Below are 54,020 nucleotides of genomic sequence, written 5' to 3'. Positions count from 1 at the left end.
CCCTCGACCAGCGCGCCCCCTCGCAACACCTCGACGGCGAGCGCCACGACCACCGGGACCCCGACCAACGACGGCGGTGGCGGCGAGGAGCCCGGCGAGGAGCCGACCGAGGAGCCGCGGCTGACCGGTGAAGGCGCGGTGCCGTCCGCATTGCTGGCGTTCGGGCTGATGACGTCCGGCGCGGTACCAGTCACACTTGCGGTGAAACGCCGTATGGCAGGACGGCACCGGAGGAAGCGCTGAACGCGCCGGGGGGCACGGCGATGGACAACCCAAGAAACGGTATCGCCGGGTTCCGGCTCACCGAGCACACCTGGATCACCGAGCTGGGCAACTGGATCGACGCGATCTCGCCCGATGGCCGCAGGGCCGGGGCGCTGCTGTTCGACCCCAGGGTCATCGGGCTGCCCGGCGTCAAGGAACGGGTCGTCGCCGCGGTCATGACCGACCAGCGTCTCGTGCTGGGCGGTCTGTCCGGGCTGATCCCGGTGGCCGACGTGGTCGCGGCCGGTGACCAGGTGTGGCTGCTGACCGCGCAGGCGGTCAGCCCGACCTTGGGCGACCTGCTCGGCGCCGGGCCGATCGATCCGGGCGGCGGGGCGTACCTGCTGGCGGAGACCGCGCAGACGCTCCTCGCGCTGCACGCGGCCGGGGTGACGCACGGGTCCGTGCACCCGGGCACGGTGGTGATCACCGCCGAGGGTCAGGCCCTGCTGTCCGAGCGCGGTCTGTCCGACGCGATCAGGGGCCAGGTCTCGCCGCGCGAGCGCGACGTGGCCGGCTGGGCGTCGCTGGCCCGCGGGCTGGCCGGCTCGTGCGGCAGGAGCGCGCCGCAGGCCGCCGACCTGTTCACCCGGGTGGCGGACCTGGCGAGCATCCGCGGGCTGGCCGACGCCCGCGCGACGCTGCTCAACGAGCGCGCCGCGCTGCCCGGCGTCGTGATCGGCGGCGAGGCGCTGGCGCAGGCGGCCCGCGGCAGGTCGGCGTTCGCGCAGCCGCCTTCCGGGCCGTTCGCCGCCCACGCCGAGCCGCCCAAGGACGAGGGCGACATCGTCACGCTGCTGCACGTCCCCGCCATGAACGCGGGCCAGCCGGTGCACTTCGGCCCGGGCGTGGGCACGGGCACCGAGCAGGCCAGGCCGGAGACCACGGCCGAGCGGATCTGGCGCGAGGGACGCGCCGAGGCGCCCACCGTGCACAAGACCGGCCGCAGGGCCGGCAGGCCGGGCCGGGCGGCCCGGTCTCGGCGCAAGCAGACGATCGTCTCCGCCCTGACGTTCGCGGTCATCATGGCCGGTGCGGTCTTCGCCTGGTTCCGGCTCAGCGACGCCGGGCCCGCGCTGGCCATCAAGTCGCTGGACGTGGTCGCCCCGAAGAAGGCCCAGGGCTGCGACAGCGCGGTCGACATCACCGCCACCATCGTCACCAACGGCGGTGCGGGTCAGATCAGCTACGAGTGGCGCAAGAACCTCGACAAGGAGGTCGTGAAGGCGACCTTGGAGGCCAGGGCGGACCAGACGTCGTACACGGTGCCGCTGCGCTGGAAGCTGCAGGGCAAGAGCACGGTCAAGGCCACGGCCACGCTGAAGGTGCTCTCGCCGGGGCCGGAGCGCACGGACAAGGCCACGTTCACGTACAAGTGCGGCTAGAGCGTCTGCGTGGGCTGAGCAGCCGCTCAACAATGCATATCAAAGCGGTTCTTTACTACTCTGGCCAGCATGACCACGCAGACCCCCGCGGGCTGGTATCCCGACCCGTACGGAGAGCCCCAGCTGCGCTGGTGGGACGGCGCCCAGTGGACGGACGCCATCCACCGGCACGAGCAGGGGCCGCAGGCCCAACAACCCCCGCAACCGCCCCAGCCGGGGCAGCAACCTCCACCGGCCCAGTCCGGGCCGCAGACCCCGTCCGGGCCGCAGACCCAGTCCGGTCCCGGCTGGTCGGCGACGCCGGCGAACCCGACGCTGCAGTACGGCCGGCCCTCCTTCGCGCACGACCCGTACGGCCGCCCGCAGGAGCCGTCGAGCGGCCCCCAGCCGCCCGGCCCGAACCAGGGCCAGGGCCAGGGACAGGGACAGGGCTTCGGCGCCGGTCAGCCCACGCAGGGCATGGCCGCGCCCGGGTACGCCGGGCCGCAGGCTCCCGGCCAGGGCTCACCGCAGGGCCCGGGGTTCGGCGGGCCACAGGGTCCGGGGTTCGCCTCGCCGCAGGGCCCGGGTTACGGCGGGCCGCTGCCCGGTCCCGGCGGGTACGGGACTCCGCCGAAGCCGAGCAGCCCGCTGCCGTGGGTGCTCGGCGGCGTGGCGGCGCTGGTCGTGGTCGCGCTGATCGTGGTGGCCGGGATCTACTTCGTGAACCGCGGCGGCCAGCCGGTGGCGCAGCCGTCGCCGCAGTCGCACACGGAGTCCGAGACGCCGTCCGAGACGCCCACCGAGACGCCGACCAGCGAGCCGCCGCCGTCCGGCCAGCCGTCCGACCCGCCGTCGCAGGGCGCGCGCGAGCTGCCGCAGCCGCAGGACGGCGTGATCACCGACGCCCAGGCAGGCGTGTCGTTCCAGATGCCGGACGGCTGGCGGGTGCCCACCTACGCCGGGATCAACGGCGATGCCCCGCAGCCCGGCCAGCAACTGTGGTCGAGCGGCGTGGAGGCCATCTCGCACGAGAAGTTCAACGGCGAGAGCACCTGGTACGGCAACGTGCTCACCGGTCCGCTGAGCGAGCTGCACAACGCCACCGGCGGCGAGCTGGAGGTCAAGGCCAAGAACCTGTTCATGACGCTGGCCGCGCAGTACTACAGCAGCGTGCCGCACACCGCCGAGGTGACCGAGAACAAGGCCACCAAGGTCGGCGACCGCGAGGCCTGGGTCATCCAGTTCACCTTCGACTTCAGCAAGGAGTCGAAGAAGAAGGGCTACAAGTGGAACAAGGAGAACGGCGCGCTCCTGCTGATGGATCGCGGTCCCGGCAAGGCGCCGGCCGTGGTCTACGTCTCCGTTCCCGACAATCTCGGCACCGATGTGGTGAGCGAGGTGCTCAGCTCACTCAAGCCCGCGTGACCCGTGGCACTAGGCTGGTGGCGTAACAAGCGGGCGGATCGCTCCGAGCCGCTGGGCGAGGAGAACGTATGAGTGACGTGCTGGTCTGGATCGACTGCGAGATGACGGGGCTCGACCTCGGGCGCGACGCGCTCGTGGAGGTGGCGTGCGTCGTCACCGACAGCGAGCTCAACCAGCTCGACGAAGGCGTCGACGTGGTCATCAAGCCGCCGCCTGAGTCGCTGGAGCAGATGTCGCAGGTGGTCAGGGAGATGCACACGGCCTCGGGGCTGCTGCCCGAGCTGGCGGGCGGCGTCACGCTGGCCGAGGCCGAGTCGCTGGTGCTCGACTACATCCGCAGGCACGTGCCCGAGCCGAAGAAGGCGCCGCTGTGCGGCAACTCGATCGGCACCGACCGCACGTTCATCTCGCGCGACATGCCCGGGGTCGATGCCTATTTGCACTACCGGATGATCGACGTCTCCTCCATCAAGGAGCTCGTCCGCCGCTGGTACCCGCGGGTCTACTTCGCCGCGCCGGAAAAGCAGGGCGGGCACCGCGCCCTGGCCGACATCACCGAGAGCGTCAGGGAGCTGCGTTACTACCGCGCGGCCATCTTCGTGGAGCAGCCGGGGCCCGATTCCGCCACGGCCAGATCACTCGCCGAGCGGGTCAGCGGCTAAACCGGTGGCGTAAAGACTCCCGAATCCCGCTACACTTTTCCTGTGCCGTTCGGAGACGGGCGGCCATGGTGGGTGTAGCTCAGTTGGCAGAGCGCCAGGTTGTGGTCCTGGATGTCGAGGGTTCAAGTCCCTTCACTCACCCCAAGCGCGCGGCCGGTCCCACGGGACCGGCCGTTGTCGTTTTCTCCCGGCGACCGCCCCAAATCACGACATTGCGAGTTATGCTCGCTGTCTACGCTAACGCCGGAAGCACGGGGGCCATCGGCGATGTGACCGTCTGCGCGCCCCCGGAGGCCGGATGAGAGTCGACGACGCAGCGTTCGACAGCGCGTTCACACCCCTGAGCAAACGCGAGGCCGAGGTCATGGACCTGATCGCCACAGGCCAGTCCAACGGCCAGATCGCGCAGCGACTGTTCCTCAGCGAGAAGACCGTCAAGAACCACGTCAACCGCATCTACGCCAAGCTGGGCGTCGACTCCCGCGTCACCGCCATCGGCCTCTGGCTCTCCAGGCGCGACTGACGCGCCGCCCCGCTCGACCGGGGCCTCTCCCCTGGGGTCGCCCAGGGGTGCTCAGCCTGGCTGGATACGGCGGCCGGACAGGCGGCTCGGCCTGACCTTCAGATACTGCTGGCGCACGCCGCCCGCCCAGGGCTCCACGCCGGTGGCCGCCGCCATGGCGCGTTCCTCCTCCTCGGTGACGTGATGCAGCGATCCCTGCACGAGAACGCTCCACCCGCCGCTGGTCAGCTCCTCGATGCGGTCGACCTCGAAGGCCACCTTGTACTCCAGGCCCACCACGCCAGTGCGCAGGTCCTCGTCGGTGGTGCCGCCCGTGGCCGTGCGGAAGACGATCTCGCCGTCGGCCATCCGGAAGTTGACCGGCAGGACGGTCGGGCCGAACCGGCCCTCGAAGGCGATCCTGCCGACGCCGCCGGGTTCGAGCAGGCGCAGGCACTCCGCCTCGGACAGCGGGATCAGCGTCGAGTGCGGCGCGGCCGGGCCGACGCCCGCCGGGGTCTGCGTCAGGTCGCCGAGCAGGTCGGCCACGCCGGCGCCGAGCGCCTCGGCCAGGCGCACCACGGCCTCGCGGATCGGCATGCCCGGCTGTTCCTCCAGGAACGTCAGGTACTCGACCGACATGCCCGCGCGGCCCGCCAGCTCCGCGCGGGTGAGGTTCAGCGCCTCGCGCCGCTCGGTGATCCGAAGGCCAAGGCGCTCAATGCTGGTCGCTTGCTCTGACATGCGGCACTCCCCCTCAGCCATCCGCACACGTGACGACGTTAGCCGTACTTCGCCGTACCCACGGGGAAGGGGATATCCCGGGCGCTTCCCGGCAACCCCCGCGAGGTTTAAGAGATGATCGTGGTGCCATATGCATCCATGACGGGTCTCAGGGGACGAACACGTCGGGAGGACGAGCCGATGCAGCAGAAGGAACGGCCCACGCGGCCGCGGGTCGTGGTCGTGGGCGCGGGCTTCGCCGGTCTGGCGGCCACCAGGGAGCTGGCTCGCGGCGGCGCGCTGGTGACGCTCATCGACAGGAACCCGTACTCGACCTTCCAGCCGCTGCTCTACCAGGTCGCCACCGCCGGGCTGGGCACCGCCGACGTCACCTACCCCACCCGGGCCTTCGCCGCGCGCTACCCGACCGTCCGGGCCCGCCGCGCCTCGCTGAGCAAGGTGCACCCGGCCGAGCGCCGCGTCGAGCTGGAGGACGGCGCCAGCCTCCCCTACGACTACCTCGTCCTGGCCACCGGCGTGACCACGAACTGGATCAACGTGCCGGGCGCCGAGGAGAACGCGCTGCCGATCTACTCGCTCGGCGACGCGGCCGGGCTGCGCCGCCGGCTGCAGCGCTACCTGGAGGACACCGCGGCGGGCCGGCGCGAGAGCACGCACGTCGTGGTCGTGGGCGGCGGCGCCACCGGCGTCGAGATGGCCGGCACGCTGGCCGAGCTGCGCAAACGCACGATCCCGCTCACCCATCCCGAGATCCTGCCCGAGCAGACCAGCGTCACGCTGGTGGAACGTTTCGACTACGTGCTCGCGCCGTACAAGGCGCGGCTGCGCGACGCGGCGGCGGACGCGCTGCGCAGGAGAGGGGTCCAGCTGCGGCTGGGCGCCACGGTGGCGGGCGTTGAGCCCGACGCCGTCCTCCTGGCCGACGGGACCCGGCTGACCAGCGACGTGACCGTCTGGGCCCTCGGGGTGACCGCGCCCGCGCAGGTGTCGGACTGGGGGCTGCCGCAGGGCCATGGCGGTCGCATCACGCTGACGCCGGCGCTGAACGTGGCCGACCACCCCGAGATCTACGTGGCCGGCGACCTGTCAGGCCAGCCAGGCGCGCTGCCCCAGCTCGCCCAGCCGGCCATCCAGATGGGCAAGCACGTGGGACGGCAGATCATCTCGGCCGCGCGCGGTCGGCCCGTGACGGCCTTCTCCTACCGCGACCCGGGGATCATGGCCACCGTCGGCAAGGGGCAGGCGGTGCTGCAGCTCGCCAACGGGCTCACCATGCACGGGTTGCCTGCCTGGCTGGCGTGGGTGCTGATCCACGTGTCGTACCTGCTGGGCGGGCGTAACCGGGCCAGCGTGCTGCTCAACTTCTTCTGGCGTTACCTGGGCCCGCGCCGCACCGCCGCCGCCGTCGCCGAGTAGCCCGACGAGCAGGCCGGGCCGGGCGGGACGTCAGAGCGGCCGGGAGAGCGCGGTGGCGAGGGCGGCGAGGCCGAGATCCAGATCCGGCTCGGGGATGTTGAGCGCGGGCCGGAGCCGGACCGAGCGCGGCCCGCACGGCAGCACGACCACGCCCTCGTCCTCGCGCAGCCGCGTCACCAGCGTGTCGCGCTCGGCCGCGCCCCGCAGGTCGAAGGCGCACATGAGACCGCGGCCGCGGACGTTGGAGAGCGTCTCCGGGTGCTCGGCCTCCAGCTTGGTGAGCCCTTCCAGGAGCAGCGCGCCGACCGTGCCCGCGCGGGCGATCAGCCCCTCGCGTTCGACGATCTCCAGGATGCCCCGGCTGCGCACCATGTCGACGAGGCCGCCGCCCCAGGTGGAGTTGATGCGGCCGCTGGTGGTGAAGACGTTGTCGGGCACCTGTTCCACGCGGCGTCCGGCCATGATGCCGCCCACCTGGACCTTCTTGGCGAACGCCACCACGTCGGGCTCGAGCCCCAGTTGCTGGTAGGCCCACGGCGTGCCGGTGGTGCCGCCGCCGGTCTGGACCTCGTCCAGGATGAACAGGGCGTCGTGCTCGTGGCACAGGGCCTGCATGGCCTGCAGGAACTCGGCGCGCATGTGGTTGTCGCCGCCCTCGCCCTGGATGGGTTCGGCGATGAAGCAGGCGATGTCGTGCGGATGCGCCTCGAAGGCCGCCCTGGCCTGGGCGAGCGCCCGTTCCTCGGCCGCCTCCACGTCGCCGTGGTGAATGGCGGGGACGTCGATGCGCGGCCAGTCGAACTGCGGAAAGCGGTCGGTCTTGCCCGGTTCGGTATTGGTCAGGCTCAGTGTGTAGCCGCTGCGGCCGTGGAAGGCCTTGGTGAGGTGGAGTACTTTGCCGCCGAGGTCTCGCGAACGGCCTTCCGCCTCATTCTTACGACTCTTCCAGTCGAAAGCGGTTTTCAGCGCGTTCTCCACCGCCAACGCCCCGCCCTCGACGAAGAACAGCCGCGGGAGCGCCGGATCACCCAGCACGCGGGTGAACGTGTCGACGAAGTCCGCCAGCTGCTCGGTGTAGATGTCGGGATTGGCCGGCTTGTTGCGGGCGATCTCGCCGAGCAGGGCGGTGAACTCCGGGTCGAAAGGCGGGTTCACGCCCAGCGGCGCGGACGCGAAGAAGGTGTAGAAGTCCAGGTAGCGGCGGCCGTTACGGGCGTCGACGAGCCACGATCCGCGGCTGCGGCCCAGATCGAGCACGAGCCGGTAGCCGTCGACGAGCAGATGGCGGGAAAGGCGGGTGTGTACGTCCATGTCTCCTCCACGGTGAGCCAGACATGCCATACGTTCCCCGTGGGAACGCCGATATATCCGAAAAATTTACGGCAACCCGGCGTTACGCGCGAGGTTCTTCACCCGGAAGGAAAGAACGATCATCGTGATGCCGTACAGGAGCGCGAAGATCCCGAGCAGCCAGGCGAGGCTGATCATGCCCGCCCCCGGCCAGACGATCAGCAGCACGCCGACGATCACCGACAGAATGCCGCCGACGATGAGCATCCACTCATTGGTGATCGCCTTGCGGAGCTGAATGCCCGCGACGATCTCCGCCACCCCGGCGAAGATCGCCCAGAAGGCGATGAGATACAACAACGCCAACGACGTGATTCCCGGCCAGACAAAGGCCACAATCCCGGCCAATATCCCGATAATTCCGGAGAAAATCAGCCAGCCGCGCGACCCCTGCCCGTGCCTGAACCCGGCGAACAACGAGAACGCCCCGCTCACGATGGCGTACGCGCCGAAGCAGATCACCAGCACCAGCACCGTGATCGCGGGCCAGAACAGCGCCAGCACGCCGAAGACGACGGCCGCGATCCCGCGCACGAGCAGCAGCCACCAGTTCCTGGAGAAGCCCGCCAAGCCGGCCGCGCCGACCGGTCCCATCGCACCCATAGTGAGGGTGTCTTCCCCCGGCGGCGGAGAAAGCACCGGCCGGCGGGCCAAGGCAGGCCAGAGGCGGGTCAAATGATCGTGACGCGCACTCCCACCGTGCCCGCGCGGCCCCTGCGCAGCGTGCTGAACAGCAGCACGACGCGGCCGGACAGCCCGTACTTGCGCTTGAGCAGCCCGCGCACCCGCTCGGTGCCCGCCGCGTCGAGCACTTCGGCCCGCCCCTTGACCTGGCTGCCGTGGGTCCTGCCGCGCACGTCGCAGCCCGCCACGGCGACCTCGGGGTTGTTCCCGATCCGCTTGATCTTCGCCGAGGCCGCGACGGTCCAGAAGACCAGCGCGTCACCGTCTCGTGCCACCCAGACGGGCGTCGGGACGGGCGTGCCGTCCTTGCGATAGGTCGTCACCGAGACGTACTGCTCGTCCCCGAGCGCGGCAAGATTGTTCACACGTGCGAGTAGACCACGATCGACACCGCGATGTACTGCACCAGATAGGCCGCGATGGTGAAAGCGTGGAAGACCTCGTGAAATCCGAACCAATCGGGCGAAGGGTCGGGCCGGCGCAGGCCGTACACGACGGCTCCCGCGGAGTAGAAGACGCCGCCGACGGCCACCAGCACCACGGCGGCCACGCCCGCGCCCTCGACCAGCTGCGGCATGACGAAGATCGCGGTCCAGCCGAGCCCGAGGTAGAGCACGGTGTACAACCAGCGCGGCGCGCCCATCCAGAACACCCGGAACAACACCCCGGCCAGCGCGCCGCCCCAGATCACGCCGAGCACCGTCCAGCGGGCCGCGCCGTCCAGCGCCAGCAGGGTGAAGGGCGTGTAGGTGCCCGCGATGATCAAATAGATGTTGGCGTGGTCGAACCTGCGCAGCGCCTCGGCCAGCCTGGGGCCCAGACGTCCCCGGTGATAGGTGGCCGAGATGCCGAACAGCAACGCCGAGGTGATCGCGTACACGGCCGAGGCCAGCCGCGCCTGCAGGGTGGGGCCGAGCGCCACGAGCACGAACCCGGCGACCAGCGTCACGGGCAGTGCTCCTGTGTGCAACCAGCCACGCAGCCTCGGCTTCACGGTGATGGTCGTCATGAAACCTACGGTAGCGTAGGTTAGCGCCCTTGATCCGCCGTGGTGTGGCAGGTCACAGTCCGTTCAGGAAGCGGGCCGCGAGTGGCGCCGCCACCGCGCCGCCGCCGCCCCCGTTCCGTACGAACACGCAGAAGGCCAGGTCACCGCGGTAGCCGATGAACCAGGCGTGCGACTCGTCGCCCTCCACCTCGGCCGTGCCGGTCTTGCCGGCCACGCCTTCCGGCAGCCCGGCGGCGCCGGCCGTGCCGTGGTCGACGACGGCCGCCATCATCTCCCGCAGCGCGGCCACGATCTCCGGGTGGATCGCCACCGGGGCGTGCGGCGGGCTGTCCAGCCGGCGTACCTGGGCCGCCGACAGCAGCCGCGGCGAGCGCCAGGTGCCGTTCTGCACCGCCGCCGCGATCGCGGCCATGCACAGCGGGCTGGCCTGCACCGTGCCCTGGCCGATGGCGTCCAGGGCGAGCTCGTTCAGGTCGCCGGCGTCCTCCATCGAGCCGCAGGTGCCGCCCACGCCGGTGGCGATCGGCCGGGCGAAGCCCCACGCCTCGGCCACCTCGCGCAGCTCGCTCAGCGTGAGTTTGGTCGTGGCCTGCTCGACGAACGTGGTGTTGCAGGAGTAGGCGAACGCGTCGGCGAAGCTCACCAGGCCGCGGTCCACCTCGCCGTCGTTGACGTACGGCTGGTGCTCCGGGATCGAGTAGCTGCCCGGGCAGCCCAGCTCGTCGGACGGCGACATCCCGGCCCCGAGCAGCGCGGCCGCCGTGATCGTCTTGAACGTCGAGCCGGGCGGGAAGACGTCCTCGATGGCGCTGTAGTTGTCGGTCAGCCGGTCGGCCAGGGCCAGGATCTCGCCGGTGCTCGGGCGTAAGGCGATGATGGCCGCGTCGGGGGTGTCGTCCAGCGCCCGGGCGGCGGCGGCCTGCACGGCGCGCGAGAGCGTGGTGCGCTCGTGCTCCGCCTCGGCCGCGATGCTCTTGAGCCGCTTGGGCGGCCGCCCCGGCTGCTGCGCGACCAGCTCCCAGCCGTGGTTGGCGCTTTCGAACTCGGGTCTGAGCGCGGCGAGGTAGGCCTCGGCGTAGCTGTCGTTGGGGATCTTGCTGCCTTCCCTGGTGACGAGCTCGACCGGGGCGGCGGCGATCTCGTTGAGCTCCAGCGTGCCGCCGTCCTTGAGCAGCGGGTGCAGCGTCTCGGGCGCCCAGATCACCTTCCACGCCCTGTCGCGCACGCCCAGCCGCAGCGTCGACTCGAACGGCCAGGCGCCGAACTCGCGCAGCGTCCTGACCCCGCCGAACGGCACCTCGGCCGCATTCTCGCCGGTGCTCTTCAGCTGCCCCAAGGTCAGTTCCAGCGACTCCACGTGCAGTTTCTCCGACAGCGCGAAGTGCCGCGAGACGAAGTCGCCCGGCGGCCGGTCCACCAGCCGCGCCATGGCGCCGAAGTCGGATCTGCGCCAGGCCGCGAAGTACGCCGCCGCGATGTTCGCCGCGCTCCCCCTCACCCGGTCCGCGGCCAGGATCGCGAACGCGGCCGCCCCGAATACCGCGAGAAGCGCGCTAACGAGCACAATCAGCCTTCGTCGTCGCATACGGTTCTCCCAGGAGGGGATCAGCGTGGCACGTGGACAGCGGGAACCGATGCCCGGCCGGTACCCGGTGACGTTCGGCGAGGTCGAACTGCTCCGGGATCTGGACAGGCAGGACGGCTGGGTGCTGTCCAAGGATGGCGTACCGCAGTCGTACGTCGATCTACAAGACCCCACATATCTGGAATTCGAGTACGTACGCCTCATGGCCGACGTCATCGACCTGCTCGACGAGGGCCCGCTGAGCTGCGTGCACGTGGGCGGCGGAGCCTGCACGATCCCCCGTTACGTGACCGCCACCCGCCCCGGCTCCAGGCACATCGTGATCGAGCCCGACGACCGGCTGGTCGACCTGGTGCGCGAACAGCTCGACCTGCGCTCGGTGCCCAAGCTCAAGGTCATCGTCCAGGGTGGCCGCGAGGGCACCGCCAAGATCTGGGACGACTCGGCCGACCTGTTCGTCCTGGACGCCTTCACCGGCGCCACCATGCCGGTCGAGCTGGCCACCGCCGAATACATGGGCGACATCGCCAGGGTGCTGCGTCCCGACGGCACGCTGCTGATCAACCTGGCCGACGGCAAGGGCCTGGCGTTCGCCAAGCGGCTGCTGGCCACCGTGCGCGGCACGTTCCGGCACGTGGTGCTGCTGGCCGAGCCCGGCGTGATGCGCGGGCGGCGCTTCGGCAACCTGATCGTCGCCGCCTCGCGCGCCGAGCTGCCGATCGGCGAGCTGACCCGGCGTGCCGCCGGCGGGCTCACGCAGGCCCGCTGCGTCCAGGGCGACGCGCTGACCAACTTCGTGGCCGGCGCCTACCCCATCAAGGACGGCGACCCGGTGCTCGCCCCCGTGCCGCCGCCCGCCGTCTTCGGCTGATCAGGCGATCACGAGGGTCCCAGGTACGCCAGCACGGCGGCCACCCTGCGGTGCACGTCGCCGCTGTTCTCCAGCCCGAGCTTGGTGAAGATGGCGTTGACGTTCTTCTCCACCGAGGAGATCGACAGGTGCAGCGCCTTGGCGATGGCCGAGTTGGAGCGCCCGTGCGCCATCTCGCGCAGCACGTCGCGTTCCCTGGGGGTCAGCGCCTCCCGCTGGCCGCGCACGTCCCGCTTGGCCAGCAGCCCTTCGACCACCTTCGGGTCGATCACCGAGCCGCCCGACGCCACCGCCCTGATCGCGCCGAGCAGTTCGTCCAGGTCGCCGACCCGGTCCTTGAGCAGGTAGGCGAAGCCCGCGGTGCCGTGCTTGAACAGCTCGAACGCGAACAACGCGTCGGAGAACTGCGACAGCACGACCACGCCGACGCCCGGGTGCTCGGCGTGCACGCGGTGGGCCGCGTCGATGCCCTCGAACCCCTGACGCCACGCGCCGCCCGGCATCCTGATGTCGGTGATCACCACGTCGGGGGCGAGCCTGCGCACCGCGTCGAGCAGTTCGTCGGCGTTGCCCACCGCGCCGACCACCGTCGCCTCGCCGGACATCTCCAGCAACTGGCGGGTGCCCTCCCTGACGAGATAGTGGTCGTCGGCCACCACGATCCTGATCCGGTCAGGCATCGACCGGCACCCAGGCGTTCATCCTTGTTCCCTTCCCCTGCTCACTGTGCAGCTCCAGCCCGCCGCCGAGCGCGTCGAGCCGGTCGGCCAGCGTGGCCAGGCCCCGGCGCTGGACGCCGGCCAGGCCGAACCCTCTGCCGTCGTCGGCCACGGTGGCCCGCAGCCGTCCGCCCGCGTGTTCGAGCCGCACCTCGATGGCGCTCGCGCCGGCGTGCTTGAGCGCGTTGGCCACCGCCTCGCTCACCGTGAAGTACATCGCGCCCTCGATCTCATCGGCGTAGCGCCTGGCACGCAGCCCGGGCTCGGCGGTCACGGTGGTGTGCACCGGCAGCCGGGAGCAGCGTTCCTCCACGGCCTCGACCAGCCCGCCCTGGCTGAGCACCGACGGGTGGATGCCGGCGGCCAGCTCGCGCAGGTCCTGCAAGGTCTGACGGGCCTGTTCACGCAGGCCGGCGAGCAGGTCCTGGCCGCCGCGCGCCCCGGACGCGCGCGCCGCCGCCGGCTGCTCGCCCATCGCGCGGGCCAGTTCGAGCCCGGCGATGAGCGCGACGAGCTGCTGCTGCACGCCGTCGTGGATGTTGCGCTCGATACGCCGCCGCTCGGCCTCCTGGGCGTTGACCAGGCGGGTGATCAGCCCGGCGTTCTGGATGGCCAGGCCGACGGGCACGGCCAGCGCCGCCAGCAGCCGACGGTCCTCGGCGGTCAGCCGGCCGCCGTTGCGCGGGCCGCACTCGATCCGGCCCTGGCCGCGTACGGGCAGGGTCAGCACCGGCTCGCCCTCCTCCTGCCCAGACACCACCCGGGTGCCGTCGGGCAGCGTGACGGCGGCCCAGCGCACGTCCAGCCCGCCGCGTACGGCGCCGGCCAGCCGGTCGAGCTGTTCCACCGGCTCGGGCGTCTCGGCCAGCGCGCTGCCCAGGTCGGTCAGCACCTCGTCCACCGTGGGCCGCAGGTCGAAGATCAGGTGCAGCCGCGAGCCGCGCAGGCCCAGCCGCAGGTCGAGCAGCCGGTACCGGACGATCGCCACCAGGATGGCGGCAGGCAGGGAGCCGATCGTGGTCAGCAGCCCGAGCACGGCGAACACCGGGTGCGCGTTGCCGGTCAGATAGACGACCAGCGCCACGAAACCGACCACGTTCGCGGCCGTGCCCGCGACCATCCACGTGTACTGCCCGCGCTCGGGCGGCAAGGCCCGCCGCCGGCGCACGACCAGGCCGATCAGCACGACCAGGCCCACGATGACGGCCAGCGCCTGACCGAGGCCGGAGGCGAACACGGCCACCAGGCCGTGCGGGGTGATCGGGTTGTCCCCGCCCCCGGGCAGGAACGGCAGGAACACGTTGCCCAGCGTGTGCAGCGCGACCGCCACCGCGCCCAGCCAGGCGACCGGCCGCCACCGGCGCGACGGCAACCGGCCGTCGGGGAAGAGCAGCGGGATGAAGATCCAGGTCAGCCCGTAGAACACGGTCATCATCGCCGACAGCGCGACGGAGAGGTGCGACGGACCGAACCGTACGGTCCACCCGGTGCCGAACGCGCCCAGCCCCAGGAAGAGCGCCGCAGCCAGCAGCAGCCAGCCGTAACGCAGCTCCGGCCGCCGGACCGCGAGCAGGAATCCCAGCCCGGGCAGGACGAGGGCGAGCACGATGAACACCCACTGCAGGGGAGCCGCGCTCTCCAGCAGCGTGCCCGCGATCACGCCGGCGCCCGCGATCGACGCCAGCGAGCCGGCGATCAGCCTCGCATTCATAGACCACCATCGTCAGGAGGGATCGCCGGGACGTCTATGAGGTTAACCGCACATTCGGCGCAGGCAGCCTCACCTGCGGAACGACGGCGGGCACGGTGGGCCGGGCACCCTCGCCGGGGCTGGGATGGAGGCACGTCCCAACCGTCGAAGGAGTTCTCATGGCGAAGTCGAAACTGCTCGCGGCCGTCCTGGCGGCGGCCGCCGCGGTGACCGGCTGCGGCGGCCCGCCCGCGGCCACCCAGGCGGGCACCCAGACGGGCACCCAGGCAGGCACAGAGACGGGCACGCAGGCGGGCACACAGACGGGCACCACCGCACCGCCCACGAGCACCGCGCCGCCGGCCGAGATCCCGGACACGCCGCTCGGCGACGGGCTCCGCTGGGTGATCGACGCCTCCGCCCGCGCCCCCATCGCCCAGGACGAGCTGACCGCGCGCTTCTCCGCCGACTTCCTCGCCCAGATCTCCGCCGCCCAGGTCAACCAGCTGCTGATGGCGCTCAAGGGCCTGCGGGTGGAGCAGGTGACCATCGTCCACGACAAGGCGCTGTCGGCGGTGATCGCCGTCGGCGGCAAGCGCGGCAACCTGCAGCTCTCCATGGACGACGCGGGCAAGATCAACGGCCTGGGCGCGCAGGAGGAGCAGCCCCCGCCGCCCGCGCCGAAGAGCTGGGGCCAGCTGGAGCGCCGGCTCAAGAAGGCCGCGCCCGGGGCCGGGTTCGTCGCCGCCGAGCTGACCAGGGGCGGTGACTGCCGCCAGGTGCGCGCCGTCTCGTCGGAACGGGAGCGCCCGCTCGGCTCCATGGTCAAGCTGTACGTGCTCGGCACGGTCAGCGAGCAGATCGAGCGCGGCAGGTTCCGCTGGGACACCGAGCTGACGATCAAGCCGGAGCTGAAGAGCGTGCCCAGCGGCGTGCTGCAGGACCGGCCGGACAACAGCCGGGTCACCGTGTTCGAGGCCGCCGAGCTGATGATCTCGATCAGCGACAACACGGCCACCGACCTGCTGCTGCACCACGTCGGCAGGAAGGCGGTCGAGCGCACGATGCGCAGGTGGGGCGTGCGCGACGAGCGCAACCTGCCGCTGCTGTCGACCAGGGAGCTGACCGTGCTCAAGGGCGCCGACTACCCCCGGCACGCCGAGCGCTACCTGTCGCTCGACGTGCCGGGCAGGCGCGCCTACCTGGCCGACGTCGTCGCCGGCGTCCCGCTGACGCGGATCATCCCCTGGAGCGGGCCGCGCGAGCTCGACACCATCGAGTGGTTCGCCTCACCCGCCGACGTCTGCCGCGCGCACGCCGAGCTGGCCAGGCTGGACGACCCCAAGGTCGGCGAGGCGATGACGGCCGGCGGGCCCGCGCTGAAGCTGGACGAGAACCGGTGGTCCCGGATCTGGTTCAAGGGCGGCGCCGAGCCCGGCGTCTACGACCTGAGCTTCAGCGCCAGGCACGCCGACGGCCGGACGTTCGCGGTCACGTTGATGGCGACGGGGGCCTTCGACGAGATGCGCGCCGCTCAGGAGTTCCCCGCGCTCGCCGCCGGCGCGTTCGAGCTGGCCCGCAGGCACTCCTGAGCGAGGTCCAGGAACAGCGCGGACGACCAGCCGAACCCTGAGGTCGCCCGCCCGGCCCGGCGGCCGGTCAGCGGGTTCCAGTACTCGTACAGGCCGCCGCCGTCGCGCACCATGGCCAGCGTCCTGGCGGCCAGCTCGGCGGCCACGTCCTGGTGACCGGAGCGGCGCAGGCCCTCGATGAGCAGGTAGTTGACGTTCAGCCAGACCGGGCCGCGCCACATGGCGTCCTGGTCGAAGCCGGGGTCGTCGAAGGCGACCGTGGGCACCGGGCGCTCGGCCCAGAAGCTCGGCGAGGTGAGGTCGGCGACCAGCCGGCCGGCGATCTCGGCCGGGAGCCTGCCGGTGAACAGCGGCATCAGGTCGAGCGGGGTGCGCACCTCGGCTCCCGGGGTGACGAACCTGGTCCCGTTCCAGCGGCGCTCGACCATCAGGTCCACCAGCGCCTGGGCGGCCTCCCGCCACCGGGCCGCGTCGTCGTCGCGGCCCAGCGCGGCGGCGATGTCGGCCAGGCGGTCGTACTGCAGGGCCAGGTAGGAGTTCAGGTCGGGCGGCTCGGCCCGGGGGCCGTGGTCCCAGATCGGGCTGTCGTCCAGGCCGGAGGAGTACGGGTGCAGGTATTCGGCCAGGCCGTCGCCGTCCGGGTCGGAGCAGGCGAACCACCACCGCTGGGAGCGGACGAGCGGTTCGTACACCTCGGCCAGGAAGCCGAGGTCGGGGTCCACCTCGTGGATCTTCCACACCGCCCAGGCGGTGAGCGGGGGCTTGGTGACGGGCACCACGTCGCGGTTCGGCTCGCCGCCGACGTGCTGGGCCAGCCTGGCCAGGTCGGACCTGGGCAGGTCGGTGGTCTCGCTGAGCACGCCGTGGTCGTGCACGACGTCCGGGATGAGGCCGTCGGGCCGCTGGTTGTCGAGCAGGATGCGGATCTGCTCCCTGGCCAGGGCGGGGTCGGCGTGCCTGAGCGCGATGGCGTGGAAGTAGGAGTCCCAGTTCCACAGGCCGACGTAGCCGTACTTGGACGGGATCAGCGACTCCCTGCCCCGAATGTCCACCAGGTTCACGGCCAGCGTCCACCACGCCTGCCTGGCGCGTTCGCGCAGGTCGTCGGGGACCTCGGGCATCCGGGCGAACCAGGAGTCCCAGCGGGCGGCGGCGGCCTCCAGGACCCCCTTCCGCTCGCCGGGTTCGCCCACCAGCGTGAGGCAGCCGGTCACGGCCGCCTCGCCGCCGTCCCAGACCGCCCGCGCGCCGTCGCCGAGCAGGACGATCGTCTCAGCGTCGGCGAAGGCCATGGCCACGCCGCCGTCGAACTCCACCCGGTCGGGCAGCGCCCGGCGGACCCGCAGCTCCTCGCCATCGGCGAACAGGCGCAGACCCTTGAGCACGGTCGTCTCGCTCAGCCTGGTCTCGTAGCGGGCCTCGGCGATCCACAGGGAGCCGTCGTCCGCGGCCATGACGAGCAGGCGCGAGCCCCGGTCGGTGAACGGGCGCTCTCGCAGGTCGAGCATCTAGCGTCCTCCCAGGCCTGATGCGGCCATCGAGTTGATGATCCTCCGCTGCCCGATGAGGAACGCGATCAGCGTCGGCACCACGGCGAGCGCCGCGGCGGCGAGCTGCAGCCCGTAGTCGGCCGCGCCGTACTGCTCGGCGAACTGGCTGAGCAGCAGCGGGACCGTGTTCAGCTCGGCGGAGTTGATGAAGACCAGCGGATAGAAGAAGGAGTTCCAGGAGGCGAGGAAGGCGATGATGCCCAGCGCGCCGAGCCCCGGCCTGATGTTGGGCAGGACGATGCTCCAGAAGCAGCGCCAGCGGCCGGCGCCGTCGATCCTGGCCGCCTCCTCCAGCTCCACCGGCACCGCCCTGATGAACTGGCGCAGCAGGAACACCGCGAACGGGTTCGCCACCGTCGGGAAGATCAGCGCCAGGTGGGAGTCCACCCAGCCGACCTGGGCCAGCATCAGGTACAGCGGCACGATCGTCACCTGCATCGGCACCATCTGCGTGGCCAGGAACACCACGAACAGCACCCCGGAGCCGCGGAACTTGATCCGGGCGAAGGCGTAGGCCGCCATGGCCGAGGTGAGCAGCGTCAGCGCGACGTTCAGCACCGCGATGTAGATGCTGTTCCAGTACGCCTGCCCGAACGGCACAGTCGCCAGCGCGTCGGGGTAGTTCGCCCACCGCCACGGGTCGGGCAGCCAGGACAGCGGGTCGCGCAGGAGCTGCTTGGTGCCCTTGAAGGACATCAGCAACATCCAGACGAACGGGAACAGCATCGCCAGCCCGCCGACCGCGAGCGCGGCGTGCAGGGCCACCTGCCGTGATCTCATGACAGGTCCTTCACGAGTCGTAGTGGACGAAGCGCTTCTGCGCGGCGAACTGGACCAGCGTCACGACCAGCGTGAGCACCAGCAGGAGGAGGGCGGCCGCGCTGCTCATGCCGAACTCGAACTCGCCGAATCCCAGGTCCCAGACGCGGTAGACGATGGTCTGCGCGCCCTCGTTGTCACCCGGGTCGACGAGCACGTAGATCAGGTCGAACGCCTGCAGCGAGCTGATCACCGCCACCACGGTGGAGAAGAAGATGGTCGGCGACAGCAGCGGCAGCGTGACCGAGCGGAAGATGCGGAACCCGCCGGCGCCGTCGATCCTGGCCGCCTCGACCACCTGGGGCGGGATGGTCTGCAGCCCGGCCAGGAAGATCACCACGTTGAGCCCGAGCGACGACCAGATCGTCACCACCGCGATGGCCACGATCACCCAGCCGGTGTCGAGCAGCCAGTCGGGGCCCTGGACGCCGAACCAGTCGCGCAGCGTGTTGTTCAGCACGCCGTTCTCGTCGCTGGCCAGGATGACCTGCCAGATCACCGCGATGGCCACCGAGCTGGTGACGACCGGCATGAAGTACAGGATGCGGTAGAACGCGCTGCCCTTGACGCTGTTCAGCCCCACCGCGATCAGGATCGCCAGGCTCAGGCCGATGGGCACGGTCAGCACCATGAGCTTGATCGTGTTCCACACGGCCAGGCCGAACTCGGGGTCGGTGAGCTGGGCGGCGAAGTTGTCGAAGCCGACCCATTCCTTCTCGCCGAGCCCGTCCCACTTCATGAAGGCCAGCACGATCGCGAAGATCAGCGGGCCGATCAGGAACAGCGTCAGGGCGAGGACCTGCGGCGCCAGGAAGAACGCCGCCCACCAGCCGTCCCTGTCGCGCCATCGGGGCCCGGCGCCGCCGCCCGCCGGGCGGCGGGCGGCGGCGGCCTTGGGGGCCCCGGCCTCGGTGAGGGCGGCCACGGCTAGCTCTTCGCGCTCTCGACGAGCTGCTGGAGCTGGGTCATGCCCTCGTCGAAGCCGACCTTGCCCTGCCAGACCTTCATCAGGTGCTCGTTGATGTCGGCGGTCAGGCCGGGCACGCTGACCTCGTCGGCGTAGTTGGCGAAGCCGGTGTCACGCACGTCGAGGAACGTCTGGGCGTGCGCCGGGTAGTTCTCGGCCAGCACGATCTGCTCGGCGCCCTTGATGGACGGCACCGCGCTGCCGCCCTTGAGCCTGATCGCCTGCCCCTCCTTGCTGACGAACTCGCTGAGGAACGCGAACGCCTCCTTGGGCGCCTTCGTGTCCTTGTTGATCGACAGGTACGAGGCGGCCACCGCGCCCGGCATCGGCTCGCCGGTCTCCGACGGGAACGGGACGATGTCGTAGTTCTCCCGCTCGCCGCCCTTGTCGATGATCGGGATCATCCACCGGCCGCCGGCGAAGAAGCCGACCTTGTGCTTGAGGAACTGGGTGTTGGCGCCGTTGCTCGCGGGCAGGATGTCGGCGCTCAGGAACGTCTTGTCCGCATAGCCCTTGGCCAGCGTCTCCAGGGCCTGGCGCGACTTGGGGTCGGTGGTGGCGACGTACTTGCCGCCGTCCCAGATCTTGCCGCCGAAGCCGTTGATCACCGAGTACGTGGAGCCGTACCAGTTCCAGAAGATGGAACCGCCCTTGCCCGCCGCCTTGAGCTTGGTGTTCATCTCCAGGTACTTGGCCATCGTCCACTGCTTGGCCTCGTGCAGCGCGGCCGGGTCCTCGGTGATGCCGGCGTCCTTGAGCGCCTGCTTGTCGAACCAGAGGACCTCGGGGTTGACGTCGTTCGGGACGCCGTAGATCTTGCCGTCCTTCTTCGCGCCGCCGTACACGCCTTCGAAGAAGTCTTCCGGCTTGCTCTTGGACTCGGCGGTGGCGAGCTGGTCGTTGAGCGGGCTGACCACGCCGGCCTGGACGAACTTGCCGATGTTGTCGTCGCCCACGAAGAACACGTCGGGCGCCGTCTTGCTGGTGAGCTGGGTGAGGAGCTTGGGGTGGTAGTCCTCGTACTTGGCCACCGTCTCCATCTTGAGCTTGATGTTCGGGTAGCGCTTCTCGAAGTCCTTGGTGAAGCCTTCGAAGAGCTTCACGTCCTCCGCCGAGCCCCAGGTGGACCAGCGGATGGTGACCGGGCCCGCGGCGTCGCCCGAATCGGGGACGCCGGGGGCGCCGCCACCGCCGCTGCAGGCGGTGGACGCGACGGCGAGCAGGCCCAGAACGGCCAGTGCACGCTTCATGTTCGGCTCCTTGGGGGTGTTTCCGGGGGGTGAAAAGGGAGTTAGGCGAGCCCGCCGCCGTCGACGACGAGAGCGGATCCGGTGATGTAGCTGGCGGCGTCGCCCGCCAGGAAGAGCACGGCCTGGGCGATCTCGTCCGGGCTGCCCGAGCGGCCCATCGGCCGGTCGGCGGCGTCGGCCTCGAACGCGGCCCAGTCCTCGTTGAGCTGCCTGGCCTCGTCACGCAGCATCGGGGTGTCGGTGTCGCCGGGGTTGACGGAGTTGACCCGGATGCCGGCCTTGGCGTGGTCGATGGCCAGGGCGCGGGCCATGTTCACCACGGCCGCCTTGGAGGCGCAGTAGGAGATGGCGTTGCCGCCGCCCTTGAGCCCCCAGCCGGAGCCGGTGTTGACGATCGAGCCGCCGTCGGTCATGGCCGGGATGGCGTACTTGCACATGAGGAACACCGAGCGCACGTTGACCGCCATGACCCGGTCCCATTCGTCCACGTCGAGGTCGAGCGCGGTGGTGCGGCGGATGATCCCGGCGTTGTTGAACAGCACGTGCAGGCCGCCGAACGTGCCGGTGGCGGTCTCCACGATCCTGCGGCAGTCGTCCGCCGCCGAGACGTCGCCCTGGACGGCCACCGCCGCGCCGGCCGCCTCGGGCAGCGCGGCGATCTCCTTGACCGTCCGCTCGGCGCCGGCGCCGTCGATGTCGGCGACGACGACCTTGGCGCCCTCCTTGGCGAACAGCAGCGCCGTGGCGCGGCCGATGCCCGAGGCACCCCCGGTGACGATCGCGACCTTGCCCTCGAGCGTGTTCATCCGTGGAACTCCTTACCTGCCGCCTCGATGCGGTAAATCGTGCTTTCGCGGTATCCAGTGATCACCTGGACGTGTCCGCTCACCTTCTGGTCCAGTTCGTCGTCGCCGCTGTCGGCCAGCAACGCCCGTCCGCCCAGCGCGGCCAGCTTCTGCTGGGTGGCCAGCACCACCAGCCGCTCCCCCGCGCCGCCGGCGTTCAGCACGGCGTCGAGCACCCGGGGCGAGACCTGCTGGTTGCCCCGGCCGAGCACGAAGCCCTGCCCGCCGATCACCGACAGCACCACGACCGTCTCCCGCTCGCGCACCAGCGCGAGCAGGTCGGACTCGCCGACGTCGGCCGCCGTCAGCGTGCCCAGGCCGCGGTCGCCGGACTCGACGACGTCCACGCCGAGCAGCGTGGTGGCGAGCCCGAGCTCCCTGCCGACCGCCAGCGTGGTCGCGCCGGGGCCGAGCACGTAACGCACGCCCGGCCGCATCCTGGCCACGACCTCGCGGGCGATGCCCTCGGCGGTGGCCGGGGCCGCGCTGGACGAGCCGACCTTGCGCCCGGCCAGCGCCGCCCGGGCGGCGGGCACCCGGAGCGTGCCGTACAGGCGCGGGCTGACCAGGCCGTGCCGGTAGCGTTCCTCGTCGAGGTCGACGACCTCGGCCTCGGTCAGCGGCCCCGGCGCGGCCAGGAAGTCCGCGGCCAGGAACCCGGCGGCGGCCGGGCTGAGCGCGAAGCAGCCGGAGTAGACCTTCACCCCGGCCGGGATGCCGAGCACCGGCGGCGCCTGGTCGCCGAGCGGCCGCACGGCGTCGAGCACGTCCCTGGCCGTGCCGTCGCCGCCGGCGAACAGCAGCAGGTCCACGCCGGCCAGCGCGGCGACCGCGGCCCGCGTGTCGGCCGCCGAGGTCTCCCCCTGCGCGGCCACGCTCACCAGCTCGGCGGGGACTCCGGCGCTGTGCTCGCCCATCGCGCCGGCGACCGTGACGACCCGGACGTCCGGCCGGCGGGCCAGCAGGGTGCGCATGGCGCGCGCCGCCCGCTCGGCCGCCCGCGGCGTGGCCCCTCTGGCCAGGGCCTCGCGCTGGACGTCCGCGCCGTCGCTGCCCTTGAGCCCGGCCGCGCCGCCGAGCCCGGCGACCGGGTTCACGATCAGCCCGACAGAGCTCGTTCCCATGGGTCAGTCCCTCGCGCTCAGGTGCTTGCGCACGTAGGCGCGCCAGGTGGGCGCCCACTGCTTGGGGTCGTCCAGCGGGGTCATGTCGATCTTGTGGACGGTCTGGTTGTACGGCGCGCCCTTGACGAACTCGGGGTCGCGCCTGGCCTCATCCGCGACGTGCGCCAGGATGGCCGCGTACTCGTCGAGGTCCTCGCGCGAGTATGACTCGGTCGGCTCCAGCGTGAACGGCTCGGGCACCAGGTACGGGTGGTGGCTGGTCCAGTAGTGGACGCCGAAGTCCGCGGCCCGGACGCCGATCTCCTCCGAGTGCACCCCGGTCTCCTCCGACAACTCCTGCCAGGAGTAGCGGACCTGCTCGATCCTGCGCTGGTCCCACGGCGCGGACGCGCCCGGAATTTGCAGGATCTTGTGCATCAGGTAGTTGTTGTTCAGCACCGCGGTCTCGGCGACCTCGCGCAGGCCCTCGGCGCCGAGCGCCATGATCCACGCGTACGCCCTGACGATGTTCGGCGTCACGCCGAGGAACGGCCTGATCTTGCCGACCGTCTTCTCCGGGGTCTCCAGCCCGTACGCCGACCCGTCGAACGACACCACAGGACCCGGCAGGAACGGCTCCAGCGCGGGCGAGACGCCGCAGGCGCCGGCCGCCGGGCCGCCGCAGGCGTGCGGCGTGGAGAACGTCTTGTGCAGGTTGAAGTGGCACAGGTCGAACCCGGCGTCGCGGGCCCTGGTGATGCCCAGGATGCCGTTGGCGTTGGCCTGGTCGTAGCAGGCCAGGCCGCCGACCGAGTGCACCAGGTCGACGAACTCCTTGATGCGGGAGTTGTAGATGCCGGTGTCCTCCGGGTTGGTGATCATCAGGGCGGCGGTGCGCGGGCCGATGGCGGCGCGCAGGGCCTCGATGTCCGGGTAGCCGTCGGCGTCCGGCATCAGCGTGATGACCTCGTAGCCGGCCGTCTTGGCGCAGGCCGCGTTCGACGGGTGCGAGAACATCGTGGTGATGACCTGGTCGCGGTGGCTCTCGCCGTTGGCCGCGTGGTAGGCGCGGATCATCGCGATGTTGGCGTAGATGGCGGCCGAGCCGGAGCCCGGCTGCAGCGACACGCGCGACATGCCGGAGATCTCGGCCAGCATCCGCTCAAGACGCCAGTAGATCTCCAGCACGCCCTGCACGGTGTCCTCGTGCTGCAGCGGGTGCAGCTCGGCGATCGCGTTGGCGAACTGGTCGTTGACCTTGGGGCTGTACTTCATCGTGCAGGTGCCCTGGCCGACGTCGATGTTCAGGTCGACGCCCAGGTTCTCCTGCGACAGGCGCAGGTAGTGGCGCAGGACGTGCAGCTGCGACATCTCGGGCAGCTTCGGCGCGCGCTCCCGGCGCACCGACTCCGGCAGCTCCACGCGCGGCGCGCCCGGCTCGGGCACGGCCAGTCCGCGCCGGCCCTCCCTGGACAGCTCGAAGATGATCGGTTCGTCCCACCTGGCCTGGTGGAAGCGGCGCAGTGGCGGCTTGGGCGCCACCGGCAGCTCGGCGAAGGACTCCGCGTGCCCGCTCATCCGTTCAGAACCTCCTTCACGGCCGCAGCGAGCCGGTCGATGTCGTCGATGGTGTGGCGCTCGGTCACGCAGACCAGGAGCGTGCGATCGTCGAGCGCGACGCCGCCGTAGATGCCGCGCTCGCGCAGCGCGTCGAGCAGGGCGTGGCTGGACGGCACCTCGACGGCGAACTCGCGGAAGTGGACCGTGTCCGCGTGCAGGGTCCAGGGGGCCAGCGCGTCCATGGCGTAGCGGGTGCGGGCCAGGATGGTCTCACCCAGCTCGGCCATGCCCTGCGGGCCCATGAGCGCCAGGTAGACGCCGGCCGTGATGCCCCACAGGGCGGCCGCGGTGCCGACCCATTCCTTGCCCTCCTCGCGCAGCGCGAACGAGGTGCGGTCGTAGAAGACGTCGCCGAAGCCGTACTCGCCGGGGACCTTGGTGGGCGCGATGCCGAACAGCCGCGAGGGGAACTCGGCCACCAGCGGCTCGTGGTCCTGGGTGGCGATGTAGCCGGCCTGGCCGCCGCCGTAGTTCTGGTGGATGCCGAGCGACTGGATGTCGCCGCAGACGATGTCGGCGCCGTACGCGGCCGGCGGGGCCAGCACGCCCAGCGAGATCGGGTCGGTGCTGACGACCAGCAGCGCGCCGTTGGCGTGCGCCAGGTCGGCCAGCTCCTTGCCCCGGGTCTCGACGACGCCGTAGACGTTCGGGGTCTCCAGGAAGATCGCCGCGTAGGTGTCATCGATGGTCACCTCGCCCATCTCGCCGTCGCCGGCGACCGGGGCGAGCTCGACGGTGATGTCGGGGGCCAGGAAGTCACGCAGCTTGCTCAGCTTGTCGGCGCCGACGGCCCCGCTGACCAGCACCTTCGACCGCTTGGTGTACCGGCAGGCCATGCGCAGGGCGGTGCCGGCGGCCTGGAAGCCGTCGTAGGTCGGGACGTTGACCACGTCCATCTCGAGCAGTTCGCCCATCATGCTGACGTACTCGAACAGGGCCTGGAAGCGGCCGTGGTCCTCGTACGGCTCGCCCGCGTACGCCGTGAGGAACTCGCTCCTGGAGTTCACCTCGTCGCACACCGCGGGCACGTGATGCGGGTAGCAGCCGTGGCCCAGGAAGCTGAGCGCCTCCTCGGTGTCGGTGGTCCTGGCGAACAGGGACCTCATGTGGCGCACCAGGTCCCGCTCGGCCGTGAACGGCGCGGGCAGGTCGAGCGGCCGGTCGAGGCGCAGGTCCGCGGGGATGTCGGCGTAGAACTCCTCGACACTCGACACGCCGAGCGCGGCGAGCATCTCGGCCCGTACGCCGGGTTCGGCGTTCGGGATGTACGGGTGTGTCACTGTTCTCCTTCGATCCTGAGCACGACGGCGTCGCGTGCGGGCAACGCGATCTCGCCGCGCATGGGGGTTCCGGTGAGCAGGTCGGTGCCGCCGCTGGGCAGCGTGACCGGCTGGGGTGCGGTGGTGTGGTTGAGCAGGAAGAGGAAGCCGCCGCGCCGCACGGCCTCCACGCCCATAGGCACGTCGACGCGGTCCACGCCGTCGAGCACCAGGTCCAGGACCGGCGTGACGTCGTCGAGCAGGCAGCTCACGTAGGTGGCGCGGCCCTTGCGGGTGATCGCGGGCCGGCCGTCCAGGTCGCCGCCCAGGTAGTGGGCGATCGGCTCGGCGTCGATCAGCCTGAGCCATTCGGCCCAGGTGCCCGCCCGGCCCATGGTGGTGTCCTGGGGGCCGGTGAGCGGCCAGAACTCGTCCACGGCGACGCCGAGCAGGTCCTTGAGCGGTCCCGGCGCGCCGCCGTCGTGGATCTGGTCGTCCCTGGTGACCACGCCGCTGAACGGGCCGACGATCAGCTCGCCGTCGAAGGACGCCAGCGCCTTGGCCTGCTCCTCGGTGCACAGGTAGAGGTTCGGCGCGATGACCACCCGGTACGGCGACAGGTCGCGGCCGGGCGGCGTCAGGTCGACGGAGATGCCGCGCGCGTGCAGCGGGGCGTACCAGGCGAGCAGGAGCTCCTTGAGCTTGAGCCGGTTCGACGGCATCGACTCCGGCGCTTCGAGCCCCCACCAGCTCTCCCAGTCGAGCACCAGCGCCACCTGGGCGGTGGTGTCGGCTCCCGCGACCTCGGCCAGGTTGCGCAGGTCGCGGCCCAGGCGCAGGGTGTCCTGCCAGCCGCGGGTTCGCGTGCCGCCGTGCGGGAGCATCGCGGAGTGGAACTTCTCCGGGCCGTACTTCGCCTGGCGCCACTGGAAGAACATCACGCCGTCCGAGCCGTGGGCCAGCGCCTGGAGGCTGTGCAGGCGCATCACGCCGGGCGGCTTGGGGGCGTTGACCTCGCGCCAGGAGACGGCCGACGGCGCGGATTCGAGCAGCAGCCAGGGCCGCCGCTTGAGCGAGCGCATCAGGTCGTAGCTGAGCGCGACCGCCACGTGCGAGGTCGGGTCGGCCGGGTCGGGGTAGGCGTCGTCGCTGACCAGGTCCTCGGCCGCGGCCCAGGTCCAGTAGTCGAGTCCGTGCAGGATGCTCATGAAGTTGGTGGTGACCGGGACGTCCGGGGTGACGGCGCGCAGCGCGGCCTTCTCCGCCTGGAACAGCTCCAGCAGCGCGTCGCTGCAGAAGCGCCGCCAGTCGAGCAGCTGGGCCGGGTTGACCGGGCCAGGGGCCGTGCGCGGCGGCTCGACCTGGGCGAAGCCGGTGTAGTGCTGGCCCCAGCAGGAGGTGCCCCAGGCGGCGTTGAGCGCGCCGATCTCGCCGTAACGGGCCTGGAGCCAGCGCCTGAAGTGGGCGGCCGACTCCGGGCAGAAGCACTCCAGCGTGTGGTCGGCGTACTCGTTGCCGATGTGCCACATGGCCAGGGCGGGGTGCTCGCCGTAGCGCTCGGCCATGACCGTGGCCAGGCGCGTCGCGTGCTCACGGTAGACGGGCGAGCTCGGGCAGTAGCCCTGGCGTGAGCCGAACTCCAGCCGTACGCCGTCGGCGTTGACCGGCATCATCTCCGGGTGCGCGCGCACCAGCCACGGGGGCGGCGTCGCGGTCGCGGTGGCCAGGTCGGCGGCCACGCCGTGCACGTGCAGCAGGTCGAGCACGCGGTCGAGCCAGCCGAAGTCGTACGCGCCCGGCTCGGGTTCGAGCCGCGACCAGGAGAAGACGGCGACGGTGGCCATGTTGACCCCGGCCTCGGCCATGAGCCGCACGTCCTCGGCCCAGACCTCCTCCGGCCACTGCTCGGGGTTGTAGTCGCCGCCGAACAGCAGCCCCGGCACTCGGGTCAGACCCACTCCAGCTCCCTTGCTGTGACATGTACTATTTTGTATTCAGAATTCATAGTGCAGAATTTTGCATCACGTCAAGCGGTAAACTGGGGTGCAGATTGAGGCGAAGGAGCGTCATGCCGATCGAGCGGCGACCGCTGCGCGAGCAGATCAAGGAAGAGCTGCTGAGGAAGCTCGATCGGGGCGACTTCACCGCAGGCACCGACATCAACGAGGCGGCGCTGGCGGCCGAGCTGGGAGTCAGCCGCACGCCGCTGCGCGAGGCCCTGATCACGCTGGCCGGCGAGGGCGTGCTGGAGAGCAGTCAGGGGCGCGGGTTCAGGTTCGCGCCGGTCAGCAGGCGCGAGTTCCGCGAGCTCTGCGAGATCGTGGCCGCGCTCGAGTCGCTGGCCCTGGAGAGCTCCGACCCCGTCCACCTGCGCAAGGTCGCCCCCGACCTGCTCAGGCTGGCCAACGAGTTCCCCGACAACGTGGCCGAGCAGCAGGTCATCGAGCGCCACGACGACGAGTGGCACGACCTGCTGCTCAGCGGGTGCCGCAACGAGCGGCTGCTCGACCTGATCACCAGCGTCAAGGCCGGCATGCGCCGCTACACGCACCTGCTGGCGGGCGACGACGCGCCGCTGGAGCGCGAGGCCGCCGAGCACTGCCGGGTGGCCGAGCTGATCCTGGCCGGCGACCTCACCAAGGCCACGCAGGCGCTGCGCGACAACTGGGTCAACGGGATGGAGCGGATGATGTCCCGCCTGCCCTCAGGCTGAGGCCGGCGGGGATCAACCGGCGGGGATCAACCGGCGGGCACCGCGGCGGCCGTCTGCCGCCAGATCTTGCCGTCCTTGACGACCAGGGTGCCGAACGCGTTCACCCGGTTGCCCGCGACGGTCATGCGGGCGTTGTAGAAGATCACGTCGTCGGTCCGCTGGAGTGCGGTGATCTCGTCGACCTGCGGCTTCGCCTGGAGGTAGGCGGCGAAGAACGCCCTGATCTCGGCCGGCCCGCGGGCCACCCGGTCGAGCCTGACGACGACGGCGTCCTCGTGATACTGGCCGAGCAGCGTCTCCAGATCCTGGTCGGCGATGGCCGCGAGCTGGCGGTCGAACAGGTCCATCAGGTTCCTTCCGGCACCGGGCGGCGCAGGTCGTGGAGCACCTGGGCCGCGCCGTAGGCGAGTATCAGCGCCAGCGCCGCCGCGATCGGCAGCGCGGAGGTGGCCAGCGTGATCGCGGCCGCCGCGAAGCGGATCGAGGCCGCGCCGCGGGCGCGCGAGCACAGGTGCTGCACTCCGAGTACGGCGAACACGAGCGCGGCCGGCACCCCGACCGCCCAGCTCGCCCCCGACGGATGCGTGATCGCGTGCTCGATGCCGATGCCGAAGGCCACCAGGCCGAGCGACAGCGGCAGGTGCGAGTAGACCCAGACCTGACCGGCCACCTGGGTACGCAGCACGACCGATTCGTCCAGGTGCCCGAAGTAGAGCCACCAGAACGCCATCGCGATCGCCACCCCGGCCAGCGCGATCAGCAGCGTGCCCGGGGTGATGTCGTGGCCCTTGAGCCCGACGACCACGGCCGCGACCACCTCGCCCAGGACGATCACCACGAACAGCCCGAACCGCTCGGGCAGATGCTCGCTCTGTGGCGGCAGCGCGCCCTGGTGCTTGCGCGCGAGCAGCGGGGTGACCAGGTCGATCACCAGGGCCACGGCCCAGAACGCGTACCGCTGGGGCGGCTCGACGGCCAGCGAGGCCAGCCAGATGGCCGCGGCGATCGTGAAGCCGGCGGCGTATCGGACGGTCAGCGGCCTGGCGGCGGCGACGTGCCGGCCGGCGCGCAGGTAGGCCACGATGAGCAGGACGCGCGCGACGACGTAGGCGACGGCGAAGAGCCCGGAGCGCTCGCCGATGCTGCCCACGCTCGCCGCCATCGTGGCGACGGCCAGCATCTGCGGCAGGGCGAGCAGCCGGTGGCTGACGTCGTCGGTGTCGAACCGGTTGGCGTAGAAGACGTATCCGGCCCAGGCCCACCAGACGGGCACGAACAGCCCGGCGAACGCCAGGACGTGCGCGAGGTCGGCCTTCTCGGCCAGCACGGCGGCCACCTCGGCGACGGCGACGACGAAGACCAGGTCGTAGAGGAGTTCCAGCCAGGTCGCCCGCCGATGCGCGTCTTCGAACAGCCGTAATCGGGGCGGCTGCCATTGACGACTGTTCACACGTGACCTCCGGCCAGCCGTGGCGATGTAATTCTGTAATTATGCCCCAGGGCGGCAGGAGCCGGCGCACCCCCGGAGACCCGAATGAGGCCGGTTCAGCGCCGGGTGCGGCCGGTTCAGCGCAGGGTGACGCAGGCGACGCGCGGCCCGGCGGCGCCCGCGTCGGGGCCGGACGACTTGGTCGGCTCGGCGTGGATGACGAGCGAGCCCGGCAGGCTGCCGGCGGTGAAGTGCCAGTCGTGCCTGGCCGCCGAGCGCCCGGCGCCGGACTCGTCGGTGGTGAGGTCGAGCCAGACCTCGCTGGTCGCGGTGGCCCGGTGCGGCTCGTGCCGGTAGTGCGGCCCGGCGTCCTCGGGCTTCGCGCCGCAGGGGCGGGTGTGCAGGTGGGCGCCGTAGCGGCGGTTGGGCAGCAGGCCCTCGACGACGAGCGAGGTGCGAGTCTTCTTGCCGGCCGACTCGGTGGTCACGCTGGCCTGCGCGCCCGCCGGCGCGAGCTTGCGGTCGTAGACGATGGCGGACGTGGTCGTGGCGCCGAGCTCGCCGCCGCCGGACAGCCTGATCGGCCGGTCGGCGTTCTGGCCGGGTGCGGCGTCGTGGCCGGGCACCTCGTGCATGGTGGCGGGCTCCGCGGAACAGGCGGCGGCCAGCAGAAGGAACAGGACCGCGGGCAGGCGCATGGGAAACCCCTCGAAGAGAACGCGAGCCCGCACGGTGCCACAGGCTCCGGGAGGTTGACCACTCTAGCGAGTGACCGACCGGATACGGAGCGCATTCGTCAGTGTCGGCGGGGCGCGTCCCGCCCGGCCGCGGTGAGAAGCCCGCGGCCGGGTCAGGCGCCGTGCTCGGTGGCGATGGCGTCGATCATGGCGGCCAGCCGGAAGTCCAGCTCCGTCAGGCCGCCCTGATCGTGGGTGGTCAGGGCCAGGTGGAGGTCTCGCCAGCGGATGTCGATGTCCGGATGGTGGTTGAGCTCCTCCGCCTTGACGGCGATCTCGTCGACGATGCGGATGGCGGTCGGGAAGTCGGGCGCGGTGACCGTTCTGCGGATCTCGTCGCCTTCACGCCGCCATTCCGGCAGGTCCTTGAGCTTGCTGTCGACGTCCATGGCCCTACGTTACTTCAGCGCCCCCGAGCTCAGCCCGGACTGGATCTGGCGCTGGAAGATGATGTAGACGATCAGCACCGGCAGGATGGTCATGCTCAGGGCGGCGAAGAGCCCCGACCAGTCGGCCTCGTAGCCGGCCAGCGTGGAGATCCTGGCGATGCCCTGGGTGAGCATGTACTTGTCGTCGTCGGAGACGAGCACCAGCGGCAGGAGATACTGGTTCCACTGGCCCAGGACGTTGAAGATGGTGATGCTGATCAGGCCGGGCTTGGCCATCGGGAGCATCACCTGGAAGAACGTCCTGGTGTGCGACGCGCCGTCGATCTTGGCGGCCTCGGCGACGGCCTCCGGCAGGGTGCGGAAGAACGCCGCCAGGAAGAACACCGTGAACGGCAGCGAGTACGCGATGTACACGATGACCAGCCCGAGGTGCGTGTTCAGCAGCCCGAACTGCTTGACCACGAAGAACAGCGGGCTCAGCGCCAGGAAGACCGGGAAGGCCAGGCCCGCCACGAAGTAGTAGTAGATCAGCTTGCTGCCGATGAACTTGTACCGTGCCAGGACGTAGGCCGCCATCGACCCGAACAACATCGTGCCCGCCGTGCCGAAGAACACCACGATCACGGTGTTGAACATGTACTGGCCGATGTGCGCCTTGTCCCAGGCACGTCCCCACGAGTCGATCCGCAGCGCCCCGGGCAGTTGCAGCGGGTCGCCGAAGATCTCGGCGTTGCTCTTGAAGGACGCCAGGAACGTCCACAGGAACGGCAGGATGATCAGCAGGGCCCAGACGGCCAGTGCCACATGGGAAAGCCCGCCGAGCACGCTGGGCCGTGGCCTGCTCGCGCCACGCGAAGCCATCAGAGCTCAACCCTCTCACGCCTGGTCGTACGCAGTGTCAGCACGGCGAACGTCACGGTCAGGAAGAACAGCGCCACGCCCATCGCCGACGCGTAGCCGACCCTGTTGTAGTCGAAAGCCGTCTTGTAGATGGTGATCGGCAGAATGGTCGTCGCCCCGTCGGGCTGACCCTTGTCGCCGACCAGCACCTGGATCAGCGCGAACCCGTCGAACGCGGCGATGCCCAGGTAGATCCAGCCCACCTGGACGGTGTCGCGCAGCAACGGCAGCGTGATCGAGAAGAACAACCTCATGCGGCCGGCGCCGTCGAGCATGGCGGCCTCGAAGTAGTCCTTCGGAATGGCGGCCATGCCCGCCGAGAACAACACCACGTAGAACCCGACGGCCTGCCAGACCATCACCGCGATGACCGCCCAGAGCGCCAGGCTGGGCTCGATCAGCCAGCCGACGGGCTCGATGCCGAGCCTGTCCAGCGCGCCGTTGATGACGCCGTTCTTGTCGGGCCGGTAAATGGCCTGGAACAGCACGGCGACCACGGCCACGGCGAGGACCTGGGGGAAGAAGAACACCACGCGGTAGAACTTCGACCCCCAGACCCCTTTCATGCCCGCGCCACGCGAGCCCCCGCCCAGATTCAGCAGGAAGGCCAGGAACAACGCGATGGCGATCGTCGTGAGCGGCAGCACAAGCAGCAAAATGCCGTGATTTCGCAGGGCCTGCCAGAAGACCTCATCAGCGAACAACTTGCCGAAGTTGTCCAGCCCGACGTAATTCACTACCGAGGTGTAGCCGTTCCAGCTCGTCAGCGAAAGCTGAAAAGCCTGGATGTACGGGCTGATCACGAAGACCGAATACAAGGCCACCGGGACGATGAGGAATCCGATGACGAACCCGTACTTGCGCAACCGCTCCATGGTGTTACTGGCTCCGCGTCTGCTTGGCGACCGAGTCGTCCTTCTTGATGTCGTCGGCCTTCTTCTGCATCTTGGTGAGGTACTCGTCGGGGGTCATCCGGCCGGCCATGAGGTTGATCATCTCGGCGTGGCCGAAGTCGAAGAGCTCCTTGTACCAGCCCTCGAAGCGCGCCTCGGTGATGATGTTCTGGCCGGCCGCGTCTCCGGCCTTGGCCGCGCTCATCAGGCCCGGGGGCAGGTCCACGCCCTCGGCGGCGCCGTTCACCACGGTGACGCTCTTGGTCTTCTCGGTGAAGCCCTTCGCGCCTTCCTTCGACAGCATGATGCGCAGGTACTCGAGGCCGCCGGGAACGTTCTTGCCCTTGGCCGGCACCGCGAAGTTCTCGCCCACGCCGACCTGGATGGCGCCGTAGGGCATCTTGTCGGCCGCGGTGACGTCGGGGATGGGCGCGATGGCGTACTCGAAGTCCATCGGCTTGTCCTTGGCCATCTCGTTCTCGATCCAGGACCCGACGGGGTAGAACAGCAGCTTGTTCTGCAGGTGCTTGACCTGGACCTGGGTGTGGTCGAGACCGAGGTAGGACTTGTCGCTGTACTTCAGCATGATGTCGGTCCAGGCGGTCACCGCCTGCTTGACCGGCTCCGCCAGCCAGGCGTTGTCGACCAGGTTGTCGATGTCGATGATGACCTGGTTGCCGCCGATCTTGGCGGCCGTGTAGAGCACGTTCCAGAGCTGGTAGTACGGGCCCTTCAGACCCGGGTAGGCGAAGAGGTGGATGCCCTCCTTCTTCGCCGTGTCGCCGAGCGCGGTGAACTCGGCCCAGGTCTTGGGCAGGGTCCAGCCCTTCGACGCGAACAGCTTGGCGTTGTACCAGAGCGCGCGGTGGGACACGGTGTAGTTGAGCACCACGTCCTTGCCGCTGATCTTGGCGTTGTCCAGCACGGCCGGCGTGATCGTGTCACGGACCTTCTTGCTCGGGTCGTCGATGGACGGCGCGTCGAACAGCGCGGTCAGCTCGGCGAGCTGGCCCTCGGCGGCCAGGGCGGCCAGGTCGAGCGCCTCGGGGCCGGAGTTGTTGAGCACGTCGGGGACGTCGCCGCCCTGGAAGCGCGGGCGGAGCTGGGTGCCGATGCCCTGGGTGCCGGTGTGCTTGATCGAGACGCCCGCGTACGCCTTCTTGTAGAGCTCCTCGTGCAGGTCCTTGGCGTAGGAGTCGCCGTAGCCGCCGCTGAAGATGACGACTTCGAGCGGCTTCTTGGGGTCGACGCCGAAGGGGTTCTTGGGGTCGGTGGTGGCCGCCGCCGAGGTGGGCGCGGCAGACGGCTGGTCGCCGCTGCCCGCGCCGCCCGTCGCACAGGCGCTCAGCAGGCCCGCGCCGGGGCCGGCGACGAGCGCGGTCATGCCGATACGGCGCAGCAACTGGCGCCGGGTTATCTCGCCCGGGTGGGTCATGTGGGCTCCTGGAGAGGATCAATTAGGAAAGTTTCCTAAACGTTTGCCCGAACGTACGAACGCCTGGCAACACGCGTCAAGGGGGCGCAATCGAGACGTGACCTTGCCGTGATCCCTTGCCTAGAACGACGTTCTAGAAGGAAGGTGGGTCACATGATTGTCGAGTACGCGGACCGCGTGTGGCGCGGAGAGTCTGACGACAGCATCGTTGACAGGGGCATGGAGGACAAGGGTGTCCAAACCATAGCCGATGGCCTCGGGTGGTGGTCGGGGTTCGGTAACGTGATCGTCTTCGAGACGGAGGGCGAACTGCTGCTGTTCGACACCAGCAGCCCGTTCTCCGCCGGGAAGCTGCACCAGGACGTTCGTGCCTGGTCACGGGCCCCGATGACCACCGCCTTCTACTCGCACGGGCACATCGACCACGTGCACGGCACCGGGCCGTTCGAGGCCGAGGACGGCGCGCGCCGCGCCACCGTCTACGCCCATCGCGCGGTGGCCGACCGTTTCGAGCGTTACCTGCTGACCAACGGTTACAACGAGGTGATCAACCAGCGCCAGTTCCAGAGTTCCAAGCTGCGCTGGCCCACCGACTACCGTTATCCGGACGTCACCTACTCCGACGCGCTCACCGTCCGGCGCGGGGAGCTCACCTTCGACCTGTTCCACGCCAAGGGCGAGACGGACGACGCCACCGTGGCCTACGTCCCCGAGCACCGGCTGCTGCTGCCCGGCGACCTGTTCATCTGGGTCACCCCCAACTGCGGCAACCCGCAGAAGGTGCAGCGTTACCCGCGCGAATGGGTGCACGCGCTGCGCCGGATGGCCGGCCTGGACGCCGAGATCATGCTGCCCAGCCACGGCGCGCCGATCTTCGGCCGCGACCGCATCAGGCAGGCGCTGCTGGAGACGGCGGAATGGCTGGAATCGCTCATCACCCAGACCCTGGAGATGCTCAACGCGGGCGCCAGGCTCGACGAGATCGTGCACTCGGTAAAGCCGCTTTCCCGGCTCGCCGACCGGCCCTATTTGCGGGCGCGATACGACGAGCCGGAATTCGTCGTGCGTAATCTCTGGCGGTTGTACGGCGGCTGGTACGACGGAAATCCGGCGCATCTGAAGCCGGCCCCGGACGCCGTATTGGCGGCGTCGGTCGCGGAACTCGCGGGCGGCGCCGGCGCGCTCGCCGACGCCGCGCTGAAGGCCCTTTCCGACGGCGACGAACGGCTGGCCGGACATCTCGCGGAAATGGCCGCGCTGGCCGCTCCTGACGACGCCGGAGTACACCGGGTCAGGGCCGAGGTTTTCGCCGCCCGGGCCGCCGCCGAACAATCGTTGATGGCCAAGGGCATCTTCACCTGGGCCGCGGCGGAATCGGCGAAGCGCGCCTGACCGCGGCAGGACCGGCGATCAGCCGAAGTGCGCGCGGGTCTCGGCGAAGGCCTGGTCGGTGCCCTCCAGCGCCCGCGCCACGTCCTCCTCGGTGTGCGCCGCCGACATGAACCAGTTGTGCCACGGGTGCAGGTACACCCCGTGCCGCAGGCACGCGTCGCTCCAGTGCAGCGCGACGGACAGGTCGGCGTCGCCGTCGAAGCTGAGCCACGGGATCGTGACGGGCCCGGTCTGGTTCACGGTGAACCCGTGCGCCTTCGCCTGGGCCCGCAGCCCCTCGCGCAACTGGGTGCCGGCCCGTTCCATGGCCGCGATGCCGTCGGTGTCGCGCAGGGTCTCGATGGTCGCCTTGGCCGCGGCCATCGCGACCGCGGAGAACCAGAACGACCCGGTCGAGTACAGCGACTGCGCCGCGGTGCGCAGCGCGTCGGTGCCCGTGACGGCCGCGATCGGGTAGCCGTTCGCCATCGCCTTGGACCAGGCGGTCAGGTCGGGACGCACGCCGTACGGCTCCCACGACCCGCGCAGGTCGATCCTGAACCCGGCCCGGACGTCGTCGATGACCAGCGCCGCGCCCAGCCGGTCGGCCAGCGCGCGGGCGCCGCGGGCGAAGGCGGGCTCCACGAGCTCCTGGTCCTCGAACGAGTCGTGCTTGAACGGCGTGACGATGACGGCCGCCACGTCGCCGTCCACGGTGGCCGCCGCGGCCTCCAGGGATTCGAGCGAGTTGTAGGTGAACTCGACCAGGTCGGCGCGCTCGTTCGGGGTGGTGCCGGCGAGCGAGGGCGTGCACCACGGGTCGGCGCCGTGGTAGGCGCCGTGCGCCATGAGCACCTTCGTGCGGCCGGTCGCGGCCCTGGCGACCATGAGCGCCTGCGTGGTGGCGTCGGTGCCGTTCTTGGAGAACATCGCCCAGTCGGCGCTGGGCACGGTGTCGACCAGCAGCTCGGCCAGCTCCACCATGACGGGGCCGGGGCCGTTGAGACAGTCGCCGCGGGCGAGCTGCCCGGCGGCGGCCTCCTCCACGCGCGGGTGCCGGTGCCCGAGCACGACCGGGCCCCAGCTGCACATGAAGTCGATGTACTCGCGGCCGTCGACGTCCCATTGGCGGCAGCCCTCGCCGCGGTCGAAGAACTGCGGGTAGCCGGGGGCGAAGATGGCCGCGTTGAGGTGCCCGTACATGCCGCCGGGCACCACTTGCAGGGCCCGCTTCCTGAGTTCGGCGTCGGTCGTGGGGGTCGTGGGGGTCATACGGGTACAGCCCTTTCTCAGAGAAGTGCGAGCGTGGCCGGCAGGTCGGTGAGACCGGCGTCCGAGCCGAGCCCGCTCGCCACGCGGGCGGCCGCGGCGGTGCCCCAGCGGGCGGCCGTGATCACGTCCTGGCCGTGCAGGAGCCCGGTGATGAACCCGGCGCAGTACGCGTCGCCGCAGCCCGTGGTGTCGGCTACGTCCGTCTTGAGCGCGGGGACGTGCGTCTCGCCCGCGCTCGTCACCACCAGGCTGCCTTCGGCGCCCAGCGTGACCAGCACGCCGCGCGGCCCCTCGGCCAGCAGCGCCCGCGCGGCGGCGGGCACGTCGGCCGCGCCGGTCATGAGCAGAGCCTGCGACTCGTTGGGCAGCACGTAGTCGACGTGCGGCAGGAACGCGCGGGCCATGCCGAGCAGATCCGGCAGCTCGGACAGCAGGTCCAGGGTGACGAGGGCGCCCCCGGCCCTGAGCTCGTCGAGCAGGCCGAAGAAGGCCGGGTCGCCCAGGCCGAAGGTCACGTCCATGCCGCCCAGGTGCACCGCCCGCGCGCCGCGCAGGGTCTCGGCGTCCAGGTCGGCGAGCGTGACGCCGAGGTTCGCGCCCGGCACGTGGAAGCTGGGCCGCCCGCCGTCGGGGCGGATCGGCAGGATGGACGCGGCGGTCTGCTCGCCGGTCCTGCGGGCCAGGCGCGAGACGTCCACGCCGCGCTTGGCCAGCACGGCCAGCAGGAAGTCGCCCAGCTCGTCGTCACCGACTGCGCCCATGGTGACGACGTCGTTGCCCAGCTTGACCAGGTCCACCGCGGTGCCCGCGGCGGCCCCGGCGGCGGTCAGCCGGATCTGGTCGACCAGTACGGTGTCCTGGCCCTCGGGGATGTGCTCGACGGGCCTGGCGAGGATGTCGACGATGTGCACGCCGACGGTGGCGACGGTCATGGTCTAAATAGACAGACGTCCGAATAAAAAGTCAATATGCTGGGAGCAGCACGAGAAGGGGGTAACAGGATGCCGAAGATCGTCGACCACGACGAGCGCAGGCGCGAGGTGCTGTCGGCCGCCCGCCGGGTGATCGTCAGAGACGGCATCGACGCCGCGACCACCCGCGCCATCGCCAAGGAGGCCGGCTACTCCAACGGCGTGCTCGCGCACTACTTCGCCGACAAGGACGAGATCCTGCTCTCCGCGCTGCGCCAGTCGCACCAGCGCATCCGCGAACGGCTCACCCGCAAGGTGCGGGGGGTCGGCGGCCTGGCCGCGCTGCGCGAGCTGCTGCTCGACAACCTCCCGCTGGACGCCGAGCGCACCCAGGAGACGCGGCTGGAGGTCAGCTTCTGGAGCCGCAGCCTGGCCGCCGAGCACCTGGCCGAGATCCAGCGCGCCGAGGCCGCGGAACTGCGCTCGGCCGTACGCGACCTGCTGGCCGAGGCCCGCGCGGCCGGCGAGCTGAACGCCGAGGAGAACCTCGACGACGTGGCCGAGCACCTGCTGGCCATGATGGACGGCCTCAGCCTGCACCTGCTGCTCTACCCCGACCGGCTGACCAGGGCCGACCTCGAACGCCTGATGCTGCAGACCCTCGATCGGCTCCGCGCGCCCTAGCCGGGCACAATGTCGGCCATGACCAGATTCGAACTCTCCACGCCGGACACGCTGCCGCCGGCCAACGGCTACAGCCACGTCGCGAGCGTCCCGCCCGGCCACCGGCTGGTCTGGACCTCCAGCCAGGTCCCCGTCGAGGCGGACGGCGCCCTCGCGCCCGCCGGCGACTGGGAGGCGCAGACCAGGCTCGTCTTCCGCAACCTGGAGCAGGCGCTGAAGGCGGCGGGCGCGGGCTGGGCCGACGTGTTCAAGCTGACGTTCTACGTCACCGACACCGCCGAGCTGGCCACGGTCAGGCGGGTGCGCGACGAGTTCGTCGATGTCGGCAGGCCGCCGACGAGCTCGCTGGTCCAGGTGGCCGGGCTGTTCCGGCCGGACGTCCTGATCGAGGTCGAGGCGGTGGCCGCGGTCGCGCCGTGAACCGTTGAAGTATTTCGGACGACCGACTACATTGCGCCCATGAGCCTCCGTGAGCAGCTGTGCGAGTACGGCAGGCGCGCCGTCGAGCTCGGCCTGGTGATCGGCACCTCGGGGAACCTGAGCGTGCGCCAGGGCGACCTGGTCGCGGTCACTCCTTCGGGCGCGGCGCTCGATCGGCTGACCCCGGAGATGTGCCCGATCGTGGACGTCGATGGGCACCTGGTCGAGGGCGAGCTCCAGCCGTCCTCGGAGACGCCGATGCACCTGGCGATCTACGCGACCACGGACGCCCAGGCCGTCGTGCACACCCATTCGGTGTTCGGCACGGTGGTGGCCACCACGATGACCGAGCTGCCGCCGGTGCACTACAACGCGCTGCTGCTCGGCGGCGTGGTCAAGGTCGCCGAGTACGCCACGTACGGCACCCCGGAGCTGGCGGCCAACGTCCGGGAGGCGCTGGCGGGCAAGCAGGCCGCGCTCATGGCGAACCACGGCGGGGTGACCATCGGGGCCACGCTGGAGCAGGCGTTCGAGTCGACGCGGCTGCTGGAGTGGCTGTGCGAGGTGTACGTGCGCGCGCTCGCCGTCGGCAAGCCGAACATCCTGACGGACGCGCAGCTCGACGCGGTGGTGGAACGCGCGGCCCACCCGCCGGCCTTCCCGCGCCGCCGACCCTGACCGCTCTTCGAGCCGGCCCGCCGCACGCAACGGCGGGCCGGCTCACCAGGAGCCGCGCGCGGGATCCCGGGCTCAGGCATCCCGCGCGGGATCCCGGGTTCAGGCCAGCGCGACCTGTTCGGCGAGCCCGAGCGGCAGTCCGCCGGACCCGGCGATCTTGTCGTGGAACTCCCGCAGGGACCCGGTGAACGACTCCCTGATCCGGTCGATCTCGATGGCCCCCGTCAGGTACGACGGCGCCTGCGTGGGCCACGCGCAGTACCGGCTGACCTCGCCCTGGGCCGTCCCGGGCGACAGCGACGCCTTGGTCGCCATGAACGTCTCCGCCTGCTCGATCGTCATGTCCTCGCAGTGCAGCGCCGTGTCCACGACGATCCTGGCCGCGCGGAAGATCCGGCAGTCCAGATGCCCCAGCTCGGTCGCGGGCGTGTCGAAGTAGCCCTGCTCGTGCAGCACCTTCTCGACGTACAGCGCCCAGCCCTCGGTGAAGTACGGCGTCCTGAACACCTTGCGCACGGTGCGCGGGTTGCCGGCCATGAACGACAGGTGCCAGTGGTGCCCCGGGTACGCCTCGTGCACCGCGATCGACGGCATCTGCGCCCGCGAGTTGGTGCGCAGGCGCTGGCGGATCTGCTCGGGGGTGAAGTCGTCCGGCGTGTACGGGACGAAGAAGACGCCGGCCCGCGAGCTGGTCAGCGGCGGCGGGGCCAGGTAGTGGGCGACGGACAGGACCGGCCTGGTGTACTCCGCGGACGGCAGCACCTGGCACTCCTCGCCCTCGGGGAAGGTGACCAGGTCGCGCTCGCGGACGAACTCGCGCGCCCGCCGGGTCTCGGCCTCGTACTCGGCCCGCATGTCGGCCAGCGTCGGCGGGTGGTCGTCCATCAGGGACTCCATCGCGGCCCGCCAGTCTTCGCCGCCGTTGACCCGGGTGGACACCGCGCGCATGCGCTCGTCCAGGTCGGCCCAGGCGAGCCTGCCCTTCTCGTGCAGTTCGGCGGCGCCGTAGCCGAGCAGTTCGCGCTCGCGCAGCAGGATGGAGTAGAGCTTCTCCCCCATCCGCCAGGTTCCGCCGCAGGTGAACGACTCCAGGAACGTGACAAACGCGTCGAACGCCGCGGCGGCCGGCTCGGCGGCCTCGGCGAGCCTGGCGCGCAGGTCCGGGTCCTCGACCATGGCGGGAACGGTCCTGGTGAGGAAGCTCCTGCCGGTGCGGGCCGGGCCGAGGGCACGCTGGACGATCAGCGGCGCGGCCAGGTCGGCGTCCAGGTTCGCCTGGCACGCGGCCAGCACCCCCGGCACCTCGGCCAGCCTGGAGATCGCCGCGGACACCAGTTCGGGCTCCGGCTTGAGCCGCTGCTGGAAGGGGGTGAACATCGAGCCGAAGACGGCCCCGAGGTACACCGCGGGGTCGCGCCGCCATTCGGGCCAGGATTGGACCGCTATCGCGCCTCTGAGCTGGGAGAGCACGAGGTCTCTGTCGATCGCGTCGTCGAGGCTCGCGATCTCGGTCTGGGCCAGGCGCTCCAGCCAGAGTCGCTCCTCACGCTCGCGAGCGGTGAACGCGGCCGCGGAGAAATCTCCGAGAGTGTGGTCGTAGCCTTCGGCTCCCAGAAGGCCGGCGACGACAGGTCGGGCGGAAAAGTACCACTTGAGAAAGTCGTCCACTTATGAACAATATCCTGGTCGGCATGCCCCTCCAGATCACCGGCGCGCTCGAAGACCCTGACCTCATCCGACTGCCTTGGGACGTTCCACTGGCCGACTGGCCCGAGCATCATCTGGTCGACCTCCCGCGCGGCATCTCCCGTCACGTGGTGCGTTTCGCCAGGCTCTCCGGCAAGGTCTACGCGATCAAGGAGATCAGCGAGCGTTACGCCAAGCGCGAGTACCAGTTGTTGTGGGACCTGGCCAGGCTGGACGCGCCCGCGGTCGAGCCCGTCGCGTACGTCACCGGCCGCGAGGAGGGCCTGGACGCCGCGCTGATCACCAGGCACCTGCAGTTCTCGCTGCCGTACCGGGCGGTCATGTCCGGCACGCTCCGCCCCGACACGCTGACCAGGCTGCTCGACGCGCTCGCCGTGCTGCTCGTGCGGCTGCACCTGAACGGCTTCTACTGGGGCGACTGCTCCCTGTCGAACACGTTGTTCCGCAGGGACGCGGGCGCGTTCGCGGCGTACCTGGTGGACGCCGAGACCGGCGAGATGCACCCGATGATCAGCGAGGGCCAGCGGGCGGCCGACATCGACACCGCGCACACCAACATCTTCGGCGAGATGCTCGACCTGGAGGCCGGCGGCCTGCTGCACCCGTCGATCGACCCGATGGACACCGCCGAGGACATCGTCACCCGCTACCACCGCCTCTGGGACGAGATCACCCAGGACGAGATCATCGAGGAGGTCGACTGGCACCGCGTCGAGCAGCGCATCAGGCGGCTGAACCTGCTCGGCTTCGACGTGGCCGAGATGATGGTGCGGCGCAAGGTCGGCACCGGGCGCCTGATCGTCCGGCCCAAGGTCGTGGACGCCGGGCACCACCAGCGGCGGCTGCTCAGGCTGACCGGGCTCGACGTCGAGGAGAACCAGGCCAGGCGGCTGCTCAACGACCTCGACGGGTTCCGGGTGGCCAAGGGGCTGCGGCACGAGGACGAGGCGATCGTGGCGCACCGGTGGCTGGCGGAGGTCTTCCAGCCGACGATCGAGGGCGTGCCCGCGGCGCTGCGCCGCAAGCTGGACCCCGCGCAGCTGTTCCACGAGGTGCTGGACCACCGGTGGTACCTGTCGGAGGGGGCCGGCGCCGACGTCGGGCTGTCCACCGCGGTGAAGTCGTACGTGGACAACGTCCTGGTGTACAAGCCCGACGAGAAGGCGCTGCTGCCCGACGAGATCGACTGATCGGGCGGCCGGTCAGTAGGCGACCGTGATGCGGCGGCGCGGGTGCGCGTGCTTCTCGACCTCGTCGGCGATGGCGACGGCGTAGTCCTCGGCGCTGATGAAGCTGCGCCCGTCGGGGTCGGTGAGCAGGTGGTCGCCGCCGATGCGGTAGACCCCGGTGCGCTCGCCCGGCGCGATCTCGGCGGCCGGCGAGACGTAGGTCCAGTCCAGGTCCTCGGCCCGCAGGTAGAGGTCGAGCGCGGCGCGCTGGGCGAGCGCCTCCTTCTTGTAGAGCTCGGGGAAGTCGGGCGTGTCGACCAGGTCGAGGCCGGGTCCGACCTTCAGCCCGCCCGCGCCGCCGACCGCGATCAGGCGGCTCGCGCCGGCCGCGCGCACGCCGTCGATGAGCGCGCGGGTGGCGTCGAGGAACGGGCCTTCGGGCTCGGTGCCGTCGCGCGGCGGTGCGATGGCGGAGACGACCACGTCGTAGCCCTCGGCCAGCGTGCCCGTGTCGCGTACGTCGCCCTTGACGGGCCCGGAACGGCTGAGTCCGGTGACGTCGAATCCGCGTCCGGCCAGTTCGGCGGCGATGCGCGAGCCCAGCATGCCGGTCGCGCCAAAGAGAAGGATCTTCATGTCGCCAAGAGTATCCAGGAGATACTGGTTACTTCATCGTGCTATAAGTACCTTATGGATACCGGCGACGTCTTCGACCCGAATTGCCCGACGAGGGTGGTCCTCGACCGGATCGGCGACAAGTGGTCGGTGCTCGTCCTGCTCAGCCTCGACGACGGGCCGCTGCGCTTCACCGAGCTGCGTACCAGGATCGGCGGCGTCACGCCCAAGGTGCTGACGCAGACGCTGCGTTCCATGGAACTGGACGGGCTGCTCACCCGCGAGGTGTTCGCCGAGGTGCCGCCGCGGGTCGAGTACACCCTGACCGACCTGGGCCGTTCGCTGCACGCCCCGCTCTCGGCGGTGGCCGCGTGGGCGGAGCAGAACGTGAATAAGATTCTCAGTTATCGCGAAAAATCGGCATAAATTAAGCAGTTCTGCTTCATAGTGGGGTTCTTCTACGCCCCTGCGGTATAAACCTTCCACTTCCGTCCCGTGGCGCCGCCGCCGTCCCCCCTACGCTTGCCGAATCCCGGACCGGCGAGGGGAGCGCAACGTGCTGGGGCTCGACACCTGCCTGGCCGAGGTCATGGCCATTCCAGGCGCACTGGACGCGATGCTGGTCGATCACACCAGCGGCATGGCCGTGGTGGCCAGCGGCGCGGACGACACGGACACCGAACGCTCGGCCGCGGCGCTGACCGAGGCGCTGCGGGCCACCGCCGACGGGCTGGCGCGCTCGTCGCCAGGCGAGAGCGTGCGCATCGACGACATGCTCGTCACCACCGACAAGGGGCACCACCTGTTCCGGCCGCTGCAGACGGCCTTCGAGGGCCCGCTGGTCATCTACGTCCGCCTGGATCTCGAACTCTCGAACCTCGCCCTGGCCCGCTACCGGCTGCGGGACATCTCGGGCCGGCTGCTGGCGTGAGTCATGGCGCCACTCGACACCCTTCTGACCGGGCTCGCCCGCGAGCGTTCCACCGGCGCGCTGCGCGTCGGCAGGCAGGGCACGATCTTCCTGACCGACGGGCGCGTGACGTACATGGAGTGCGCGCAGACGCCCGGCGTCGAACGCCTGCTCACCGCCAACGGGCGGGTGCCCGAGTCGGCGCTGCGCAAGCTGCAGGCCGACGGCGGCTGCGACCGCCTGCTGCGCGAGGGCCGGGTCACGCTGGGCGAGTTGCAGTACGCGGTGCTCGGGGTGGTCCTGGACGCGGCCTTCTTCCTGCTGCCCGCCACCGGGAGCAGGCCCAAGTTCCGCCCGGGCGAGCGGCACTGGCTGGGCGGCCAGTGGTTCTTCGACGTGCCAGGGCTGGTGCGCGAGTGCGCGCGGCGGCGGGCCCAGCTCGCCAGGATCTGGCCGTCCGCCGAGGTGGACAGCGCACCGGTGCGGCTCGCCACGCGGTTGCCGGGGCACGGCGTGGCGCTCAGCCGGGTGCAGTGGGAGATCATCGCGGCGGGCGAGCGCGAGGCGACCCCGCTGGAGCTGGCCAGGCAGCTCGGCAGGACGGCCTACTCGGTCCTGCTGGCGGTGCGCTACCTGGCCGCCGCGGGGCTGCTCGCCGCGCCGGACGTCCAGGAGGCGGCGGCGGAGGCCGTCCAGGAGGCGCCGGCGCTGCCCCGGCGGACCCGACGCCAGAGCGAGCGGCCGCCCGAGCGGGACCGTCACCCCTTCGGGCCGGCGATGACCGGCGACCCGACCGATCTGTCGCTGCTGATGCGGCTGAAGAAGGCCCTGGAGGAGCTGTCATGACGGCAAGCGAGCCCAGATGAGGAGGTTCCTGGAGAGCACGACGCCGCGCGGACGGCACACACCCGCCCGCCGTCGCGGCGCACAAGCACCGAAGAAGGAAACGGAGGAAACCATGGCGAGCATGGACGTCTCCCTCAAGGAGATGGTGGGCATCGACGGCGCGGTCGGAGCGGCGATCGTCGATCACAGCAGCGGTATGGCGCTCGGCACGCTCGGCGGCTCGAAGGACCTGGACCTGCAGATCGCGGCCGCGGGCAACACCGAGGTGGTCAAGGCCAAGCTGCGCACGATGGACTCGCTGGGCATCAAGGACAGCATCGAGGACATCCTGATCACGCTGACCGGCCAGTACCACCTCATCCGGCCGATCACCGGGCGCGGCGGCAAGGGGCTGTTCCTCTATCTCGCGCTCGACCGCAACCGGGCCAACCTGGCGCTGGCCCGGCACCAGCTTCGCTCGATCGAGGAGAAGCTGGAGGTCTGAGCCGGGCCGCCGCCGGTTCGCCTACTCGCCTCAGCCGCTGGTGAGCTTGGTGATCGCGGCGATCAGGTCCGGCCAGAGATCGCGCGGCAGATCGTGTCCCATGCCGGGGAACGTCAGCAGCGTCGCGCCGGCGATGGCCGCGGCCGTGGCCTGACCGCCCGCGAGCGGGATGAGCGGGTCCGCCTCGCCGTGGACGACGAGGGTGGGCACGGCCAGCTCGCGCAGCAGTTCCGTGCGGTCGCCCGAGGCGACGATGGCGGCCAGCTGCCTGGCGGTGCCCGCCGGGTCGAAGGCGCGGTCGTAGGCCAGCCCGGCGACCCGCAGGATCCGCTCGCGGTCGATCGGGTAGCCGGGCGAGCCGATGATCGACCAGGTCTCCAGCGCCTGGGCCAGCACGGCCTCGCGGCCGGCCGGCGGGCGGCCGGCCAGCACGGCCATGGCCTCGGGGGTGGGCGGGGCGATCTGTGGTCCCGGCGTGGACATGATGGAGGTCAGCGTGAGCACCCGGGCGGGATGCCTGATGGCGAGCGTCTGGGCGATCATGCCGCCCATCGACGCGCCGACCACGTGGGCGGCCGGCCAGCCGAGCACGTCGAGCAGCGCGGCGGTGTCGGCGGCCATGTCGTCCAGCACATACGGCGAGGGCGCCCCCATGGCGGGGGCGCCCTCGTCGTGGAAGTGCGTGGACAGGCCCGCGTCGCGGTTGTCGAACCTGACGACGTGATGTCCCTGCTCGGCCAGGAGCGCGCACCAGTCATCGTCCCAGTGCACGAGCTGGGCGCCGAGCCCCATGATGAGGAGCAGGGGCCGGTCTTGCGGAGAGCCGAAGCTCTCGTAGGCGATCTCTATGCCGTTGACGGCTACGCGGGTGGTCACGGGTACTAGAATGACATTCTAGTACCCGGTCGTAAAGAGCTTTACTGCGCCGGGGGCTGGGCGGGGTTGGTGTCGGTCTTCGCCCAGGCGCGGGTCGAGAACGGCACCGGGTAGTTCTTCTTGCCCTTGCCCTCGCCCCACTTGGTGATGACGTACTCGACCTTGATGTGGCCCTGGCCACCGACGCCGTCGACGTGCAGGGTGTCGGTGTTGAAGGTGCCGCCGGTCAGCTCGGCGAAGGTCTTGGCGTCCAGGTCGAGCATGATGCCGCGGTTGGACGGCGTGCCGGGGCCGCGGTCGCCGACGAAGAAGGGCATCTTCTTGCCCTTGTACACGACGTAGCCCTCGGTCATGAGCGGCCACGAGGGGCTGGCGACCATGCCCTTCTGCATCGGCTTGCCGGAGGCGGGCAGGCCGGTGTCACCGGCGCGGCCGGAGGAGTCGTCCCAGAAGTAGGACGCCGTGGTCGAGCCCTTGAGCAGGACCTTCTCGTCGGTACCGGTGTCGGCGTGGGCCGCCACGCCGGCGGCGAGGGAGAGCGCGCCGACGCAGGAGGCGGTCATCAGGGCGAACGGACGCAGGCCAGAGCGAGCAGACATGAAAGATTGAGTCCTTTGTGAGGGGACGGGGAGATGCGCGTGTACGCGCAGCCCGGCAGAACGCCAGAGGTGGGCTGCGCGCGGGGAGATGAGCGCAAGGAAAAGCTTTAAGGTCTGAAGGGCCGCTTTGCGCGGCTGGCACTACGTGAGTGGCGGTACGACGCGGTACATGTGGGGTGTCCTCTCCATCTCGCCTACCGGGTTAGCTGACGGGTTCGGCCGTGGAGATGGCCTACTGGCACTGACGTGCCGGATTCACCCCAACAAGGTGGGTCCCCGGTTCCCGGCGGTGCGGGATTCGGCGCCAGCTGATCGCCCTTCCTGGGTAAGGGCCACGTCACCAGCTGGTAACGAGGATCAGACTAACCTTTGAATCGGACATACGCAAACGAATCGTCATGAATCGGGCGAAGATCTACCCATTTCGGCAAAGAGAAAGGGGGCGCGGCATGCCGCACCCCCGGAAAACACGCTGTTTCAGCCGCCGCTCTTGCGCCTGAAGGATCGTTTGCTCGCAGCCGGTCCGTGCGCCCCGTGGATCTTCGATGGGTCGACGCCCCTGCCACCAGCTCCTGAGTCCGCGTGCTGGGCTCGCTTGCGATCCAGCGCCTCGCGGAACTTCCGCTTCATCTCGTCCTCGGGAGTTTCTTCGACTTCCGGCTCCGGTGTTTCCGCCATGAGGACCTCCTGGTGTTGGGACATACACAGCTTCGCACGACGTCCCTTATGACGCGAAACCGGCCTCAACTTTGCCCGCGGGCGCGGACGGGACCTCCAGCCGCTTGGCCGGCAACGCCACCAGCGCGACCAGCGCGATCAACGCGCCCGCCACGCCCAGCGCGGGGATGACCACGGACGCGGCCTCGGCGTGCGCGGCGGCCACCCCGCGCACAGGGGCGTCGGCGGCGACCACGCCGGTGTAGACGGTGCCGGCCAGGGCCAGCGCCACGGAACCGCCGACCTGGCGGAAGAAGGTCAGGTTCGCCGAGGCGGTGCCGATGTACTGCGGCGGCACCGAGGCCTGCACGGCGACGGTCAGGCCGGACAACATCGGGCCCACGCCGAGCCCCATGAGCACCATCCAGCCCGCCAGGACCACGCCGTCGGTCGCCAGCGAGAGGTTGAGGCAGAGCAGCGCGCCCGCGGTCAGCAGGAACGGCGACACCAGCAGCCACGGCTTGTACACCTTGGTCCTGGTCATCAGCACGCCCATCAGCGCGCTGCCGAGCACCATGGCCAGCGTCATCGGGTAGATCTTCAGCCCGGACTCCGTGGCGCTGCCGCCCAGCGCCTCCTGGAAGTACCTGGGCAGGAACACCACGCCGGCGAACATGCAGAACGCGGTGAAGAACGAGGTCACGTTGACCAGCGTGTACGTCCGGTTGGCGAACAGGTGCAGCGGCATGATCGGGCTCTCCGCCCGCCGCTCCACCATCACGAACACCACCAGCGACACCAGCGCCAGCCCGATCGGCCCGGCCACCGGCAGGTCGCCCCACCCGTTGCCGTCGAGCCCCTTCTCGGTCAGCCCGAGCAGCAGCGCGCTGATGGCCAGCGTGAAGACGCCGATGCCCAGGTAGTCTGGCCGGCCCCCGCCCACGCCCGGCCGGTTGGGCAGGCGGAGCACCACGATCGCGATCAGCACCGCGCCGAGCGGCACGTTCACGTAGAAGGCCCACCGCCAGGACGCCTGGTCGGTGAACAACCCGCCGAGGAACGGCCCGGCCAGGTAGGACAACGCCATCACCCCGCCCATCGCGCCCTGCACCTTGGCGCCGCCCTGGCTGGGCGGGAACAGCTCCATCACCAGGGCCAGCGACAGCGGCAGCAACGCGCCCGCGCCCAGCCCCTGCAGCGCGCGGAAGGCGATGAGCTGCGTCATGTCCTGCGACAACCCGCACAGCGCCGAGCCAAGTACGAACACCGACATCCCGATGAGCAGCAGCGTCTTCCTGCCGTGCTGGTCGGACAGCCGGCCGTACAGCGGCACGGTCACCGTGGACGTCAAGAGGTAGGCGGTGACCACCCAGGTGTAGAGGTCGGCCCCGCCGAGCTCGGCGACGATGCGCGGCAGCGCGGTGCCGACGATCGTCTGGTCGAGCATGGCCAGGAACATCCCGCCGAGCACGGCGAGCAGCAGCAAACCGTCGCCACGCGACTTTGTGTCATTTTTCACAGGTGGAGGCTGACATGTAAGCACTGACATGTCAAGTCTTCGGTATGCTGATCGGCATGTCCCTACGGATCGCGCTACTCGGCCTGCTCCGGGCCAAAGGCCCGGCCAGCGGCTACGACCTGGCCAAGAAGTTCGAGCACTCGATCGATCACGTCTGGCAGGCCGGGCACACCCAGATCTATCCGGAACTGGTGAAGATGGCCGCCGACGGCCTGGTGACGGTCGAGGCGGAAGGCGCGCGGGGGCGCAAGATCTACGAGATCACCCCGGAGGGTCAGCGGGTGCTGCGCGAATGGCTGCTGGGGCACGAGCCGTCCATGACGGTCAGGAGCGAGACGGCGTTGCAGACGTTCCTCATGCCCCTGCTCGACCGCGACGACGCCATCGCGGTGGTCGAGCGCATCAGGGACCGGTTCGAGCGGCGGCGGGCCGAGCTCGACTGCGAGTCGACCACCGGATTCGGCCGCTACGCGCTCAAACTGGGCCTCGCCCAGGTCACCGCGACCGTCCAGTGGGCCGACGAGGTGCTTGCCGACCTGCGGCGCGACTGACCGGGACGTGGTCACGCCGTGAGGCATTCGTGGTGTTGCGTGTAAGCGACGCCGGTAATAACAGGGCCATGGTGGTCAACCCCCTTGTCCTGCGATGAGCCTGTTCGGTCGTGACCTGGCGATGGACCTCGGCACCGCCAGCACGCGTATCTACGCCAAGGGCCGGGGCATCGTGCTCAGTGAGCCGTCGGCGGTCTGGCGCGACCCGCTGACGGGCAAGGTCGTGGGCGTCGGCCAGGAGGCGGCCAGCCGGGCGGACGGGGAGACGTACTGGCCGGTCAACGGCGGCCTGCCGATCGACGGCGAGCTGACCAGACGCATGATCAGGCACTTCCTGCGCAAGGTGCACTGGCACCCGTTCTCCAGGCCGCGCCTGGTGATGGCGGTGCCCGACCACTTCACCCCGATGGAGCAGCACGCGTTGCGCGATCTCGGCTACGAGGCGGAGGCCAGGCGCATCGTGCTGGTGCAGCACGCGCTCGCCGCCGCGCTCGGCGCCGGGCTGCCGGTCAGGGACGCCGCCGGACACATGATCATCGACGTCGGCTGCGCCTCGACCAGGATCGGCGTGGTCGCCAGGGGCTGCGTGGTGGCCGCGGGCACCGCGGGCGGCGGCGGGCACGCGGTGAACCGGGCCATCGTCCGGCTGCTCGACGAGGAGCACGACCTGCTGATCGACGAGCAGGAGGCCGAGACGGTCAAGCGCGCCGCCGGGCCGTCGGGGCAGGATGGGGACCGGCGGGTCACGGTACGCGGCCACGACCGGGAGAGCGGCCGCGAGTCCACGGTGCAGGTCCCGGTCCAGGAGATCTACGAGGCGGCCGGGCAGCCGGTCGACTCCATCGCCAGGGCCGCCATGGAGACCGTGGCGCGCTGCCCCGCGGAACTCGCCGCCGACCTGGTCGAGCGCGGCGCGGTGCTGGTCGGCGGCGGCGCGCTGCTGCGCGGGCTGGGCCGGCGGCTGCGGGCCGGGCTCGGCTTCCCGGTGCGCCGCGCCGCGCACCCGCAGGAATCGGTGGTGCTCGGTCTCGGCCGGTGCGTGGACGACCTGGGGCTCATCGCCAAACTTCGGCGCCGGTGACGTCGTCGTGTGGGAGGACGTCTGGAACACCGGGATCTCGCTCGGCGACAAGGCGTTCCGGACGATCGCCGTCTACCTCACGGTGACCGTGCTGCTGCGCTTCAGCGGCAAGCGCGGCGTGGCCCAGCTCAACAACTTTGACTTCGTGGTCATGCTGCTGATGAGCAACGTGGTGCAGAACGCGATCATCGGCCCGGACGACTCCCTGGTCGGCGGCCTGCTCGGGGTGACGATCCTGGTGGTGTTCAACGCGATGGTGGTGCGCGTCGCCGCGGCCGTGCCGGCGATCGGCAGGATCGTGGAGGGCCGGCCGACCGTGCTGGCCCGCGACGGCGTCTACATCCCGTCCGCGCTGCGCAGGATGGGGCTGCGCCAGGCCGACGTGGACGTGTCGATCCAGCTCAGAGGCGGCGAGAGTGTCGGAGACACCAGCCTGGTACGGCTGGAGCCCGGCGGGTCCATGCTGGTGCGGCTGCGCCCGGAGGAGGAGGACGCCACCGAGGGACACCTGGACGAGCTGGCCGCGCGGCTCGACCGCATCGAGCGCAAGCTCGACACGCTGCTCGGCGACCGGGACCGGCCCTGATCCACGGGCTTCCACACGCTCAGGAAACGCTTCCCACGCCATCGTCCAAGTACGGGTGTAAGGGCGAACGACGAAGGGAGCGAGGCCAGTGCGCCTCAACGAAGACCCCGCGGCCTTTGAGGCCTTCTATCGCCGCCACGTCGATGCGGTGCTGCGGTACGTGGTCAGACGGGTGAGCGACCCGCACCTGGCCGCCGATCTGACCGCGGACATCTTCCTGGCGGCCATGGACTCGGCCGCCACCTACCGTCCAGGACGGGGCAGCGAGATCGCCTGGCTGTACGGCGTGGCGCGCAACGTCGTGTCGGCCGAGCACCGGCGCAGGGCCAGGGAGGCGCGGGCGACCGGCCGCGTCGCCGGCCGCCGGTTGATGGACGACAACGATCTCGCCCGGATGGAGGAGCGGATCGACGCCGAGCGCCGCGCGCGCAAGGCCCTGGAGGCCATGGCCGGGCTGCCGGAGGGCGAGCGGGCGGTGCTGGAACTCGTGGTGATCGACCAGCTCACCGTCACGGAGGCGGCCGCGGCCCTGGGCATCAGGCAGGTGACCGCACGAGTCAGGTTGCATCGGGCCAGACGTGCCCTTGAAGACGTCGCTTCGCCGTCGGCCGTGTACGCGGAGGGTCAGGCATGAGCAATTTCGAAGAGCGCCTGCTCAGTGCGCTCAAGGAAGACATCAGCAGACGAACGATGGAGGGTGGAATGGTCGTGGAAGCGCCGGTGCGGAGCAGGGGACGCCGGGTGGCGGGGCTGGGCGCCGCGGTCGCGGGGGTCGCGGCGGCCACCGTGGCGGCGGTGGCCGTGTTCGGCGGTTTCGCCGCGCCGGCCTTCGCGGTCACCAAGGCCGCCGACGGCGGGGTCGAGGTCACCATCAACGACTACAGCGACCCCGAGGGGCTGGAGCGGGCGCTGGCCGCGCAGGGGATCAAGGCGGCGGTCGACTACCTGCCCGCCGGGCAGACCTGCCAGGACGGCCGGGGCACGCCCGCCAAGTCGTCGTCCGGCCGGACGACGACCACCTCCATCGGCTCCAACGACGGCGAGGGGGTGCGGTTCCGCATCGAGCCCGGGCAGGTCACGGCGGACCAGACGCTGGTGCTGGCGCTCTCCGCGGACCTGTCGGACTCCAGGCCGCCGGTCTCGGCCCGGATGGAGGTCGTCGAGGGCGCGGTGGCCGACTGCGTGCCGACCGCGCTGAACCTGCCGCCGGCCGGCCCTGGCCAGGAGACCGGCGATGGCCCGTCGACGAACGAGGTCACCGGCGAGGACGACCGGGGCGGCACCCACTCCGCCGGCGGCTGATGACCGCGGCCCGGCGGCCCTCCCTTCCCGGGCAGCGGGGCCGCCGGGCCGTGGCAACCTTTTCGCGGCGAGGACCTGTTGACAGCGGCGGGGAGCACGAGCCTATATTCAACCTATAGGTTGATTAACCAACAGGTTGAACAAGCCGGAAGGGACGGCTCCGATGCTCCTGGAGAACAAGGTCGCGGTGATCTACGGCGCGGGCGGCTCGATCGGCGCGGCGGCGGCGCGGGCCTTCGCCCGCGAGGGCGCCCGCGTCCATCTGGCCGGCCGCACGCCTGCCACCCTCGCCAAGGTCGCCGACGAGATCCGCGCGGCCGGCGGCCGGGCCGAGACCGCCCAGGTGGACGCCCTCGACGAAGACTCCGTCACCGCCTTCGCCGGCTCGGTGGCCGAGCGCGAGGGCGGCATCGACGTCTCGTTCAACACGATCGGCGTCCAGGACGTGCAGCGGCCGCTGATGGAGATCTCCGTCGCGGAGTTCACCCAGCCGGTCGAGGTCGCCGTCCGCACCCAGTTCCTGACCACCAGGGCGGCCGTCGAGCACATGATCGGGCGGGGCGGCGGGGTCGTCCTGATGTTCGGCGGCAGCGGCCCGCAGACCCTGCCCGGCCTGGGCGGCTTCAAGGTCGCGCTCGACGCGATGGAGGGCGTCCGCCGGCAGTGGGCCGTCGAGGTCGGCAGGCACGGCATCCGGGTGATCACGCTGGTCACCGGCGGCGTGCCGGAGAGCATCCCGGACTCCTTCCCCGGCAAGGGGGAGATCGCGGACTCGCTGCTGGAGCCGACGCTGCTGGGCAGGACCGCGACCTTGTCCGACGTCGGCGACGTCGCCTCCTTCGTGGCCTCCGACCGGGCCCGCTCGATGACCTCGGCCACGGTGAACATCTCCTGCGGCGCGATCGTGGACTATTAGGTCATCAACCGCGATCGGACCAGAAAGACCCACCCGGATGCCCGACGACGACCAGCTCAGCCTCACCTTCGCCGCCCTGGCCGACCCCACCCGCCGCGCGATCCTGGCCCGGCTGGCCGACCGCGAGGCGACGGTCAACGAGCTGGCCGAGCCGTTCGACATCAGCCTGCAGGCGATCTCCAAACACCTGAAGGTGCTGGAGCGGGCCGGGCTGATCAGCAGGGGCCGCGAGGCGCAGTGGCGGCCGTGCCGGCTGGAGACGGCCCCGCTGGAGTCCGCGTCGGAGTGGATCGACCGCTACCGCGACCGCTGGTCAGACCGCTTCGACCGGCTCGACCGGGAGATCAAGAAGATCCAACGCCGGCAGGAAGGCCGTGAGCATGGGTAACACCGAATTCGTCATCGAACCCGGCCGTCAGGACATCTTCATGATCCACGTCTTCGACGCGCCACGCGACGTGGTGTTCCGTGCCGTCACCGATCCCGAGCTCGTCCCACGCTGGTGGGGGCCGCGATTCCTGGCCACCCGCGTCGACCGCATGGACGCCCGCCCGGGCGGGCGCTGGCGCTTCGTCAACATCGACGCCAAGGGCGGCGAGTACGGCTTCCGCGGCGTCTACCACGACGTGGTGGCGCCCGAGCTGATCGTGCGGACGTGGGAGTTCGAGGGCACGCCCGGCGACGTGGCGCTGGAGACGATCAGGCTGGAAGAGGTGGCGGGCGGCGGGACGCGGTACGTGGCGCAGTCGGTGCACCCGTCGGTGGAGTCCCGGGACGCCATCGTCCGCGCGGACGGGGCGAAAGGCGGCCGGGACTCCATGGAACGACTCGCCGAACTCCTCCGGTCCCTCTGACCACCCGCCCCACCTCTTGGGGGGCGAGCGGCGTGGGTCAGGGGGTGGCCAGGGCCTCGGTGGGTGAGAGGCGGGAGGCGCGGATCGCCGGATAGAGCCCGGCCACCGCGCCGATGACCAGCGTCGCCGCCAGGCCGCCCGCCGTCGCCCAGGCGGGCACCACGGCCGGCCAGCCCTGCCCGAGCGCGTACGCGATCGTCACCCCCGAGCCCAGCACCACCCC

58 protein-coding genes, 1 tRNA gene, 1 pseudogene and 1 riboswitch are annotated in these 54,020 nt (G+C 70.7%); of the genes and pseudogenes, 27 read left to right on the top strand and 33 right to left on the bottom strand.

Going from position 1 to position 54,020, the window contains the following annotated elements:
* The 6 genes and pseudogenes from HII36_RS55730 to HII36_RS18810 all read left to right on the top strand — a co-directional run.
* Positions 1-243 (top strand): annotated as a pseudogene (locus HII36_RS55730) (serine/threonine-protein kinase); the annotation flags it as partial.
* Positions 244-263: 20 nt separating this feature from the next.
* A complete protein-coding gene (locus HII36_RS18830) occupies positions 264-1,649 on the top strand; it encodes a protein kinase family protein (protein ID WP_173524518.1) in 1,386 nt (461 codons plus the stop codon).
* Between the two features lie 69 nt (positions 1,650-1,718).
* Positions 1,719-3,056, top strand: coding sequence for a DUF2510 domain-containing protein (locus HII36_RS57910; RefSeq protein ID WP_173524517.1), 1,338 nt, complete (start codon positions 1,719-1,721; stop codon positions 3,054-3,056).
* A 68-nt stretch (positions 3,057-3,124) separates the two neighbouring features.
* Entirely contained in the window at positions 3,125-3,718 is a 594-nt protein-coding gene (gene orn / locus HII36_RS18820; RefSeq protein WP_173524516.1) for an oligoribonuclease, read from the top strand.
* Positions 3,719-3,786: 68 nt separating this feature from the next.
* A tRNA-His gene (locus tag HII36_RS18815) sits at positions 3,787-3,862 on the top strand.
* Between the two features lie 154 nt (positions 3,863-4,016).
* Positions 4,017-4,241 carry a helix-turn-helix domain-containing protein gene (locus HII36_RS18810; protein ID WP_173524515.1) on the top strand — a complete coding sequence of 75 codons (225 nt, stop codon included), beginning with the start codon at positions 4,017-4,019 and terminating at the stop codon, positions 4,239-4,241.
* 51 nt (positions 4,242-4,292) lie between these two features.
* Here HII36_RS18810 and HII36_RS18805 read toward each other — a convergent pair whose 3' ends face one another.
* Positions 4,293-4,964, bottom strand: coding sequence for a helix-turn-helix domain-containing protein (locus HII36_RS18805; protein WP_173524514.1), 672 nt, complete (start codon positions 4,962-4,964; stop codon positions 4,293-4,295).
* A 180-nt stretch (positions 4,965-5,144) separates the two neighbouring features.
* Between HII36_RS18805 and HII36_RS18800 the strand changes: the two genes are divergently transcribed.
* Complete coding sequence (locus HII36_RS18800; RefSeq protein WP_173524513.1) at positions 5,145-6,380, top strand: NAD(P)/FAD-dependent oxidoreductase; 1,236 nt, start codon at positions 5,145-5,147, stop codon at positions 6,378-6,380.
* A 30-nt stretch (positions 6,381-6,410) separates the two neighbouring features.
* On the opposite strand, the gene lat is transcribed toward HII36_RS18800, so the two are convergent.
* From lat to HII36_RS18775, 5 genes are all read right to left on the bottom strand, one after another.
* On the bottom strand, positions 6,411-7,691 hold the full coding sequence (lat, locus tag HII36_RS18795; protein ID WP_173524512.1) for an L-lysine 6-transaminase: 1,281 nt from the start codon (positions 7,689-7,691) through the stop codon (positions 6,411-6,413).
* Positions 7,692-7,757: 66 nt separating this feature from the next.
* The gene (locus HII36_RS18790; protein ID WP_173524511.1) at positions 7,758-8,324 is read right to left on the bottom strand and encodes an HdeD family acid-resistance protein; all 567 of its coding nucleotides are present in this window, start codon (positions 8,322-8,324) and stop codon (positions 7,758-7,760) included.
* Between the two features lie 77 nt (positions 8,325-8,401).
* Positions 8,402-8,779 (bottom strand): PPOX class F420-dependent oxidoreductase, encoded by a 378-nt coding sequence (locus tag HII36_RS18785; RefSeq protein WP_173524510.1) that lies wholly within the window; start codon positions 8,777-8,779, stop codon positions 8,402-8,404.
* Complete coding sequence (gene trhA / locus HII36_RS18780; RefSeq protein WP_173524509.1) at positions 8,776-9,423, bottom strand: PAQR family membrane homeostasis protein TrhA; 648 nt, start codon at positions 9,421-9,423, stop codon at positions 8,776-8,778. The genes HII36_RS18785 and trhA overlap by 4 nt, the downstream gene beginning before the upstream one ends.
* Before the next feature lie 52 nt (positions 9,424-9,475).
* Positions 9,476-10,987 (bottom strand): penicillin-binding transpeptidase domain-containing protein, encoded by a 1,512-nt coding sequence (locus HII36_RS18775; RefSeq protein ID WP_173524508.1) that lies wholly within the window; start codon positions 10,985-10,987, stop codon positions 9,476-9,478.
* A 46-nt stretch (positions 10,988-11,033) separates the two neighbouring features.
* Here HII36_RS18775 and HII36_RS18770 point away from each other — a divergent pair, with 46 nt between their 5' ends.
* Positions 11,034-11,879, top strand: a complete 846-nt coding sequence (locus HII36_RS18770; protein ID WP_328807781.1) for a spermidine synthase — start codon at positions 11,034-11,036, stop codon at positions 11,877-11,879.
* 8 nt (positions 11,880-11,887) lie between these two features.
* Here HII36_RS18770 and HII36_RS18765 read toward each other — a convergent pair whose 3' ends face one another.
* Complete coding sequence (locus tag HII36_RS18765) at positions 11,888-12,559, bottom strand: response regulator transcription factor (protein ID WP_173524507.1); 672 nt, start codon at positions 12,557-12,559, stop codon at positions 11,888-11,890.
* Complete coding sequence (locus HII36_RS18760; protein WP_173524506.1) at positions 12,552-14,309, bottom strand: sensor histidine kinase; 1,758 nt, start codon at positions 14,307-14,309, stop codon at positions 12,552-12,554. Before HII36_RS18760 ends, HII36_RS18765 begins: the two co-directional genes overlap by 8 nt.
* Before the next feature lie 158 nt (positions 14,310-14,467).
* Here HII36_RS18760 and HII36_RS18755 point away from each other — a divergent pair, with 158 nt between their 5' ends.
* A complete protein-coding gene (locus HII36_RS18755; RefSeq protein WP_173524505.1) occupies positions 14,468-15,880 on the top strand; it encodes a serine hydrolase in 1,413 nt (470 codons plus the stop codon).
* Here HII36_RS18755 and HII36_RS18750 read toward each other — a convergent pair.
* From HII36_RS18750 to HII36_RS18710, 9 genes are read right to left on the bottom strand one after another with little or no spacing between them, the layout of a single operon-like run.
* Complete coding sequence (locus tag HII36_RS18750; RefSeq protein WP_173524504.1) at positions 15,823-17,388, bottom strand: amylo-alpha-1,6-glucosidase; 1,566 nt, start codon at positions 17,386-17,388, stop codon at positions 15,823-15,825. The genes HII36_RS18755 and HII36_RS18750 overlap by 58 nt on opposite strands.
* Entirely contained in the window at positions 17,389-18,210 is an 822-nt protein-coding gene (locus tag HII36_RS18745; RefSeq protein ID WP_173524503.1) for a carbohydrate ABC transporter permease, read from the bottom strand.
* A gap of 10 nt (positions 18,211-18,220) precedes the next feature.
* Entirely contained in the window at positions 18,221-19,174 is a 954-nt protein-coding gene (locus tag HII36_RS56650; protein WP_173524502.1) for a carbohydrate ABC transporter permease, read from the bottom strand.
* A 2-nt stretch (positions 19,175-19,176) separates the two neighbouring features.
* Positions 19,177-20,466, bottom strand: a complete 1,290-nt coding sequence (locus HII36_RS18735) for an ABC transporter substrate-binding protein (protein WP_173524501.1) — start codon at positions 20,464-20,466, stop codon at positions 19,177-19,179.
* Between the two features lie 41 nt (positions 20,467-20,507).
* A complete protein-coding gene (locus tag HII36_RS18730; protein ID WP_173524500.1) occupies positions 20,508-21,272 on the bottom strand; it encodes an SDR family NAD(P)-dependent oxidoreductase in 765 nt (254 codons plus the stop codon).
* A complete protein-coding gene (locus HII36_RS18725; RefSeq protein ID WP_173524499.1) occupies positions 21,269-22,435 on the bottom strand; it encodes an ATP-NAD kinase family protein in 1,167 nt (388 codons plus the stop codon). The genes HII36_RS18730 and HII36_RS18725 overlap by 4 nt, the downstream gene beginning before the upstream one ends.
* Positions 22,436-22,438: 3 nt before the next feature.
* Entirely contained in the window at positions 22,439-23,992 is a 1,554-nt protein-coding gene (gcvPB, locus tag HII36_RS18720) for an aminomethyl-transferring glycine dehydrogenase subunit GcvPB (RefSeq protein ID WP_173524498.1), read from the bottom strand.
* A complete protein-coding gene (gcvPA, locus tag HII36_RS18715; protein WP_173524497.1) occupies positions 23,989-25,314 on the bottom strand; it encodes an aminomethyl-transferring glycine dehydrogenase subunit GcvPA in 1,326 nt (441 codons plus the stop codon). The genes gcvPB and gcvPA overlap by 4 nt, the downstream gene beginning before the upstream one ends.
* Positions 25,311-27,251 (bottom strand): beta-galactosidase, encoded by a 1,941-nt coding sequence (locus HII36_RS18710; RefSeq protein WP_328807780.1) that lies wholly within the window; start codon positions 27,249-27,251, stop codon positions 25,311-25,313. The genes gcvPA and HII36_RS18710 overlap by 4 nt, the downstream gene beginning before the upstream one ends.
* 110 nt (positions 27,252-27,361) lie before the next feature.
* On the opposite strand from HII36_RS18710, the gene HII36_RS18705 reads away from it, so the two are divergent.
* The gene (locus HII36_RS18705) at positions 27,362-28,006 is read left to right on the top strand and encodes a GntR family transcriptional regulator (protein WP_173524496.1); all 645 of its coding nucleotides are present in this window, start codon (positions 27,362-27,364) and stop codon (positions 28,004-28,006) included.
* A 26-nt stretch (positions 28,007-28,032) separates the two neighbouring features.
* On the opposite strand, the gene HII36_RS18700 is transcribed toward HII36_RS18705, so the two are convergent.
* The 7 genes from HII36_RS18700 to ngcE form a co-directional block, all read right to left on the bottom strand.
* Positions 28,033-28,353, bottom strand: coding sequence for a nuclear transport factor 2 family protein (locus tag HII36_RS18700; RefSeq protein ID WP_173524495.1), 321 nt, complete (start codon positions 28,351-28,353; stop codon positions 28,033-28,035).
* Positions 28,353-29,456 (bottom strand): low temperature requirement protein A, encoded by a 1,104-nt coding sequence (locus tag HII36_RS18695; RefSeq protein WP_173524494.1) that lies wholly within the window; start codon positions 29,454-29,456, stop codon positions 28,353-28,355. The genes HII36_RS18700 and HII36_RS18695 overlap by 1 nt, the downstream gene beginning before the upstream one ends.
* Before the next feature lie 116 nt (positions 29,457-29,572).
* Positions 29,573-30,133: a superoxide dismutase family protein gene (locus HII36_RS18690; RefSeq protein WP_173524493.1), complete on the bottom strand. Its 561-nt coding sequence runs from the start codon at positions 30,131-30,133 to the stop codon at positions 29,573-29,575.
* Between the two features lie 152 nt (positions 30,134-30,285).
* Complete coding sequence (locus HII36_RS18685) at positions 30,286-30,561, bottom strand: 4a-hydroxytetrahydrobiopterin dehydratase (RefSeq protein ID WP_173524492.1); 276 nt, start codon at positions 30,559-30,561, stop codon at positions 30,286-30,288.
* A 9-nt stretch (positions 30,562-30,570) separates the two neighbouring features.
* Entirely contained in the window at positions 30,571-31,422 is an 852-nt protein-coding gene (locus HII36_RS18680) for a carbohydrate ABC transporter permease (protein WP_173524491.1), read from the bottom strand.
* Complete coding sequence (locus HII36_RS18675) at positions 31,422-32,336, bottom strand: carbohydrate ABC transporter permease (RefSeq protein WP_173524490.1); 915 nt, start codon at positions 32,334-32,336, stop codon at positions 31,422-31,424. The genes HII36_RS18680 and HII36_RS18675 overlap by 1 nt, the downstream gene beginning before the upstream one ends.
* A gap of 4 nt (positions 32,337-32,340) precedes the next feature.
* Positions 32,341-33,789: an N-acetylglucosamine/diacetylchitobiose ABC transporter substrate-binding protein gene (gene ngcE / locus HII36_RS18670; protein WP_173524489.1), complete on the bottom strand. Its 1,449-nt coding sequence runs from the start codon at positions 33,787-33,789 to the stop codon at positions 32,341-32,343.
* Between the two features lie 282 nt (positions 33,790-34,071).
* Here ngcE and HII36_RS18665 point away from each other — a divergent pair, with 282 nt between their 5' ends.
* Positions 34,072-35,181 (top strand): alkyl sulfatase dimerization domain-containing protein, encoded by a 1,110-nt coding sequence (locus tag HII36_RS18665; RefSeq protein WP_173524488.1) that lies wholly within the window; start codon positions 34,072-34,074, stop codon positions 35,179-35,181.
* Between the two features lie 18 nt (positions 35,182-35,199).
* Here HII36_RS18665 and HII36_RS18660 read toward each other — a convergent pair whose 3' ends face one another.
* Positions 35,200-36,432: an aminotransferase class III-fold pyridoxal phosphate-dependent enzyme gene (locus HII36_RS18660; protein WP_173524487.1), complete on the bottom strand. Its 1,233-nt coding sequence runs from the start codon at positions 36,430-36,432 to the stop codon at positions 35,200-35,202.
* Between the two features lie 17 nt (positions 36,433-36,449).
* Entirely contained in the window at positions 36,450-37,364 is a 915-nt protein-coding gene (locus HII36_RS18655; RefSeq protein WP_173524486.1) for a carbohydrate kinase family protein, read from the bottom strand.
* A gap of 69 nt (positions 37,365-37,433) precedes the next feature.
* On the opposite strand from HII36_RS18655, the gene HII36_RS18650 reads away from it, so the two are divergent.
* The 3 genes from HII36_RS18650 to HII36_RS18640 are packed head-to-tail and all read left to right on the top strand — an operon-like array spanning position 37,434 to position 39,125.
* Positions 37,434-38,027: a TetR/AcrR family transcriptional regulator gene (locus HII36_RS18650; RefSeq protein WP_173524485.1), complete on the top strand. Its 594-nt coding sequence runs from the start codon at positions 37,434-37,436 to the stop codon at positions 38,025-38,027.
* 18 nt (positions 38,028-38,045) lie between these two features.
* Positions 38,046-38,447, top strand: a complete 402-nt coding sequence (locus HII36_RS18645) for a RidA family protein (RefSeq protein WP_173524484.1) — start codon at positions 38,046-38,048, stop codon at positions 38,445-38,447.
* Positions 38,448-38,486: 39 nt separating this feature from the next.
* Complete coding sequence (locus HII36_RS18640) at positions 38,487-39,125, top strand: class II aldolase/adducin family protein (RefSeq protein WP_173524483.1); 639 nt, start codon at positions 38,487-38,489, stop codon at positions 39,123-39,125.
* Positions 39,126-39,224: 99 nt separating this feature from the next.
* Here the strand turns inward: HII36_RS18640 and HII36_RS18635 are convergent, their stop codons facing one another.
* On the bottom strand, positions 39,225-40,793 hold the full coding sequence (locus HII36_RS18635) for a DUF885 domain-containing protein (RefSeq protein ID WP_173524482.1): 1,569 nt from the start codon (positions 40,791-40,793) through the stop codon (positions 39,225-39,227).
* A gap of 23 nt (positions 40,794-40,816) precedes the next feature.
* Here HII36_RS18635 and HII36_RS18630 point away from each other — a divergent pair, with 23 nt between their 5' ends.
* Complete coding sequence (locus HII36_RS18630) at positions 40,817-42,022, top strand: DUF4032 domain-containing protein (protein WP_173524481.1); 1,206 nt, start codon at positions 40,817-40,819, stop codon at positions 42,020-42,022.
* A 12-nt stretch (positions 42,023-42,034) separates the two neighbouring features.
* On the opposite strand, the gene HII36_RS18625 is transcribed toward HII36_RS18630, so the two are convergent.
* Complete coding sequence (locus tag HII36_RS18625; RefSeq protein ID WP_173524480.1) at positions 42,035-42,637, bottom strand: NAD(P)-dependent oxidoreductase; 603 nt, start codon at positions 42,635-42,637, stop codon at positions 42,035-42,037.
* Between the two features lie 54 nt (positions 42,638-42,691).
* On the opposite strand from HII36_RS18625, the gene HII36_RS18620 reads away from it, so the two are divergent.
* The 4 genes from HII36_RS18620 (at position 42,692) to HII36_RS18605 (ending at position 44,856) form a co-directional block, all read left to right on the top strand.
* Positions 42,692-43,042: a winged helix-turn-helix transcriptional regulator gene (locus HII36_RS18620; RefSeq protein WP_173524479.1), complete on the top strand. Its 351-nt coding sequence runs from the start codon at positions 42,692-42,694 to the stop codon at positions 43,040-43,042.
* Positions 43,043-43,172: 130 nt separating this feature from the next.
* Positions 43,173-43,547 carry a roadblock/LC7 domain-containing protein gene (locus tag HII36_RS18615; protein WP_173524478.1) on the top strand — a complete coding sequence of 125 codons (375 nt, stop codon included), beginning with the start codon at positions 43,173-43,175 and terminating at the stop codon, positions 43,545-43,547.
* A 3-nt stretch (positions 43,548-43,550) separates the two neighbouring features.
* Entirely contained in the window at positions 43,551-44,372 is an 822-nt protein-coding gene (locus tag HII36_RS18610) for a hypothetical protein (RefSeq protein WP_173524477.1), read from the top strand.
* 112 nt (positions 44,373-44,484) lie between these two features.
* Positions 44,485-44,856: a hypothetical protein gene (locus HII36_RS18605; protein ID WP_173524476.1), complete on the top strand. Its 372-nt coding sequence runs from the start codon at positions 44,485-44,487 to the stop codon at positions 44,854-44,856.
* Positions 44,857-44,886: 30 nt separating this feature from the next.
* Here HII36_RS18605 and HII36_RS18600 read toward each other — a convergent pair whose 3' ends face one another.
* From HII36_RS18600 to HII36_RS18585, 4 genes are all read right to left on the bottom strand, one after another.
* The gene (locus HII36_RS18600; RefSeq protein ID WP_328807779.1) at positions 44,887-45,732 is read right to left on the bottom strand and encodes an alpha/beta fold hydrolase; all 846 of its coding nucleotides are present in this window, start codon (positions 45,730-45,732) and stop codon (positions 44,887-44,889) included.
* A 41-nt stretch (positions 45,733-45,773) separates the two neighbouring features.
* Positions 45,774-46,331, bottom strand: a complete 558-nt coding sequence (locus tag HII36_RS18595; protein ID WP_173524475.1) for a hypothetical protein — start codon at positions 46,329-46,331, stop codon at positions 45,774-45,776.
* 176 nt (positions 46,332-46,507) lie between these two features.
* Positions 46,508-46,645: riboswitch (cyclic di-AMP (ydaO/yuaA leader) on the bottom strand.
* A gap of 163 nt (positions 46,646-46,808) precedes the next feature.
* Positions 46,809-46,961, bottom strand: coding sequence for a DUF5302 domain-containing protein (locus HII36_RS18590; protein WP_236003633.1), 153 nt, complete (start codon positions 46,959-46,961; stop codon positions 46,809-46,811).
* A gap of 94 nt (positions 46,962-47,055) precedes the next feature.
* Entirely contained in the window at positions 47,056-48,507 is a 1,452-nt protein-coding gene (locus tag HII36_RS18585) for an MDR family MFS transporter (protein WP_328807778.1), read from the bottom strand.
* A gap of 56 nt (positions 48,508-48,563) precedes the next feature.
* Here HII36_RS18585 and HII36_RS18580 point away from each other — a divergent pair, with 56 nt between their 5' ends.
* The 8 genes from HII36_RS18580 to HII36_RS18545 all read left to right on the top strand — a co-directional run bounded on the left by HII36_RS18580 (position 48,564) and on the right by HII36_RS18545 (position 53,797).
* Positions 48,564-49,058 carry a PadR family transcriptional regulator gene (locus HII36_RS18580; RefSeq protein ID WP_173524472.1) on the top strand — a complete coding sequence of 165 codons (495 nt, stop codon included), beginning with the start codon at positions 48,564-48,566 and terminating at the stop codon, positions 49,056-49,058.
* Positions 49,059-49,152: 94 nt separating this feature from the next.
* On the top strand, positions 49,153-50,139 hold the full coding sequence (locus tag HII36_RS18575) for a rod shape-determining protein (protein ID WP_173524471.1): 987 nt from the start codon (positions 49,153-49,155) through the stop codon (positions 50,137-50,139).
* A 7-nt stretch (positions 50,140-50,146) separates the two neighbouring features.
* Complete coding sequence (locus HII36_RS18570) at positions 50,147-50,725, top strand: DUF421 domain-containing protein (protein WP_173524470.1); 579 nt, start codon at positions 50,147-50,149, stop codon at positions 50,723-50,725.
* Between the two features lie 88 nt (positions 50,726-50,813).
* The gene (locus HII36_RS18565; RefSeq protein WP_173524469.1) at positions 50,814-51,359 is read left to right on the top strand and encodes an RNA polymerase sigma factor; all 546 of its coding nucleotides are present in this window, start codon (positions 50,814-50,816) and stop codon (positions 51,357-51,359) included.
* Positions 51,356-52,027 (top strand): hypothetical protein, encoded by a 672-nt coding sequence (locus HII36_RS18560; RefSeq protein ID WP_173524468.1) that lies wholly within the window; start codon positions 51,356-51,358, stop codon positions 52,025-52,027. Before HII36_RS18565 ends, HII36_RS18560 begins: the two co-directional genes overlap by 4 nt.
* A 163-nt stretch (positions 52,028-52,190) precedes the next feature.
* Complete coding sequence (locus HII36_RS18555; protein ID WP_173524467.1) at positions 52,191-52,943, top strand: SDR family NAD(P)-dependent oxidoreductase; 753 nt, start codon at positions 52,191-52,193, stop codon at positions 52,941-52,943.
* Positions 52,944-52,980: 37 nt separating this feature from the next.
* Positions 52,981-53,331, top strand: coding sequence for an ArsR/SmtB family transcription factor (locus tag HII36_RS18550; protein ID WP_173524466.1), 351 nt, complete (start codon positions 52,981-52,983; stop codon positions 53,329-53,331).
* Complete coding sequence (locus tag HII36_RS18545) at positions 53,324-53,797, top strand: SRPBCC family protein (protein WP_173524465.1); 474 nt, start codon at positions 53,324-53,326, stop codon at positions 53,795-53,797. Before HII36_RS18550 ends, HII36_RS18545 begins: the two co-directional genes overlap by 8 nt.
* Positions 53,798-53,834: 37 nt before the next feature.
* On the opposite strand, the gene HII36_RS18540 is transcribed toward HII36_RS18545, so the two are convergent.
* Positions 53,835-54,020, bottom strand: a 186-nt coding sequence (locus tag HII36_RS18540) for an ABC transporter permease (protein ID WP_173524464.1), incomplete at its 5' end; no start/stop codon positions are given.

Origin of the sequence: Nonomuraea antri, from assembly GCF_013283785.1 — a bacterium.
GTDB classification, from domain to species: domain Bacteria; phylum Actinomycetota; class Actinomycetes; order Streptosporangiales; family Streptosporangiaceae; genus Nonomuraea; species Nonomuraea antri.
The sequence above is the reverse complement of the archived record's forward strand: the minus strand, read 5'-3'. Positions and strand labels throughout refer to the sequence as shown.

What these genes read in the sequence shown, in the direction of transcription:
- HII36_RS18590 (WP_236003633.1), bottom strand. Translation starts at nt 46,961, where the DNA reads ATGAAGCGGAAGTTCCGCGAGGCGCTGGATCGCAAGCGAGCCCAGCAC.
- HII36_RS18650 (WP_173524485.1), top strand. Translation starts at nt 37,434, where the DNA reads ATGCCGAAGATCGTCGACCACGACGAGCGCAGGCGCGAGGTGCTGTCG.
- HII36_RS18560 (WP_173524468.1), top strand. Translation starts at nt 51,356, where the DNA reads ATGAGCAATTTCGAAGAGCGCCTGCTCAGTGCGCTCAAGGAAGACATC.
- HII36_RS18760 (WP_173524506.1), bottom strand. Translation starts at nt 14,309, where the DNA reads ATGAATGCGAGGCTGATCGCCGGCTCGCTGGCGTCGATCGCGGGCGCC.
- HII36_RS18620 (WP_173524479.1), top strand. Translation starts at nt 42,692, where the DNA reads ATGGATACCGGCGACGTCTTCGACCCGAATTGCCCGACGAGGGTGGTC.
- HII36_RS18555 (WP_173524467.1), top strand. Translation starts at nt 52,191, where the DNA reads ATGCTCCTGGAGAACAAGGTCGCGGTGATCTACGGCGCGGGCGGCTCG.
- trhA (WP_173524509.1), bottom strand. Translation starts at nt 9,423, where the DNA reads ATGACGACCATCACCGTGAAGCCGAGGCTGCGTGGCTGGTTGCACACA.
- HII36_RS18610 (WP_173524477.1), top strand. Translation starts at nt 43,551, where the DNA reads ATGGCGCCACTCGACACCCTTCTGACCGGGCTCGCCCGCGAGCGTTCC.
- HII36_RS18660 (WP_173524487.1), bottom strand. Translation starts at nt 36,432, where the DNA reads ATGACCCCCACGACCCCCACGACCGACGCCGAACTCAGGAAGCGGGCC.
- HII36_RS18805 (WP_173524514.1), bottom strand. Translation starts at nt 4,964, where the DNA reads ATGTCAGAGCAAGCGACCAGCATTGAGCGCCTTGGCCTTCGGATCACC.
- HII36_RS18605 (WP_173524476.1), top strand. Translation starts at nt 44,485, where the DNA reads ATGGCGAGCATGGACGTCTCCCTCAAGGAGATGGTGGGCATCGACGGC.
- gcvPB (WP_173524498.1), bottom strand. Translation starts at nt 23,992, where the DNA reads ATGAGCGGGCACGCGGAGTCCTTCGCCGAGCTGCCGGTGGCGCCCAAG.
- HII36_RS18745 (WP_173524503.1), bottom strand. Translation starts at nt 18,210, where the DNA reads ATGAGATCACGGCAGGTGGCCCTGCACGCCGCGCTCGCGGTCGGCGGG.
- HII36_RS18690 (WP_173524493.1), bottom strand. Translation starts at nt 30,133, where the DNA reads ATGCGCCTGCCCGCGGTCCTGTTCCTTCTGCTGGCCGCCGCCTGTTCC.
- HII36_RS18655 (WP_173524486.1), bottom strand. Translation starts at nt 37,364, where the DNA reads ATGACCGTCGCCACCGTCGGCGTGCACATCGTCGACATCCTCGCCAGG.
- HII36_RS18755 (WP_173524505.1), top strand. Translation starts at nt 14,468, where the DNA reads ATGGCGAAGTCGAAACTGCTCGCGGCCGTCCTGGCGGCGGCCGCCGCG.
- HII36_RS18765 (WP_173524507.1), bottom strand. Translation starts at nt 12,559, where the DNA reads ATGCCTGACCGGATCAGGATCGTGGTGGCCGACGACCACTATCTCGTC.
- ngcE (WP_173524489.1), bottom strand. Translation starts at nt 33,789, where the DNA reads ATGACCCACCCGGGCGAGATAACCCGGCGCCAGTTGCTGCGCCGTATC.
- HII36_RS18705 (WP_173524496.1), top strand. Translation starts at nt 27,362, where the DNA reads ATGCCGATCGAGCGGCGACCGCTGCGCGAGCAGATCAAGGAAGAGCTG.
- HII36_RS18830 (WP_173524518.1), top strand. Translation starts at nt 264, where the DNA reads ATGGACAACCCAAGAAACGGTATCGCCGGGTTCCGGCTCACCGAGCAC.
- HII36_RS18730 (WP_173524500.1), bottom strand. Translation starts at nt 21,272, where the DNA reads ATGAACACGCTCGAGGGCAAGGTCGCGATCGTCACCGGGGGTGCCTCG.
- HII36_RS18595 (WP_173524475.1), bottom strand. Translation starts at nt 46,331, where the DNA reads ATGTCTGCTCGCTCTGGCCTGCGTCCGTTCGCCCTGATGACCGCCTCC.
- HII36_RS18685 (WP_173524492.1), bottom strand. Translation starts at nt 30,561, where the DNA reads ATGGACGTCGACAGCAAGCTCAAGGACCTGCCGGAATGGCGGCGTGAA.
- HII36_RS18640 (WP_173524483.1), top strand. Translation starts at nt 38,487, where the DNA reads ATGAGCCTCCGTGAGCAGCTGTGCGAGTACGGCAGGCGCGCCGTCGAG.
- HII36_RS18700 (WP_173524495.1), bottom strand. Translation starts at nt 28,353, where the DNA reads ATGGACCTGTTCGACCGCCAGCTCGCGGCCATCGCCGACCAGGATCTG.
- lat (WP_173524512.1), bottom strand. Translation starts at nt 7,691, where the DNA reads ATGGACGTACACACCCGCCTTTCCCGCCATCTGCTCGTCGACGGCTAC.
- HII36_RS18575 (WP_173524471.1), top strand. Translation starts at nt 49,153, where the DNA reads ATGAGCCTGTTCGGTCGTGACCTGGCGATGGACCTCGGCACCGCCAGC.
- HII36_RS18680 (WP_173524491.1), bottom strand. Translation starts at nt 31,422, where the DNA reads ATGGCTTCGCGTGGCGCGAGCAGGCCACGGCCCAGCGTGCTCGGCGGG.
- HII36_RS18675 (WP_173524490.1), bottom strand. Translation starts at nt 32,336, where the DNA reads ATGGAGCGGTTGCGCAAGTACGGGTTCGTCATCGGATTCCTCATCGTC.
- HII36_RS18735 (WP_173524501.1), bottom strand. Translation starts at nt 20,466, where the DNA reads ATGAAGCGTGCACTGGCCGTTCTGGGCCTGCTCGCCGTCGCGTCCACC.
- HII36_RS18545 (WP_173524465.1), top strand. Translation starts at nt 53,324, where the DNA reads ATGGGTAACACCGAATTCGTCATCGAACCCGGCCGTCAGGACATCTTC.
- HII36_RS18750 (WP_173524504.1), bottom strand. Translation starts at nt 17,388, where the DNA reads ATGCTCGACCTGCGAGAGCGCCCGTTCACCGACCGGGGCTCGCGCCTG.
- HII36_RS18550 (WP_173524466.1), top strand. Translation starts at nt 52,981, where the DNA reads ATGCCCGACGACGACCAGCTCAGCCTCACCTTCGCCGCCCTGGCCGAC.
- HII36_RS18725 (WP_173524499.1), bottom strand. Translation starts at nt 22,435, where the DNA reads ATGGGAACGAGCTCTGTCGGGCTGATCGTGAACCCGGTCGCCGGGCTC.
- HII36_RS18580 (WP_173524472.1), top strand. Translation starts at nt 48,564, where the DNA reads ATGTCCCTACGGATCGCGCTACTCGGCCTGCTCCGGGCCAAAGGCCCG.
- HII36_RS57910 (WP_173524517.1), top strand. Translation starts at nt 1,719, where the DNA reads ATGACCACGCAGACCCCCGCGGGCTGGTATCCCGACCCGTACGGAGAG.
- HII36_RS18645 (WP_173524484.1), top strand. Translation starts at nt 38,046, where the DNA reads ATGACCAGATTCGAACTCTCCACGCCGGACACGCTGCCGCCGGCCAAC.
- orn (WP_173524516.1), top strand. Translation starts at nt 3,125, where the DNA reads ATGAGTGACGTGCTGGTCTGGATCGACTGCGAGATGACGGGGCTCGAC.
- HII36_RS18790 (WP_173524511.1), bottom strand. Translation starts at nt 8,324, where the DNA reads ATGGGACCGGTCGGCGCGGCCGGCTTGGCGGGCTTCTCCAGGAACTGG.
- HII36_RS18625 (WP_173524480.1), bottom strand. Translation starts at nt 42,637, where the DNA reads ATGAAGATCCTTCTCTTTGGCGCGACCGGCATGCTGGGCTCGCGCATC.
- HII36_RS18810 (WP_173524515.1), top strand. Translation starts at nt 4,017, where the DNA reads ATGAGAGTCGACGACGCAGCGTTCGACAGCGCGTTCACACCCCTGAGC.
- HII36_RS18630 (WP_173524481.1), top strand. Translation starts at nt 40,817, where the DNA reads ATGCCCCTCCAGATCACCGGCGCGCTCGAAGACCCTGACCTCATCCGA.
- HII36_RS18800 (WP_173524513.1), top strand. Translation starts at nt 5,145, where the DNA reads ATGCAGCAGAAGGAACGGCCCACGCGGCCGCGGGTCGTGGTCGTGGGC.